General features: G+C 54.9%; 44 protein-coding genes and 1 tRNA gene (2 of these 45 only partly in view). 29 read left to right on the forward strand and 16 right to left on the reverse strand.

Annotated features, from left to right (window positions below; genetic code table 11):
* The 3 genes from K239x_RS09385 to K239x_RS09395 all read right to left on the reverse strand — a co-directional run.
* Positions 1-194, reverse strand: the 5' portion of a protein-coding gene (locus K239x_RS09385) for a LysR family transcriptional regulator (RefSeq protein WP_145417568.1). The gene continues 691 nt to the left of window position 1, outside the view; 194 of the gene's 885 nt are visible here — the first part of the coding sequence; it begins with the start codon at positions 192-194; its stop codon lies off the left edge, out of view.
* Positions 195-300: 106 nt separating this feature from the next.
* Positions 301-2,349 carry an ATP-dependent helicase gene (locus K239x_RS09390; RefSeq protein ID WP_145417569.1) on the reverse strand — a complete coding sequence of 683 codons (2,049 nt, stop codon included), beginning with the start codon at positions 2,347-2,349 and terminating at the stop codon, positions 301-303.
* A 184-nt stretch (positions 2,350-2,533) separates the two neighbouring features.
* Positions 2,534-3,253, reverse strand: coding sequence for a hypothetical protein (locus tag K239x_RS09395; RefSeq protein ID WP_419189866.1), 720 nt, complete (start codon positions 3,251-3,253; stop codon positions 2,534-2,536).
* Positions 3,254-3,589: 336 nt separating this feature from the next.
* Here K239x_RS09395 and K239x_RS09400 point away from each other — a divergent pair, with 336 nt between their 5' ends.
* From K239x_RS09400 to tyrS, 3 genes are all read left to right on the forward strand, one after another.
* Positions 3,590-4,786 carry a Gfo/Idh/MocA family protein gene (locus K239x_RS09400; RefSeq protein WP_419189867.1) on the forward strand — a complete coding sequence of 399 codons (1,197 nt, stop codon included), beginning with the start codon at positions 3,590-3,592 and terminating at the stop codon, positions 4,784-4,786.
* 142 nt (positions 4,787-4,928) lie between these two features.
* Entirely contained in the window at positions 4,929-5,654 is a 726-nt protein-coding gene (gene ispD / locus K239x_RS09405; RefSeq protein WP_145417570.1) for a 2-C-methyl-D-erythritol 4-phosphate cytidylyltransferase, read from the forward strand.
* The gene (tyrS, locus tag K239x_RS09410) at positions 5,647-6,933 is read left to right on the forward strand and encodes a tyrosine--tRNA ligase (protein WP_145417571.1); all 1,287 of its coding nucleotides are present in this window, start codon (positions 5,647-5,649) and stop codon (positions 6,931-6,933) included. Before ispD ends, tyrS begins: the two co-directional genes overlap by 8 nt.
* Positions 6,934-6,936: 3 nt before the next feature.
* Here the strand turns inward: tyrS and K239x_RS09415 are convergent, their stop codons facing one another.
* The 3 genes from K239x_RS09415 to dgt all read right to left on the reverse strand — a co-directional run bounded on the left by K239x_RS09415 (position 6,937) and on the right by dgt (position 10,694).
* Complete coding sequence (locus K239x_RS09415) at positions 6,937-8,127, reverse strand: hypothetical protein (protein ID WP_145417572.1); 1,191 nt, start codon at positions 8,125-8,127, stop codon at positions 6,937-6,939.
* A gap of 90 nt (positions 8,128-8,217) precedes the next feature.
* A complete protein-coding gene (locus tag K239x_RS09420; RefSeq protein WP_145417573.1) occupies positions 8,218-9,228 on the reverse strand; it encodes a PIN/TRAM domain-containing protein in 1,011 nt (336 codons plus the stop codon).
* Between the two features lie 302 nt (positions 9,229-9,530).
* Positions 9,531-10,694, reverse strand: a complete 1,164-nt coding sequence (gene dgt / locus K239x_RS09425) for a dGTP triphosphohydrolase (protein WP_419189868.1) — start codon at positions 10,692-10,694, stop codon at positions 9,531-9,533.
* A 251-nt stretch (positions 10,695-10,945) separates the two neighbouring features.
* Here dgt and uvrA point away from each other — a divergent pair, with 251 nt between their 5' ends.
* From uvrA to K239x_RS09475, 10 genes are all read left to right on the forward strand, one after another.
* Positions 10,946-13,417, forward strand: a complete 2,472-nt coding sequence (gene uvrA, locus K239x_RS09430; protein ID WP_419189869.1) for an excinuclease ABC subunit UvrA — start codon at positions 10,946-10,948, stop codon at positions 13,415-13,417.
* A gap of 136 nt (positions 13,418-13,553) precedes the next feature.
* Positions 13,554-14,618, forward strand: a complete 1,065-nt coding sequence (locus K239x_RS09435; RefSeq protein WP_419189870.1) for a KpsF/GutQ family sugar-phosphate isomerase — start codon at positions 13,554-13,556, stop codon at positions 14,616-14,618.
* 46 nt (positions 14,619-14,664) lie between these two features.
* Positions 14,665-15,192 (forward strand): KdsC family phosphatase, encoded by a 528-nt coding sequence (locus K239x_RS09440; RefSeq protein ID WP_145417575.1) that lies wholly within the window; start codon positions 14,665-14,667, stop codon positions 15,190-15,192.
* Positions 15,193-15,222: 30 nt separating this feature from the next.
* The gene (locus K239x_RS09445) at positions 15,223-18,336 is read left to right on the forward strand and encodes a hypothetical protein (RefSeq protein ID WP_145417576.1); all 3,114 of its coding nucleotides are present in this window, start codon (positions 15,223-15,225) and stop codon (positions 18,334-18,336) included.
* 138 nt (positions 18,337-18,474) lie between these two features.
* On the forward strand, positions 18,475-18,813 hold the full coding sequence (locus K239x_RS09450) for a molybdopterin dinucleotide binding domain-containing protein (RefSeq protein WP_145417577.1): 339 nt from the start codon (positions 18,475-18,477) through the stop codon (positions 18,811-18,813).
* Positions 18,814-18,822: 9 nt separating this feature from the next.
* Positions 18,823-19,005, forward strand: a complete 183-nt coding sequence (locus K239x_RS09455) for a hypothetical protein (RefSeq protein ID WP_145417578.1) — start codon at positions 18,823-18,825, stop codon at positions 19,003-19,005.
* Positions 19,006-19,173: 168 nt separating this feature from the next.
* Positions 19,174-19,524, forward strand: coding sequence for a hypothetical protein (locus tag K239x_RS09460; protein ID WP_145417579.1), 351 nt, complete (start codon positions 19,174-19,176; stop codon positions 19,522-19,524).
* A gap of 27 nt (positions 19,525-19,551) precedes the next feature.
* On the forward strand, positions 19,552-20,517 hold the full coding sequence (locus K239x_RS09465; protein WP_419189871.1) for a formylmethanofuran dehydrogenase subunit B: 966 nt from the start codon (positions 19,552-19,554) through the stop codon (positions 20,515-20,517).
* Between the two features lie 164 nt (positions 20,518-20,681).
* On the forward strand, positions 20,682-22,316 hold the full coding sequence (locus K239x_RS09470) for a formylmethanofuran dehydrogenase subunit A (protein ID WP_145417581.1): 1,635 nt from the start codon (positions 20,682-20,684) through the stop codon (positions 22,314-22,316).
* Positions 22,313-23,128, forward strand: a complete 816-nt coding sequence (locus tag K239x_RS09475) for a formylmethanofuran dehydrogenase subunit C (RefSeq protein ID WP_145417582.1) — start codon at positions 22,313-22,315, stop codon at positions 23,126-23,128. The genes K239x_RS09470 and K239x_RS09475 overlap by 4 nt, the downstream gene beginning before the upstream one ends.
* A 40-nt stretch (positions 23,129-23,168) precedes the next feature.
* On the opposite strand, the gene K239x_RS09480 is transcribed toward K239x_RS09475, so the two are convergent.
* On the reverse strand, positions 23,169-24,899 hold the full coding sequence (locus K239x_RS09480; protein ID WP_419189872.1) for a Na/Pi cotransporter family protein: 1,731 nt from the start codon (positions 24,897-24,899) through the stop codon (positions 23,169-23,171).
* Between the two features lie 736 nt (positions 24,900-25,635).
* Between K239x_RS09480 and pckA the strand changes: the two genes are divergently transcribed.
* On the forward strand, positions 25,636-27,243 hold the full coding sequence (pckA, locus tag K239x_RS09485; protein WP_145417584.1) for a phosphoenolpyruvate carboxykinase (ATP): 1,608 nt from the start codon (positions 25,636-25,638) through the stop codon (positions 27,241-27,243).
* Between the two features lie 45 nt (positions 27,244-27,288).
* Here the strand turns inward: pckA and K239x_RS09490 are convergent, their stop codons facing one another.
* A complete protein-coding gene (locus K239x_RS09490) occupies positions 27,289-27,816 on the reverse strand; it encodes a hypothetical protein (protein ID WP_145417585.1) in 528 nt (175 codons plus the stop codon).
* A gap of 397 nt (positions 27,817-28,213) precedes the next feature.
* On the opposite strand from K239x_RS09490, the gene K239x_RS09495 reads away from it, so the two are divergent.
* The 3 genes from K239x_RS09495 (at position 28,214) to K239x_RS09505 (ending at position 30,432) form a co-directional block, all read left to right on the forward strand.
* On the forward strand, positions 28,214-29,170 hold the full coding sequence (locus K239x_RS09495) for a DnaJ C-terminal domain-containing protein (RefSeq protein WP_145417586.1): 957 nt from the start codon (positions 28,214-28,216) through the stop codon (positions 29,168-29,170).
* Positions 29,171-29,232: 62 nt separating this feature from the next.
* Positions 29,233-29,589, forward strand: a complete 357-nt coding sequence (gene rnpA, locus K239x_RS09500; protein ID WP_145417587.1) for a ribonuclease P protein component — start codon at positions 29,233-29,235, stop codon at positions 29,587-29,589.
* 48 nt (positions 29,590-29,637) lie between these two features.
* Positions 29,638-30,432 carry a creatininase family protein gene (locus tag K239x_RS09505; RefSeq protein WP_145417588.1) on the forward strand — a complete coding sequence of 265 codons (795 nt, stop codon included), beginning with the start codon at positions 29,638-29,640 and terminating at the stop codon, positions 30,430-30,432.
* A gap of 1,305 nt (positions 30,433-31,737) precedes the next feature.
* On the opposite strand, the gene K239x_RS09510 is transcribed toward K239x_RS09505, so the two are convergent.
* Positions 31,738-33,363 (reverse strand): L-fucose/L-arabinose isomerase family protein, encoded by a 1,626-nt coding sequence (locus K239x_RS09510; protein ID WP_145417589.1) that lies wholly within the window; start codon positions 33,361-33,363, stop codon positions 31,738-31,740.
* A 199-nt stretch (positions 33,364-33,562) separates the two neighbouring features.
* Here K239x_RS09510 and selB point away from each other — a divergent pair, with 199 nt between their 5' ends.
* From selB to selD, 4 genes are read left to right on the forward strand one after another with little or no spacing between them, the layout of a single operon-like run.
* Positions 33,563-35,446, forward strand: coding sequence for a selenocysteine-specific translation elongation factor (gene selB / locus K239x_RS09515; protein ID WP_419189873.1), 1,884 nt, complete (start codon positions 33,563-33,565; stop codon positions 35,444-35,446).
* Positions 35,447-35,497: 51 nt separating this feature from the next.
* Entirely contained in the window at positions 35,498-36,532 is a 1,035-nt protein-coding gene (locus K239x_RS09520; RefSeq protein WP_419189874.1) for a transglutaminase-like domain-containing protein, read from the forward strand.
* On the forward strand, positions 36,525-37,922 hold the full coding sequence (gene selA, locus K239x_RS09525) for an L-seryl-tRNA(Sec) selenium transferase (protein ID WP_419189875.1): 1,398 nt from the start codon (positions 36,525-36,527) through the stop codon (positions 37,920-37,922). The genes K239x_RS09520 and selA overlap by 8 nt, the downstream gene beginning before the upstream one ends.
* Entirely contained in the window at positions 37,919-40,099 is a 2,181-nt protein-coding gene (selD, locus tag K239x_RS09530; protein ID WP_145417593.1) for a selenide, water dikinase SelD, read from the forward strand. Before selA ends, selD begins: the two co-directional genes overlap by 4 nt.
* Before the next feature lie 52 nt (positions 40,100-40,151).
* On the opposite strand, the gene K239x_RS09535 is transcribed toward selD, so the two are convergent.
* The 3 genes from K239x_RS09535 to K239x_RS09545 form a co-directional block, all read right to left on the reverse strand.
* Positions 40,152-40,985, reverse strand: coding sequence for a fumarylacetoacetate hydrolase family protein (locus tag K239x_RS09535; RefSeq protein WP_145417594.1), 834 nt, complete (start codon positions 40,983-40,985; stop codon positions 40,152-40,154).
* 387 nt (positions 40,986-41,372) lie between these two features.
* Positions 41,373-42,404 carry a DUF1570 domain-containing protein gene (locus K239x_RS09540; RefSeq protein ID WP_419189876.1) on the reverse strand — a complete coding sequence of 344 codons (1,032 nt, stop codon included), beginning with the start codon at positions 42,402-42,404 and terminating at the stop codon, positions 41,373-41,375.
* A gap of 151 nt (positions 42,405-42,555) precedes the next feature.
* Positions 42,556-44,100 (reverse strand): ABC transporter permease family protein, encoded by a 1,545-nt coding sequence (locus K239x_RS09545; RefSeq protein WP_145417596.1) that lies wholly within the window; start codon positions 44,098-44,100, stop codon positions 42,556-42,558.
* 138 nt (positions 44,101-44,238) lie between these two features.
* Between K239x_RS09545 and K239x_RS09550 the strand changes: the two genes are divergently transcribed.
* Positions 44,239-46,053 (forward strand): ABC1 kinase family protein, encoded by a 1,815-nt coding sequence (locus K239x_RS09550; protein ID WP_145417597.1) that lies wholly within the window; start codon positions 44,239-44,241, stop codon positions 46,051-46,053.
* A gap of 83 nt (positions 46,054-46,136) precedes the next feature.
* Here the strand turns inward: K239x_RS09550 and K239x_RS09555 are convergent, their stop codons facing one another.
* Positions 46,137-46,355 (reverse strand): hypothetical protein, encoded by a 219-nt coding sequence (locus K239x_RS09555; protein WP_145417598.1) that lies wholly within the window; start codon positions 46,353-46,355, stop codon positions 46,137-46,139.
* A gap of 426 nt (positions 46,356-46,781) precedes the next feature.
* On the opposite strand from K239x_RS09555, the gene K239x_RS09560 reads away from it, so the two are divergent.
* Both K239x_RS09560 and K239x_RS09565 read left to right on the forward strand, forming a co-directional pair.
* Positions 46,782-46,855 (forward strand) — tRNA-Val (locus K239x_RS09560).
* 102 nt (positions 46,856-46,957) lie between these two features.
* Positions 46,958-47,461: a hypothetical protein gene (locus K239x_RS09565; protein WP_145417599.1), complete on the forward strand. Its 504-nt coding sequence runs from the start codon at positions 46,958-46,960 to the stop codon at positions 47,459-47,461.
* Between the two features lie 461 nt (positions 47,462-47,922).
* Here the strand turns inward: K239x_RS09565 and K239x_RS09570 are convergent, their stop codons facing one another.
* Positions 47,923-48,198: a GIY-YIG nuclease family protein gene (locus K239x_RS09570; protein WP_145417600.1), complete on the reverse strand. Its 276-nt coding sequence runs from the start codon at positions 48,196-48,198 to the stop codon at positions 47,923-47,925.
* Positions 48,199-48,259: 61 nt separating this feature from the next.
* Between K239x_RS09570 and K239x_RS09575 the strand changes: the two genes are divergently transcribed.
* Entirely contained in the window at positions 48,260-48,475 is a 216-nt protein-coding gene (locus tag K239x_RS09575) for a hypothetical protein (protein WP_145417601.1), read from the forward strand.
* 100 nt (positions 48,476-48,575) lie between these two features.
* Entirely contained in the window at positions 48,576-48,995 is a 420-nt protein-coding gene (locus tag K239x_RS09580) for a thioredoxin family protein (RefSeq protein WP_419189877.1), read from the forward strand.
* Positions 48,996-49,044: 49 nt separating this feature from the next.
* On the opposite strand, the gene K239x_RS09585 is transcribed toward K239x_RS09580, so the two are convergent.
* Together K239x_RS09585 and K239x_RS09590 are read right to left on the reverse strand one after the other, a co-directional pair.
* Positions 49,045-49,923 carry a tyrosine-type recombinase/integrase gene (locus tag K239x_RS09585; RefSeq protein ID WP_145417603.1) on the reverse strand — a complete coding sequence of 293 codons (879 nt, stop codon included), beginning with the start codon at positions 49,921-49,923 and terminating at the stop codon, positions 49,045-49,047.
* 354 nt (positions 49,924-50,277) lie between these two features.
* Positions 50,278-52,860: a hypothetical protein gene (locus tag K239x_RS09590; RefSeq protein WP_145417604.1), complete on the reverse strand. Its 2,583-nt coding sequence runs from the start codon at positions 52,858-52,860 to the stop codon at positions 50,278-50,280.
* A 724-nt stretch (positions 52,861-53,584) separates the two neighbouring features.
* On the opposite strand from K239x_RS09590, the gene topA reads away from it, so the two are divergent.
* From topA to K239x_RS09605, 3 genes are all read left to right on the forward strand, one after another.
* Positions 53,585-56,338 carry a type I DNA topoisomerase gene (gene topA, locus K239x_RS09595; RefSeq protein ID WP_145417605.1) on the forward strand — a complete coding sequence of 918 codons (2,754 nt, stop codon included), beginning with the start codon at positions 53,585-53,587 and terminating at the stop codon, positions 56,336-56,338.
* Positions 56,339-56,365: 27 nt separating this feature from the next.
* Positions 56,366-56,590 (forward strand): DUF6800 family protein, encoded by a 225-nt coding sequence (locus K239x_RS09600; protein ID WP_419189878.1) that lies wholly within the window; start codon positions 56,366-56,368, stop codon positions 56,588-56,590.
* A gap of 562 nt (positions 56,591-57,152) precedes the next feature.
* On the forward strand, positions 57,153-57,671 hold the 5' portion of the coding sequence (locus K239x_RS09605) for an ABC transporter ATP-binding protein (RefSeq protein ID WP_145417606.1). The gene runs 261 nt beyond the window's last position; the window shows 519 of its 780 coding nt (coding positions 1-519); its start codon is at positions 57,153-57,155; its stop codon lies off the right edge, out of view.

Genomic DNA, 57,671 nt, shown 5'->3' on the forward strand with positions numbered 1-57,671 from the left:
TGGAACAGCAATCCGGCGTCGGTTAGTTCAACCGATCGAGGCTTGCGATCAAACAGCGGTTGGCCGAGCTCTTCTTCCAGTCGTTGAATCGACCTGCTCAATGCGGGCTGCGAAATGCACAATCGTTCCGCGGCGTGGGTAAAGTTTTTTAGTTCTGCCACACATTGAAAATTTACGAGCTGGTCCATGTTCATCGCGATCAAAACCTGTCAAAGAAGTATGTCATCACTTGGCAGCTCTGTCATTTAGCTTGGTCGCGAGTGTCGCTATCACGCACTTGCAGGTTAGTCTTGAGTCTGGCTATTTACCGATTGGTCGACGCTTTTTCTTTGGCCGGTACTGGTTGGGGTTCGCAGCCTTGCCGGTGACTTCGTACAAGAACTGGCTCGGGATTGTGGGCCGGGGCTTGCCCCATTTTCGCCGCGTCAGTGCCATCGAAAGGGTCAGGTTTTCTTGGGCGCGGGTCACGCCGACATAACACAACCGGCGTTCCTCGGCGATGTCCTCTTCGTTTCCACTTTTGACGCTGCGGCTGTGCGGCAAAAGTCCTTGTTCCATTCCGACCATGTAAACGATCGGAAACTCAAGTCCCTTTGCGGCGTGCATCGTCAGCAACCACACTGCATTTTGCGCAGCGAGCTTATCCTTCTCGTTACCCATCTCGCGTCCGGCGAGAGCAATTTCCGAAAGAAATCCCGTCAAGTCGGGCTTCTTTTTCGTGTCCTCGTACGCAGCGATCGCATTGCTGACTTCGCCTAAAGACGCCATGCGCGATTCTCGCTCTTCGGGCTGGTCGTACATTCGCACGATTTCATCCGAGTACGCGGATCGATCGTACAGGGTTTGAAGTGCAGCGGCCAGAGAATCGTTGGCCGCTCGCAGACGCACATCGTCGGCCAAACTTGCCAGTTGTTGGATGCCTTCTTTTGCTCGTGGTTTAAGATCCTCTATTGCGCTGGCGTCCGTCATGACATTCCAGACTGAAACGCCCCGCTCGACAGCGCGACCCATCAATAACTTGACGGCGGTCGGACCGAGGCCTCGCGCAGGCGTGTTGATCACACGTAGCAAAGCAACTTCGTCGTCGGGCTGCTCGATCCATTTCAAATATGCCACGATGTCTTTTACTTCGCGGCGGTCAAAGAACGACTGGCTGCCCAGCATCACGTAAGGAACTTCGGCCGCGCGAAGTTCGGTTTCGAATAGTCGCGGTTGTTCGTTGGTGCGAAACAAAATGGCGATGTCGCGCGGTGGGACCTTCTCGAAGTTGATGTAGTGAGCGATCTCTGCCACGACCGACTTTGCTTCGGTTATTTCGTCTTTGTGCTGTTGGATTCGCGGACGAGGGCCTTCAGGGCGACTAGGCAGTAACGATTTGTCGTGGCGTTCGGTGTTGTACTGAATCAACCGATTGGCCATGTCAAGAATCGATCCGGTGCTGCGATAGTTGTCTTCTAGACAAACTACTTTTGCCTCAGGCCAGTCTTTGGTGAAATTCAAGATGTGCGTCACGTCGGCACCGCGCCAAGCGTAGATGGACTGATCGTCGTCACCGACAACGCACAGGTTGCGATGGCGAAGCGTCAGGTGTTTCGTGATGCGGTATTGGCTGCCGTTCGTGTCTTGATATTCATCGACCAAAACATGATCGTATTTTGATGCTTCTTCGTCGCGGATGGTCGGGTGTTCGTCAAACAGAACTTCGGTGTTTAGCAACAGATCGTCAAAATCCATCGCACCCCGAGTGAAAAGTCCGACTTGGTAGCGACGGTACGCTGCGGCGGCAAAGTGCTCTTTGTCGGTCGCCGCTTCCAGCGCCGCTTCTTCGGGCTTGACAGATTGATTCTTCCATCCGCCGATGATCGCAAGCATTTCGCTGGCTTTCAGAGCTGTTCCCGGCAACCTCAGTTCTCTCAAGATTCCGCGGGCCAGTGATTCTTGATCACCTCGATCGTAGATCGAAAATTTGGCCGGATATCCCAATGCTTGGGCATGTCGACGAAGAATCTGTACGCATTGTGAGTGGAATGTGCTGATAGTGGGAGCGGGCGGAGTTTTTTCGTTCTTGCCGCGGCGTTTTCCACCGCGGCCTTTGGGAATCCCCAGCAACTCACCGACGCGTTCCTTCATCTCGCCGGCGGCTTTGTTGGTAAACGTGACCGCAAGAATTCGTTCCGGCGAAGTGCCGTGACGAATCAAGTTAACGATGCGGAAAGTCACAACGCGGGTCTTGCCAGTGCCTGCCCCTGCCAGAACCAACATGGGCCCCGAGAGGGTTTTGACAGCGGCAGCCTGCGCTTCGTTCAATCCATGATTGTCCCCATGACTTGGGTTCGCTCCATCGGACATGAATAAGTGGTTCGTTCTGCTTTGTTCGTGGAAAAAAATTGAGTGTCGCGATCGAAGACGCGACCTAGGTTTCTTGGCTCAGACGCTGACCCCACTCCCGACCGGAGTCAGGAGTTCGCAAAAACGCCAAGACGTGAGCCTACCGCGAAGGAGGCAGGCGATTGAAAATCAGAAGCCTGAAAATTTACCGACCCGAATCACGATCTGCGATGGGGTTCGCGGTGCCGGTTCCAAGCAAGATCATCATGCCCTGTTGCGGTTTGCCGGAATTGACGGCAGCCCGGTTAAACGGAACTCCGTAACAGGCATAGTTGCCGGTCGATGTGTCCAAGACATAGACGACCAAAGGTGCTGCCGGTCGCGCACTTGTGGTGGGAAAATCCAAGGCTCCGGTCGCCATGATGTACTTGCCGCCTTTGCCGCCGGTCGCCAGTGCTTCGCTGACGTTGACGGTATACAACGCCATGAACTGTGCCAGGCGTGGGTACATGACGGCACACTGCAGCAAGCCGGAGTTGTGATCGAGCACGAACAAACCTTCGCCGGATTCACCGACGCTGCCGGTCGCCATCGAAAATTTATCACTGCTAAGCGCCGCGCTGGCGTCGATCGATGGCAGTTGGAAACCTTCCAATTGCATGGCGGCGGCAGCTAGTTTGGATTCGCTAGCGGTGGATGTTTTGGCCACCGACGCTTGGCCAGCAAAATACGTTGCGGCTCCCAATGCGATCAACGTCGTTACAGCCAAGGCGCTGGCAACGAAATGCAGCTTGGTGAACCCGCCACAGCACGGGCTGGCCGCCGATGATTCGGCTAGTGGCAGCGACAGATCTGACGACGATGCGTTGGGGGTAGAAAAAACATCGAGTCCATTCTGGTTTGAACGTTGAGGGTCTGCGTTCATCGATTCTTGCTCCTTGTCAGCGCTCACTCGCGCGGCCTGCGAAGATAAAAGGTTGTCGGGCGAAGTGCGATGAAATCGAAGTCTTGCGAACGTGGATGCGATCGCAAGGGAATCGGGGAAAATGGTGCGTTTCTGACCATTCTCTACCGCAAACTTCAGTGCCCGTAATTGTACGCGCTGGCCCGTCACTTTACGATTGCTTTTTCAAATCCTGACCCCGTCAGACGTTCATTGCCGCCGGTGTTATCGATTCTCCCCGGGAGGGTCAGGCAAACTGCGGTGGTGGCAACGAGAATTTAGTCCAATCATCCCTTTTTTATAGGTGAACCGACCGTCATGGCAATCAATGAACCCCTTAATCGTAAACTCCGCATGGGTCTGGTCGGTGGCGGCCAGGGTTCGTTCATTGGTCGTGTCCACAGCATCGCGGCTTGCTTGGACAATCGCGCAGTGGTTACCGCCGGAGCCCTGTCCAGCAACCCCGAGCGGTCCAAGGCATCGGCACCTGACTACGACATCCACGAATCCCGGGCTTACGGCAGCTACGAAGCGATGTTTGATGCCGAATCCAAGTTGCCCGATGGCGAACGGATCGACTTTGTCAGCGTGACCACGCCCAACCACACGCACTACGAAATCGCTCGCGCAGCTGTCGAAGCAGGTTTCAATGTGATCTGTGACAAACCCATGACGTTTGATCTGGCGCAAGCCGAAGCGTTGTTGGAAACGGTCAGCAATTCAGATGTCGTGTTTGCTGTCTCGCACAACTACACCGGGTATCCACTTGTCCGCCAAGCACGCGAGATGATTCTCAATGGCGAGCTTGGCGAGATCAACGCCATTCGCACGCAGTACATCCAAGGATGGCTGCGAACCCAATTGGAAGCAGAAGATCAGAAGCAAGCAGCTTGGCGGACCGACCCATCCAAAAGTGGTGCTGCTGGTGCGTTTGGTGACATCGCCACCCACGCTTACAACTTGGGCCGATACATGACCGGGCTGTTACCCGAGACCGTCAGCTGTCACTTGAAAACATTTGTCGAAGGTCGACGTTTGGATGACTACGGCACTGCCGTGGTTCGCTACGAAAACGGCGGGCTGGGGACAGTCACTGCTTCGCAAATTAGCCATGGCCGCGAAAACGATTTGGAGATCGAAATTGACGGCACAAAAGGCTCGCTGCGTTGGCGTCAAGAAAATCCCAACGAACTGATCTTTCGTCAGAATGGCAAGGCGCACCAGATCTATACTCGTGACCCGAACGCGTCCTATATGAGCGGCTCCGGTGCAGCGGCATGTCGACTTCCAAGCGGTCATCCGGAAGCGTTCTTTGAAGCGTTTGCAAATGTTTATGCGTCCGCGTTTGACGCGATGGCACTGCGAGGCGATGGTCAGACGGTCGAGCGACGTGACACGGTCTATCCCAATATCTACGACGGTGTCGAAGGGATGTATTTTATCCAGCAGTGCGTTGCCAGTAGCGAGCAAGATGCTGCTTGGTTGCCACTGAAGCACGATGCTGCTCGGCGTTAGTCTCAGAGCGACTATCTCGAACGACCCGTTAGAACGGCCTGTATTGGACGACCAGTTCGAGTGACCATTTCAGAGCGGCCAATATTGGTCGCTGCGGCTGCTGTTGCGGTCGCAATCGTCGACGCCACGTTGAATCGAAGTGATGCCAGATCCTAATTCACGACCGCCCGTCCCTGGATACATCGCTGCAATCCTGCCTGCCGGTGGAAGTGGTCAACGGTTCGGAGCAAGTGAAAATAAGCTCTTTGCGTTGTTGGACGGCAAACCGATTTGGTATCACGCCGCTCAGCGTCTTCGCCAGCAAAGTGCGGTCGGACGGATTGTGATGGCAGTCGCGGCATCGGACCAAGATGCGTTCGCAAATAAGTTCCAGGGTTTGGTGAGTGAATTGCAGATTGAATTGGTTTCGGGAGGCAAGGAGCGAACCGACAGCGTTCAAAACGGTCTTGGTTTGGTGAAAGATGACCCGTCCGTTCAATACGTTGCCGTCCATGATGCTGCTCGACCGCTGGTATCCGCCGCCGATTTGAACCGGGTGTTTGATTCGGCCATCCAGACCGGAGCCGCGATCTTGGCGACGCCGATTCCTGGGAGCGTTAAACGGTCGGACGAAAATCAGTTTGCGACAACCGTAGATCGACGTGACTTGTGGATCGCTTTGACTCCTCAGGTGTTTCGTATCCAATGGTTATTGCAAGCGTACGAAAAATATCGCGGACGCCCCGCAACGGACGATGCCGAATTGGTCCAGAGAATTGGGCACGCGGTGACGCTGGTGCGCGGTTCGGCCGAAAATATCAAGATTACTCATTCAGAAGACCTCGCGATTGCACACGCAATCCTGCAACGACAGAATCATCATGCCTGAAGCAAATTTGATCGACGAACTTTCTTGGCGCGGCCTGATCCATCAACAAACTGATGAAGCCGGGCTAGCCAAATTACTGGCTTCGGGACCGCAGACGGTTTACATCGGATTTGATCCGACCGCCGATAGTTTGCACGTCGGCGGTTTGATGCAACTGATGATGCTGCGACGTTTTCAAAAAGCCGGGCACCGCCCGATTGCATTGGTCGGCGGCGCGACCGGAATGATCGGCGATCCGAGCGGCAAGAGCGAGGAACGCAATTTGCTTTCGGCGGAACAGTTGCAAGCCAATGTCGACGGTGTCGCCCAGCAGATGCGCCGGTTTTTGGATTTCGAGGGCGATCAAGCCGCACTCCTGTTGAATAATTTTCAGTGGATGCAGGGATACTCGTACTTGGAATTCTTGCGTGACGTCGGCAAGAGTTTTCCTGTCGGTGCGATGATGGGCAAAGAGTCCGTGCGTTCGCGGTTGGACAGCGAAGCGGGCCTGAGCTACACGGAATTCAGTTACATGCTCCTGCAAGCGTACGACTTTGTGCATCTGTGCAAAGAACATGGCTGCAAGATTCAAGCCGGTGGGAGTGACCAATGGGGAAATATCACAGCAGGCATCGATCTAGGTCGGCGCATGTTGGGCGAACAACTCTTCGGCCTGACAGCTCCGTTGCTAACCACCAGCGACGGACGCAAAATGGGCAAAACCGAGCGGGGTGCGGTCTGGCTGGATCCGGCACGCACCAGTCCGTACGCCTTTTACCAGTACTGGGTGAATGTCGCGGACGCCGACGTGATGCGCTGCATTGCGTACCTGACCGAAATCGAAAAGGCCGAATACGACGAACTGGCCAGCCAAACTGAATCAGACCCGGGCCGACGAGCGGCTCAGAAACGATTGGCGCAGTGGATGACCGAGTTCTGTCACGGAGACGATGGTCTTGAGTCGGCGATGAAAGCGACTCAGATATTCTTTGGAGGCGAGATTGGCGACGCGACGGATCAGCAGCTGAGCGAGATTTTTGCCGACGTTCCTAGCAGCGAATTGGAACGATCTGCGCTCGGTGGCGAAGGACTGTGGATCGTCGAAGCGTTACAAAACGCGGGGCTCGCTGGCAGCAGTAGCGAAGCGAGAAGGGCCATCAAAGACGGCGGCGTTTATGTCAACAATGAACGCATCAGCGACATGAACTTGAAGTTGACGGAGCCGGATTTGGCAAGTGAAACCGTGATTGTGTTACGTAAAGGCAAACGTAAATACGGTCTTTTGCGTTTTCCCAAATAGCTCTTAGCGTATTTGCTGACGCCGATTGAAAATGTCGGGATCGAAGGGGTTCGCCACTTGTGGCAGTCGTTCGATCTGGGGCTTAGTGTTTTCGTGCACTTCGTTTTGCCAATCCGGCGCAGTGGGTTTTCCGCCCGCGTCGGATGCCGATTCAGGTTTGTACGACGTTTCAGCTAAATTGCGTTTGGCGTTTTCGAGTGCCGCTCCCGCCGGGCGTGCCGATTGGAGCCATTGATCCAAGGCACGCGACGCGGGAGTGTCTCGCACGCCAAGTGAGCGTTTTGCTCCGGCGTGTCCGTCAATCGCGCGAAGCCTGAGTTCGCTTTCCAAACCGGATTGAAAGTTAATGAACGGCGTGATCGAAAGCAGGTTCTGTCTGGCAATTCTGGCCGAGGCCCGCGAACCACTCGCTGGCAGCAGCAGTTTCCATTGAAGGTCGGAGGTATGCCCGTGGCAGCTTCCGCAGCGATTGAGCAGCATCGGTTGCACGTTTCTGGCGAATCCGGCCAGGGTTGCCGCGTCGACTTCTTCGGCGGCCTCTAGCTGTTTTTGCTGGTGATCGACCAACTTGATTTGTTCTGCCACGGCGTTCCGCTCAGCATCGGAGATAGTTGTCTTTTGCTGTGATGCGGATCGTGCTCCTTTCCATGCGCGGGCCAGTCGGTTGGCCAGGCGGACAAACACAGGATCGCGGGGCGAAACCTGGAGTGCGTGTTCCAAGTCTCGCTGGGCAAGCTCCAGGAGTTTTCGATCGAGAAGCTGGTGTTGCAAACACCACTGAATATCGTCCGCATGGGCGGCCAGATCATCGGCGTGCCGACTGTCGGTTCGATACTGGTATAGGTCGTGCATCGTTTGGCCCCAGCAGAGCACGCGCTGGCGATCCAGCCGCAGTTCGCTTCCGTCGGAGCGTCGGACGACGATTTCGTTGCCAAGTTGAATCGCTTTGCCACGCAATACGTTTTGATTGGCAAGCAATACAACGCCGTCGCTGGTCTCGGCAGTCGCGGTGGCGATCGTGTTCATGCTGGTCGACGCAGGCTCATTCAACGCGTCGCTCTGATTGAGGACTTCGCTGTTGAGCGCACGATTAATCGTCGCGTTTTGCTGTTGAGCGTTCGCGTCTTTAAAGCAGATCGATAGCAGCGCCAAGCTGCAGCAAATCGCTGCTTGGCGGGGGGATTGAGTCCACATAAAGATGGAACTAGCAAAACCCCTTGGACAGCGTCAATGCGAACGCCAGAAGAACGCCCCAGTAACGTTGGCGTCGATGCGTTTTAGCGACTACGCGACAGCTTTGGCGAAGATCATCTTGCCAGCATTGGTTTGAAGCGTGCTAGTGACCAGTACTTCCAGTTCCTCGCCGATTCGCTCCCGTGCACCCTCGACCACGACCATCGTGCCATCATCCAGGTAGCCCACACCTTGCTCGGGGCCTTCGCCAGCCTTGATGATTTTGACGCGAAAACCTTCGTCCGGCAGATACGCGGGACGCAGTGCGTTGCTGATTTCATTTAGGTTGATGACAGGCACGCCTTGGACTTTGGCAACCTTGTTCAAGTTGAAATCGCCCGTGACAACTTTGCCTTCCAGGTGCTTGGCCAGTAGAACCAATTTTAGGTCCACCGTCTGGCCGGCAAGCTCAGGCAATTCGCGATCGAAAATAATCAAATCGACATTGTCATCGGCACGCATGCGATTGAGCACATCGAGCCCGCGACGTCCGCGGGTTCGGCGCAGTTTGTCGCTGCTGTCAGCGATCGCCTGCAATTCTGTCAAAGCAAAACGCGGCATGATCAACTGGTTGTCAAATACGCCTGTGCCTACCAGGTCGGCGATCCGTCCGTCGATGACGACACTGGTGTCCAAGATCAACGGCTTAAAACCTTTTACTTCGCGGACAAATTCGACATACGGAATCAAAAAGCGGAAATCGTCTTTGGTCTGCAGTAGCACACTGACGCAGATATAGCACAGTACTAGCGCAATGATCAGCTGCACGGCGCTGGGGTTGTTGATGCTGTTGACCAGCATCGGCGCGACGGCAATCCACAAGATGTACGTCAGCAGCATCCCGATCAGCACGCCAAAATAGACGGCCGAGATCGTGTCAATTCGCTTGCGAGGCACGTAGATGTCAGCAGCGACGACGGCCAGGGCAAGTCCCATGATTCCGGCAAACACCAGCCAAGGCGTGGCGGAGCTGGATTCTTGTGGTAGCAACTGTGAGTTGATCACAGCGGAAACGCCACCAGCGCAGATCAAGAAAATGCAGCGAAGAATAATGAGAGCCATGGAAGCAACATCCCAACTCGGAAAGCAACGAAACAGTCGTGACAGATAATCATGGCAGTCTAGATCAGCCAGCGATGCCCCCCCAGGGGCCGTCACGGTCGATTCGACAGCGGCCCAGGATTCGACTCGGAATAACTCGCACAATCGACCGAAGCCGACCAGCAGGCGAAGTAATCGACATCTGAACATTAGCCGCAAATGACGTCAGTTTGCCAATGCACCCGAGGCCAGTAGCCAGTACCTGCACTGGACCGAGCTCCGCCCGCAATCCGACAACGGAGTCTTCTCAGTTCACGGCGTCCCTACCAGTCGGCTAGGGGGCCGGTTTCGTTCCTGACGGCGAAGCGATGCTGAGTGTCGCAGAACTGATCCGTCATGCCCGCGATGTATTCGCCGACCACTTGTTCGACGGGGCGATCCTGCGTGCGACCACGGAACCGAAGCGGTAATCGATTGGGGGAACGCGTTAAAATTTGGAACAGTTCCTGAAGCCGACGCGACGCATCGTTGCGAACAGGAATCAAACGCGGATGGCGATAGACCGTCTTAAACAGAAATGATTCTAACTCGCCGCGTTCGGATCGCAGTTCATCGCTGTGCTGGAGCCTCAATCCCGATTCGCAAACTTCGTCAGCGTCGTAGCCGTCGACGCCCACCAACAAGTCGAACGCGCCGCTAAGCAAATCACTGACTTGGAGATCGATCAATTCGTGCACCAACGCTTGACGCGTTTCCTGCTTGGGCAAACGTCCATGGCGATCGCTAATCGCATCTAAAGCTCGCCGGACAATGTCCAATTTGGAAAGTTCATCCAAGGACAACAGCCCCATCTGCAATGCATCGTCGACGTCATGCGCGTCATAAGCAATTGAATCGGCCAAATCAACCAGCTGAACTTCCAGAAGAGGCGAACGCCCGACGGCGGCTTCTTGCTTGTGAGCCCTCACGTCCTGTCCACCCAGAGTTTCCGCGGTCAAATTCAGGCCGCTAAATTCCGAATACCGCTGTTCCAATTCTTGCACGATGACCAGGGCAAACTGATTGTGCGAAAAACCACCGACGTCCCGCATGCATTCGCTCAGTGCGTCTTCGCCGCAGTGACCATACGGCGGATGGCCGACATCGTGCATCAACGCGAGTGCTTCGGTCAGATCCTCGTTTAGTCGAAGGGCTCGTGCCATCGTTCGCGCAACAGAAGCGACTTCAAACGAATGAGTCAGGCGTGTTCGGTGATAGACACCCATCTCGCCGGTGAAGACTTGCATTTTGCCGGCCAAGCGACGAAATGAACTGCTGTGCAGAATCCGGTCGCGGTCGCGGGCATAGGGGCCGCGGTAGGCGTGTGGCTGTTCGGGGTGCACGCGGCCTTTGGAATTGCAGCTGTGCATCGCGTAAGAAGCCAGAAACGTTTCTTCGCTTTCCTGGTACTGTCGCAAGTCAATCATGGGAGTGTTTGGGGCAGACATCGAAGTACCAGCGGAAATTTCCGCAGGGCAGGTGCGAATCGCGGCGGGGCTATTTGGCAAACAGGGACAAGGGGTATGCTGTTCGATTCTACCGATCCCGGCATCGCACGCCCACACCAACCACCACGCAATCGCGAAAGACTCCGTTGCCGCCAGTAAAATCGACTTCCACCTCGCGGCGCAAACGAGCCTCTGTTAAGAGCCGCTCAGGCGCTCACGCGATCCGCATTCGGGGTGCTCGCGTCAACAACTTGCAAAATATCGACGTTGATATTCCTCGCGATGCTTTGACCGTCATCACCGGGGTGTCCGGTAGCGGCAAGAGTTCGCTGGCGTTTGACACGTTGTACGCCGAAGGTCAGCGGCAATACATCGACAGCCTTTCGGCCTATGCGCGACAGTTTTTAGATCAGATTCCTCGTCCCGATGTCGACTCGATTGACGGCCTGGCTCCGACGCTTGCCATCGATCAAAAACCTGGTTCTACCAACGCTCGCAGTACCGTTGCCACGGTCACCGAAATTTACGACTACTTGCGACTACTGTACGCACGTGTCGGGACTCCGCACTGTGTTGAGTGCGGTTCGGCTATCTCGCAACAATCCTCCGAAGTCATTCGCGATCGGCTGGCAGAATTGCCCGACGGTACCAAACTGGTCTTGATGGCTCCGATGATCCGTGGGCGTCGCGGCGAGCACCGTGACATCTTGGATTCGATTCGTGTGGCGGGCCTGATTCGTGCCCGTGTCGATGGCGAAATCCACGCGTTGGAAGACATCCCCCCGTTGGCTGCCAAAAAGAACCACACCATCGACGCTGTGGTTGATCGATTGGTGATTCGCGAAGACATCGAATCGCGTTTGACCGAATCGATCAGCTTGGCACTGCGACTGAGCGGCGGCATGATCGCGACACTGATTCAAAACGACGCGGGTGATTGGGACGAAGCCATCTACAACACAGCGATGGCCTGTGCTGATTGCGGCAATAGCTTCGAGGAAATCGAACCGCGGACCTTCAGCTTTAACAGCCCCTACGGTGCGTGTCCCAGCTGTGATGGGATCGGCAAAGTCGGCGAAAAAGATCGCGAAACCGTTTGCCCGGTCTGCCAAGGTGGACGACTTCGCGCCGAAGCTTTGGCGGTAACGATCGATTCCAAATCCATCGTTGATCTAACGGCACTCCCACTTTCACGGGCGGCCGAGTGGTTGGGAGAGATTGAAACGAGCCTGTCAGAGCTTCATCAACGTGTTGCACGTCCAATCTGTATCGAAGTCGTGCGGAGGTTGACGTTTCTGCAGCGCGTCGGCGTTTCATATCTGACTCTTGATCGTGCTGCGCATACACTGAGCGGCGGCGAATTGCAGCGTGTGCGATTAGCGACCAGTATCGGGAGCGGCTTGGTTGGCGTGTGCTATGTGCTGGACGAACCGTCGATTGGCCTGCACCCGGCGGATCATGATCGGTTGATTCAGTGCATTCGCGATCTGCAACAGCAAGGCAACACGTTGGTTGTGGTGGAGCACGACGAAGCGACCATGTGGGCAGCCGATGTTTTGATCGACATTGGGCCTGGCGCCGGCAGCGGGGGAGGGCAACTGATCGGGATCGGTACGCCGCAGGAGATAGCCGCAGATAAAAAAAGTCTGACGGGTCAGTACTTGTCGGGTACGCGCCGCATTCCGATTCCGTCAACGCGTCGGCCTCAGTCAAAGAAGTGGCTGACGATCAAAAATGTCAGAACGAACAATCTGAAAGACGTGACGCTGAAACTGCCTCTGGAGCAGCTCATTGGTGTCAGCGGTGTGTCCGGAAGCGGCAAAAGTTCACTGATCAACGACACGCTGTATCCGGCGTTGGCCAAGAAACTGGACCTTGTCGCGCCCGCACCAGGGCCGCACAAAAGTTTGCTTGGGAGTCAGCACATCGACAAACTGATCGTGATCGACCAAGCCCCGATCGGCCGCAGTCCTCGTAGTTGCCCAGCGACTTATGCAGGTGTGCTGGACGAAATTCGCAAAGTGTTTGCGGCCACCCGGGAAGCGAAAACGCGTGGCTTTAAAGCCGGGCGATTTAGTTTCAACTCCGCCGATGGTCGCTGCGAACTTTGCAAAGGCCATGGAGCGGAGCGGATCGAGATGAATTTCTTGAGCGATCTGTTTGTCACTTGTACACGCTGTGGCGGTCGCCGATTCAATCGTCAAACGCTCCAGGTTCGTTTCAAAGACGCCAGCATCGCGGATGTTTTGGACATGACCGTCGACGAATCGGTGGAATTCTTTCAGGACGTCCCCAAAGTGCTCCGGCTCGTTCAATCGCTTCAGGCTGTCGGGCTGGGATACATCCACTTGGGGCAATCCAGCACAACGCTTAGCGGCGGCGAGGCGCAGCGAATCAAACTGGGGACTGAATTGGCCAAGTCGTCGACCGGAAGCACGTTGTATTTGTTGGATGAACCGACCACCGGCTTGCACTTTGCAGATGTCGAACGCTTGTTAGGTGTGCTGCAGCAATTGGTCGATGCGGGCAACACGGTCATCGTCATCGAACACAACTTTGACTTGCTGGCGGCTTGCGATTGGATCGTCGATTTGGGGCCGACGGGCGGCGAAGATGGCGGCTATCTGCTGGCCGAGGGGCCTCCCGAAACGATCGCGGACGTGCGGGACAACGCGACCGGAAAATTCCTTAAGCAGATTCTGGCTGCCGGAAAACAGGGCTAATTCGCGAACCTGCCTTTCTCTATGGGCCCTATTGCTCCCAGATTCGCATTGTGGCCGCTTTTGATTTATGGCTACTATCCCCAGCAGTCATTCTGATGCTACCGATCCATTGCGACGCACCAAGGAAGGTCTCGCTGTGTCTGCCCAAGTCAAACATGAACCTACCGATGATCGCGATCGGTTTCCGACGACGATGGTCGATCGATTGCGATCGATTCGAAATTCGGTACTGGCCGAAGGGCAAGCGATCGAGCGCGCTGCAAAATCGTTGACCACCGAAGCGGTACGCGCCGCCGAAATGACCGCGCAATGTGATGGCTGCGTGATTGTCACGGGAGTCGGCAAGGCGGGTTTGGTCGGGCAAAAACTGGTCGCGACTCTCGCCAGCACAGGCACGCCCGCACACTTTTTGCATCCGTCCGAAGCGGTTCACGGTGATTTGGGCCGAGTACGCGAAAGCGATTTGGTCTGGGCGATTTCCAATTCAGGCCGTAGCGAAGAAGTGGTTCGCATCGCAGATCATTTACGAGAACATGCCACCGCGCTGGTCGCGATTACCGCTGGCGAAGACAACCCATTGGCGATCGCGGCGGACTGTGTCGTCGCAATCGGCAAACACCAAGAAGCCTGTCACAACGGATTAGCACCAACCAGCAGCACGGCGGTGATGATGGCGGTCGGTGATTCGATTGCATTGTTGGCCAGTCGGCTTCGCCGATTCACGCCACAGGATTTCGCAAAATTTCATCCCGGTGGTTCGCTGGGACGCAAGCTGGCTCGCGTCGAACAATTGATGCGGCCGATCGACGCTTGCCGAATCGCATCGGACAGCGTTTCGATTCGCACGGCCATCGTGACCAGCTCCCAAACAGGGCGTCGCTCCGGTGCGGTCATGTTGGTCGATAACGACGGTTCGCTGGCAGGAATTTTTACGGACAGCGATTTGGCCAGACTGCTAGAAACGCGACGTGAAAACGCGTTGGACGAATCAATTGCATCGCAAATGACCCGCCAGCCATCGACGACCAATACCGGTGCAACCCTCAGCGAAGCGATGGCGTTGATGTCGCATCGCAAAATCAGCGAGTTGCCGGTGGTTGATCACGCCAATCGCCCGATCGGAATGCTGGACATCACTGACCTTGTGTCATTAAACGACTCTGGCGACGCCGCGACGATTCCGATCAATCCGACGCGTTAGGGCGTCATCGTCAGCATCCAAACATCACTTCTAAGATCTTGCATTCATGCCGTCACTGCTTCGTTCCGATTCCGATATCGCTAATTCCATCACCTGCATCATTTCCGATGTCGATGGCGTGTTGACCGATGGCCGTATCATTTACGACGGCAAGGGAGTCGAGAGCAAGCAATTTCACGTTCGTGACGGACTGGGGATCAAGCTGTGGATGCAGAGCGGGTATGAGTTTTGCATTTTGACGTCACGGCAAAGCACGATAGTCGAAAAACGCTCGGCAGAGCTTGGCATCAAACACGTCGCCCAAGGGCATGCCGAAAAAGGCGCCACCGCTCAGTCGATGATGGATTCGCTGGGCTGCAGCGCAGAACAAGTCTGCTACATCGGCGATGATTTGCCTGACATTCCGGTCATGAACAACGTAGGGCTAGCCGTCGCCCCGGCCGACGCAGCCAATGACGCTCGTGACGCTGCTCATTGGATTTTGAAATCTGGTGGCGGCGAAGGCGCCGTTCGCGAATTAGTCGAACGATTGTTGCGTGCCAAGAAGCAATGGGAGGCCTGCGTGCCCAGCTAGTTGCACTAGCTACGGCGCGAAAGTGCATCCATGTTCCGAAACATTGCTCATTACTTCTTAGCTCTGGTCGTGCTGTCATCGTGCGCGCTGATGTACGATTCGTTTTCCAAACGATGGTTACTGCCGCCGGTGGTTGAAACGGTTGAAATTGTCGATCACAAACCACAAAACAACGACGACTTGGGTGACATTTTCCCGGACGGCGCGTGGCAACGCGGACTCTGCAAGAAACTTAAGACGGCCGATGGCGAACTGCTGTTCCAGCATTGGGAACAAATCGCTGACGACCAGTGGAAACTCTGGCCCATCACGTTAGTGGTCGGCCGTGGCACAACGGATCAGCCCAACCCTGAACCAATCATTCTGGAAGCCGCCGAAGGAGCCGAGATTCGATTTACCGAATCATTGGACATGATGAGCGGCGGTGCGCCGCCAATCGAACGCGGACGCATGATGGGAATCGTCGAAATTCGCCGTCCCACGGTGGATCCCAATAAGAGTCCGCTGTTGATTCGCACGTCCAATGTTGGAATCGACAATCGCAAAGTATGGACCACCGAACCGATCCGATTAGAAATGGGCGAGACCCGGATGGTCGGTCGCGACTTGACGTTGCATCTGGCCGCTTCGGCCGGATCCGATCAAGGTGGCAGTGGTGCGGCGGCGATTTTGGATCGCATGGAACTGATTTACTTAGACGAGTTCATCATTCCGTTGGAAAAGAACTCGCTCGCGAAAAGCCAGCAGAAACAATTTGATTTACCTGCGCCTTTGCCGGCCATCGAAGGCGAAAAAGAACTGACTCGGCTCGCTGATTTCGGATCGGTTCCCGAGACTGCGGTCGTCACCAAGGAAGCCGCCGCCTTTGTCAAGCTAAACTGCGATGGACGCGTTGAGTATGACTTTGCGTTGGACCTGCTTTCACTGCGGGAGCACGTCTCGCTTCAGCATCACGTACCCGGTGTAGCAGACGACCAATTTGAATGCGAATCGTTGGAGCTGAGTTTTCGCGAACCCGAAAACCGAAATCTGCCGCGCGTCAGCGCCCTGGACTGGCTTAGCAAAATTGACGCGCAGGGCACGCCCGCCGTCATTGACTTGCCCAGTCTGGACTGTCGTATTACGGCCGATCGCATTGAACTTGATGCTCTCGGCGGATTGTTACGTGCCAGCGGTGGTAAAGGCGTCGAGATTCGACGTGGTACGTTGTCTGCTCAATTGAGTCAGCTTTCCTACCAGTACAATCCCGAAACCCCCGGAGCGATTGGAACGATCGACACGTTTGGCTGGGGCATCGTCAACGTACTGGATCCAGAACTTCCGGTTCGCCAGTTCCGATGGTCAGACAGCTTCAAACTACAGCCGATTGGCACACCGCTGCCCGGCAAGTTAGACAATGATCTCTCGATCCAAGTCAGCGGTGACGTGCAGGCCCGATTCACCGATGGCGGTGATTTTCGTTCCGATGCAATCGATGGTGTACTGCGAGCGGTCACGGTGCCTAGCGATGCAAGCAGTTTGGGCGTCGCGGGAGCAACCAGCGAATCCAAGCAAACCATTCGTCCCGACCGTTTTCAAGCGATCGGCAACGTGCATCTAAACAATGCCGCCGTGAATGCAAAGACTCAGCGGTTGGTGCTCTTTTTCGTCGACGAACCCAATCCAGAAGTGATCACGGAGCCGAACGGTCAAACGGATCCTGCTCCCAACAGTCCACTGCGACAATGGGTTGCTCAGCCAACCGATCAAGATCAACCGAAACAGCCTGTCGCTAGGAAGATACCGAAAGTCACCGGCGACGAAATCGCCGCCAAGCTTCGGATGAATGAAAGCGGTGTCAGCGTCAAGGATCTAAGCGTCGCGGGCAATGTCGAACTGATTCATTCCATCGAAGCCGGTGGGCAAACCTTGCCAGCCGAACTGACGGGGAGTGAATTGCTTTTGACCAGCGAAGCCGGCAAAGACGTGCTGCAATTGGGAAGTCGTCCCGGTGTTCCATCGGAGTTCAAGCTCGGCGACGGTTACTTCATCGGTCCCCAAATCAACATCTGGCCCAGCGACAATATCGTGCGCATCGAAGGCGCCGGGCAGTTTCAGATGCCAAGTGCCATTCTTCCGCAGTCACTCTCGGGTGACCGCCCGGATAAAGTTCGTTGGACCAAACCGCCGAACTGTAAATGGAACGGCGAGATGATTTTCGACGGCAAGACAGCGGTGTTGACCGATGGAGTGGACATTACGGCGGAATTGGTCAACCAGGGAAAACCTTGGTCGATTCACATGATCGGTGATCGATTGGAACTAGTGCTGCTGGAAAACATTGAATTCGGCGAAGCCCAGTCGCTTCGCGGAGCATCGATCCAACAAGTGACGTTGCTGCAAAGCGAAGATCAGCCGGTGCTGGTTCAAGCCGAACAATTCGCAGCCGACGGAGTGCGTGAAGCTCGGCATGTGATGCAAGCGCCCCGGTTAATGCTACTTCCCGGCGGAGGCGGCAAGCTAATCGGTGCTGGTCCGGGGTGGTATCGATCTTGGATGTATGCCGATGCAAAAGGCCCGCTGTCGCCATCCGATGCGAAGACCCAAGCCAATGCAGGGTCGACCAAAAGCCGCAGTTTGATGGGCGTTCACTTGGTCTACCACCAAGCGATGCAAGGCGATCTAGCGAATCGATCGCTGTCGTTCTTGCGTGGAGTGCGTGTGGGTGTCAAGCAAGTTGTCGATTGGCAAGATACATTTGATGCGCATCAGATGGATTCCATTTCCGATGGCGAGTCTACAGTCGATTGCGACACGCTTCAGTTGACGGTCGCGCCGGGGATGGAAAACCGTCCCAACATTCCGGGAATCAGCACTCCTTGGGAAATGAAAGCGCAGGACGGAGTCGTTTTTCGATCTCGCAGCGAACAAGGCTTGCTCGAAGGAACCGCCGCGAGAGCCGTTTATTCGTCTTTGAAAGACTTGTTCACGCTGGAAGGTGCTCCCAGTCGCGGGGCGGTGATTCGTAAAACCGAAGCCAACGGCAAAACGGGACCGAATATGACTGTCCGAAAGATGACAATTCGGCCCAAAACTCTCGAAATCGTCGACATGGTTTTGGAAAGATTCAGCGCGGGCAATTTACCGCAACGAGAAAATCGTTAACGGCAACCCGGTGCTTTAGTCAGCTTGCCTCGATTTGATCAGCTACGTTTCGGGCTTTGCGTTGACCCTCTGCACGCAGTCACGGTAAGATATCGAAACGATTCGTGACCGTTTTTCTCGCTTGGTTTTACGCCCGCCATGTCGTCCATTCGATTGTTGCTCAATCCCACTCGGACGGCTAAGCAAGGCGTGCAAGTCAATATCGGGAAATTCAGTGACGAATACATCCAAATGACTACCACGCTGACTTGTCATGCCGATGACATGGCCGCGATTGGTGTTTCGGATGGCGATTCCGTTCGCGTTCGCACTGAACATGGTGAAGCCCAGTTTACGTGCGTCCAAGGCAAGGTGCCCGAAGGGATGGTTTTTGTTCCGTATGGTCCACCGACGTGCAAGTTGATGGGCGGCGATACCGATGGTACCGGTATGCCGACCAGCAAAGGCTGGGAAGTCGACGTGGAACCAGTTCAATAGGAAAACACCATGCTCAATGATGCCGAAGCAGAACCAGAAAAGGATCTGTCGGGTCCCGATTCGCCCCACTTTCAGTTGCCTGCCGGCGTGGACGACGCGGTCGAAAAAGTGGACGGATGGGAAGAAGTTGCCGAAGGCCGTTTCATGCCGCGACGAGTCCGCGGAAGTTGCCATGGCCGTGCGCTTGGTTGAACGTTCACCGTTCCCGCATCCGGTTCGGATGCCGACAACACGTGTGACGATCAGTAACCGTTTCGAGTTTGGTCCCCGAATTTGGCTTTTCCACTGAGCCTGAATTGGATTTGGCCGGTATCTCAAACGCGCGAATCCTAGTAGCCGCAACTCTTTTTTGGGCCAGCCATGAGCGAACTTAAAATCATCAACAACGCGACGTGCACTTTTTGCGGATGCGTGTGTGACGATATCCAGCTGCACAGCGATGGCAACCGAATTCACAAAGCAGTCAAAGCTTGCGTGCTCGGCAAAGCCTGGTTCTTAAATCACACGGGCGACAAGAAGTATCCCGACGCGATCGTCGATGGCAAAGAAACTTCGGTCGAAGAAGCGATCCAGGTCTCGGCGGATTTGCTTTATGACGCGGACATGCCGTTGGTTTACGGCATGAGCAATACGACTTGCGAAGCACAAAAGGAGTGTGTGGCGTTGGCGGACCAGCTTTGTGGTCTGCTCGATAGCCACACATCGTTGTGACACGGTCCGACCGAAATCGCAGCCCAGTTGGGCGGCAAAGTCACTTGTACTCTCGGCGAAGTCAAAAACCGTGCTGACTTCATCACTTACTGGGGCGGTAACCCGGCAGAATGTCATCCGCGTCACTTCACTAAATATTCGCTCATGCAAAAGAGCAAGCACCTACCGGCGGGCCGCAAAGACCGCACGATGGTGTTGGTCGATATTCGCGAAACCAAAAGCGTCAAAGCGTCCGATGTCTTTTTGCAAGTTCGGCCTGGAAAGGACTTTGAATTGATCACGTTGCTCCGAGCGATGCTGCGTGAACAAAAAGTCACGGACGACCAAATTGCCGAAACTGGACTCACACGAGAACAATGCGTCGACTTTCTGGACCGCGCCAAAGCGGCCAAGTTCGGTGTGTTTTTCTTTGGCATGGGATTGTCCATGACGCGTGGAAAACACATGAATTCGGCAGCTCTACTGACGCTGGCCGCCGAGCTCAATGCGTTTACCAAATTTGTTGCGATGCCGATGCGAGGCCACGGCAACGTAACGGGCGCTGATGTGATCATGCGATGGCAAACGGGCTATCCGTTCGGTATCACGTTCAACCGCGGATACCCCCGGTACAATCCGGGCGAATTTTCGACCGTGGACGTGCTGGTGCGTGGTGATACCGATTGTGCATTTATCATTGGTGCCGATCCGGGCGCGACAATGCCGCAGCCAGCGATCGATCACATGGCCAAGGTGCCCACGATCGTGTTGGACCCGCACGTGACGCACACCAGCAAGCTTGCCAAAGTCCACATCACGACCGCTCCTGCGGGCATCGCCGCACCCGGCACTGCTTACCGCATGGACGAAATTCCACTGCCACTTAAACCAGCGATCGATTCGCCGTACCCATCGGACGAAGAGGTTGTGCGTCGGATCAATGAAGCGGTCGCACAGAAAGCCGATTGGCTGGGAACACGTCCGCAGTCGATCCAACATCAACCGATTAGTTAACTACCCAACCTCGCGTTCCGATCCGAAGTGCCAAGCCTCGATCCAACGAGGCTGAATCGATTCACTAAACAAAATTGTTCGACTCGGCGTCCGACCAGACGCTGCGTGTCGCTTGGCAGCCAGCTAAGACCGCCTTTTACCTAACCATTTTTCTGAGTTTCAACATGCTGCGTGTCACCGGCGGAAAAGTTTTTGATCCGGCCAACGGAATCAACGGGGAAGTGCGCGATCTATGCGTCGACCAAGGTCGCTTTGTTGGCTCGGTCGATGGAGGCAAGACCATCGATGCCACGGGCATGGTGATATTCCCGGGCGGCGTTGATGTTCATACTCACGTCGCGGGGGGATCAATCAACTTTGCCCGCGCGATGACGCCCGAAGACCATCGCCGCACTCAAGCATTCATTCGTACAAAGACGCGGCGTAGCGGAATCGGTGGCATGGCGCCCACGACGTTTGCCACAGGGTATCTGTATGCAGGAATGGGGTTCACGACGGTCAACGAAGCTGCCGTGCCAGTGCTGTCGGCACGACACACGCACGAAGAGCTGAGCGATATTCCAATCGTCGACAAAAGTTCGTTGGTGTTGATGGCCAACAACGAAATTCTGTTGGATTTGATCGAAAAAGGCGAACTCGAACGTGCTAAGCAAGTGCTGGCGTGGTACGTCAGTTCTGCCAAAGCCTACGGGGTCAAAGCGGTCAATCCGGGCGGAGTCGCAGCTTGGAAATACGGTAACGATGCCAAGACGCTGACCGAGACAATCTCAGGCTACAAAACCCTGACGCCTGGCAATGTGGTGACGAATTTGGCCAAGCTGGTCGATGAACTCGGCTTTCCGCATCCGATCCACTTGCACTGCAACAATCTGGGAGCGCCTGGCAACATTTCGACGACCATCGAAACGATGAAGCACTTGGAAGGTCATCGCGCTCACTTGGCTCACCTTCAGTACCACGCGTACGGCGGTGACGATTGGACGACCATGCGATCCGAGGCGGCTCAGTTGGCTGAGTATTTCAACGCACACCCCAATATGACCACCGACGCAGGGGCGGTTTTGTTTGGCGACACGGTTACCATCACAGCCGATGGACCTTGGCAGCATTTGTTGTACAAGTTGACCGGTCGCAAGTGGGGCAACTTGGATGTGGAAAACGAAACCGGTTGCGGCATCGTTCCCTACACCTACAAGCCCAGCAACTTGGTCAACGCTGTCCAGTGGGCTGTCGGACTGGAGTTGTTGCTGTTGATTGACGATCCGTGGCGAGTCTTTCTGTCGACGGACCATCCCAACGGAGCGTGTTTTTGGCGATACCCCGAAATCGTGAAGCTGTTGATGTGTGCTGATTTTCGCAACGAATGCATGCGGAAACTTCCGGTATCGATCATGAACAAGATCACGCTTCCAGAGATTACGCGTGAGTACACGCTGTACGAAATCGCCACGATTATGTCAGCGGGGCCAGCACGAGCGTTGGGATTGAAACAAAAAGGCAACCTTGGCATCGGTGCCGATGCCGACATCGTGATCTACAACCAAGAAGACGATGTTGAACACATGTTTGGTCACCCGCGTTATGTGATCAAAGGCGGCGAGGTGGTGATCGAAGAAGGCGAGATTCGCGAAACACCGGACGGGCGTGAATTTATCGTTCAGCCGAAATACGAATCGGATACCGAAGCGTTTCTGCAGCCGCTCTTTGAAGAACTGTACACCATGCAGTTCGAGAATTATCCCGTCGAAATGGAACGAATCGAGCATCCTGACATTCAAGAGTGCGTACCGGTCGAATGAGCACAATTACATTAACGCTAAAAGAATCGCCTTCGGTACCATTGGAAACGGAGGTCATCACGCCGGACACGGTTGCCGATTTGTCGCGATCGGAAATCGCTGCGCTAACGGTCTACCACGGAAAGCGTGTTTGCCGGTTAGACGACTTCTTTGATATCGATGGCGAAAAATCAGAGCACATCGAAATCCACGGCGACCTTCACCGTGTCCGCATGATCGGCAAAGGAATGAGCCGTGGCAGTTTGTCGATTACCGGCAACGTGGGCATGCATTTGGGAGCCCAGATGTCTGGTGGAACGATCACGGTCAACGGCAACGCTAGCGACTGGATCGGTGCGGAAATGACCGGCGGCCTGATTCGCATTCACGGCAACGGCGGCGGACAGATCGGAGCCGCGTACCGAGGGAGTTTGGCAGGGATGCGAAACGGCACGATCCTGGTCGACGGAACAGCGGGGCTGGAAGTCGGCATGCGAATGAAACGCGGCACAATCGTGATCGGCAAAACCGTGCGAGATTTTGCGGGACTTCAAATGAAAGGCGGCACGATTGTGATGCTGAGTGGTGCGGAGATTCGCACGGGAGCTTGGATGAATCGGGGCACGATCATTTCGTGTCAGCCGACGCAGGTGATGCCCACGTTCGCGTACAGCGGGGCGTACAATCCGACGTTCGTCAACGTTTACGCCAAGCACTTGACTCAGTATGGAATTGACTTGCCATACAAAGTGTCGGCCGGGACTTACAGTCGCTACGCCGGTGACATGGGCGTCAGCGGAAAAGGCGAACTGCTGGTTTGGAATCCGGTTTGAACCAATGCTTGCGGGGCACGCCCTGCATCGGCTGCCAGCTTTATTTCTCGCCCGAGATGGATTCTGCGATGTTCTGGGCGTGATCGCGAACACGATCGTACGCGTTCAACGCCGCCAAGAAAGCGACGCTGACTTGGGGGGCAATCTCGCCATTTGAAAGATCGTCCAAGTGAGTTCGTCGAAGCGTTTTGATTTCGACTTTGATGCGTTTGGAGGCAGGATCACTTTTGACGGCGATATTCTTGTTGCCCGACATTAGTGCGGCGTTGATCGCCGACAGGTATTCCGCCAAGTGCTGATTCAGTTGGTTCAGCTCATCGCGTTGTTGCTGGGAATACCGAAGTCCGTCTCGCCGCAGTTTGCGATCGAAACGATTCAGATTGACGATGTAATCGCTGATCGATTCGTACTCGTCGGCCATCCGAAGCTGCAATCGGGCTTCGTCCGCTACCGAGTGCGGCACGCTTCCGGAGATCAAATTGGTGATAAAGACCGCCATTTCGTCGTGGATCGAGTCGAGAACTTGCTCGCGTTGTTTCAATCGATCGCCCAGGGCGGCATCTTGTTCGTCCTGTTGTGTCAGGTCGCTCAGCCAGACAAGCATCTTGTCGCAGCCGTCGCCCATGCGTTGGATTTCTTTGCGAGATTGTTCGATTGCCAAAAGTGGCGTTTCCAGCATTCGGATATCCAGATCCGTCAGACGAGCTTTCTCCTTGAACTCTTTGCCCGGCACCAGCCAATTTAGCATTCGGACAAGGATGCCCGCGAACGGCAAGAACATCAGTGTATTGACGACGTTAAAAATAGAGTGGGTCGCTGCGATTGCCGCTGTTGTATTGGGGTAGGTCGTTGATTGTTTGCCCGTGTCCGGATTCGTCTCGACGACCGCTTGTCCCACGTCAGCTTGCAGAAACCAGTTCTCCAACCAAGATCCTTCCAAGAAGGATCCCTTGATAAAGGATCCTTCGACCAGCCAGGGAATGAAGCTCACGTACCACTGGAAAATCGCTGTGATCCAAAGCACGCCGATGATGTTAAAGATCACATGAAAGTAGGCTGCCCTGCGTGCATTGGTCGTCGCACCTAGCGAAGCCAAGAACGCTGTGATGGTCGTTCCGATGTTTTCGCCCAGCACCAATGCCGCGGCGGTTTCGTAGCCGATAATGCCTTCGGTCGCCAGCGAAATCGTGATTCCTAGCGTGGCCGATGATGACTGAACCATTGTCGTCAGCAGGCATCCGACCAATGCGCATTTCAATACGCCCCAGTACGTGTCCGCAGTAAACGCTTGAAACCAAGCTTCAAACTGCGGCATTTCTTTGATGATCTTGCAGGCATCTTTCATGATCTCCAGGCCAAAGAAAACCATTCCGACGCCCATCAGGGCCAGAGCCCAGTAACGCCAAAGTTCGCGCTTCGAGAAAAGGTAAATGAACGCGGTCGCCCCTAGAAGCGGCAGACCGTATTTGCCCACTTTCAACACCAAGATCCAGCCGGTGATCGTGGTCCCAATATTGGCGCCCATAATCACGCCGACCGCTTGAGACAAACCCATCACGCCGGAGTTGACGAATCCAACAACCATGACCGTGGTCACGCTACTGGACTGAACCACGCAGGTCACAATCACACCCACAATGACGGCGAAGAAGCGGTTGCCAGTCACCATCGCGATCATCCGTCGCAAACTAGCTCCAGCGACCGCTTGCATGCCTTCGGACATGTTTTTCATGCCCAACAGGAAAATGCCCAGCCCGCCGATAAGCTCCATCGTTAGTGTTAAAAGATCGGAAAAGTCCAAGGTGCAGAATCCTGTGCCAGAATGGTATCGAGAGGGCGGGGCACGAATGTTAAGTCATACTCTTGGCAGGGTTAAGATGGGGGTGGGGCAATTGCTACATGTCGAGACGTAATTCCTTAAAACACGATAGAAACGAAGGTTTTCGCGTTTGCGAAAGTCTGGGAAATCCGGCCAGAACGCCCCTGTACGGACTCGGTTTTGGCGGGGCCTATCCCGGGCGCGGGCCGTGGATCGGGCACTGGGATTTTGGTCGCTGGGACATTGGACACTGGAACAGACTTGCACACTGGGATGTTGCACACTGGGATGTGGGGGCCGGAACTGGGGGCCGGAATCGGGAGATGCAGCTCCGAGATGTGAACGGGTGTCCTTACGCGACAACTACCGCCGCCGTGTTCAGCTTCGACACGGCTTAATCGCCCAGGACTAAATCGCACACCAGCCACCGGTCTGATCGGGCTGCGTGGCGGTACCAAATCGATTCAAGTTGATCGGGTTTGTGAGTTTGGAAGCGGCAATTCCGATCGCGATCGGGTGCATCTGCACAGGCAACTGGATGTGCGTTGGGGACACACTGCGAGCGAGTCATTTGGACTTGCTGATTCGATTGAAAGTGTCGGTGGACTGAACGGTGAGTTTCCGTTCTGATAACGTCTCGATAGAAATTTAGTTTCGGGGATCACGGGAACAGTCGAAGGCAAACAAGATGGATTTGAATGAGCAAGATTTGGTTGATTTGGGCATCGCTGAACTAGGAATTACCGTCAAGACAGTCCTGCGTAACACGTCCCCTTCGCAGCTCTACGAAGAAGCGATCCGCGACGAACCTGGCACTGCGATTTCAAATGCCGGTGCCTTGATCGCGTACTCCGGATCCAAGACAGGTCGTTCGCCCAGCGACAAACGAGTTGTTCGAACGGCCGAAACCGAAGGCGATGTCTGGTGGGGACCGGTCAACATCCCGTTGGACAAACACGGGTTCGACATCAACCGCGAACGCGGCATCGACTATCTGAACACTCGCAAAAAACTTTACATCGTCGATGGCTACGCGGGTTGGGATCCCAAGTACCAAATCAAAGTTCGGGTTGTTTGTGCGCGTCCCTACCATGCGTTGTTCATGCACAACATGTTGATTCGTCCAACGATGGAACAGCTGAAAAGTTTTGGCAAACCAGATTGCACGATCCTGAATGCTGGCGCGTTTCCTGCAAATCAGCACACGACCGGGATGACGTCCAAAACAAGTGTTGACCTGGATCTGGACGCCAGAGAAGTCGTGATCCTAGGAACAGAGTATGCCGGGGAGATGAAGAAAGCCGTTTTCACGTTGATGAACTATCTGATGCCCAAGCAGGAAGTTTTGTCGATGCACTGCAGTGCGACTGTCGACAACAGCAACGAAAATGCCACGGTGCTATTTGGTCTTTCCGGAACCGGAAAGACAACCTTGTCGGCCGATCCCCACCGACAATTGATTGGCGATGACGAGCACTGTTGGAGCGACGATGGAGTTTTTAATATCGAAGGCGGCTGTTATGCGAAAGCCGTGTACCTGACACGCGAAGCAGAGCCGCAGATTTTCGACGCACTGAAATTCGGGGCTGTTTTGGAAAATGTGGTTTACGATCAGGCCGATCACCACGTGGATTTTCGGAACACGTCGGTCACCGAAAACACGCGTGGATCCTATCCGATTGAGTACATCGACAATTCGGCAATCCCGTGCCTGGCCGGGCACCCCAACAACGTGATCTTTTTGACATGTGACGCGTTTGGCGTTTTGCCGCCGGTTTCGCGGCTCAATCCAGCCGAAGCCGAGTATCACTTTATCAGCGGATACACGGCCAAAGTCGCCGGTACGGAAATGGGCGTGACGGAGCCGCAGGCAGCATTTTCGCCTTGTTTCGGCGGCCCGTTTTTGGTTTGGCATCCGGCGAAGTATGCCGAATTGCTTTCGGAAAAAATTGGGCGACACAACGCAAACGTTTGGCTGGTCAATACAGGATGGACTGGCGGAGCGTACGGCACCGGTGAACGCTTTAGTCTGAAATACACTCGGGCCATCATCGATGCGATTCACTCGGGGCAACTCAAAGATGCGCCGTCTACACCGGATCCAAACTTTGGTTTCGATGTCGTGACGCAGTGCGAAGGCGTGCCCAGCGAGTTGTTGGTACCGCGACAGACGTGGAAAAGTCAGGCCGATTACGACGCAACGGCGGCGAAACTGGTTGTCTTATTTCAAGAAAACTTTAAGACGTACGCCGAAGGTGTTCGGGCTGAAGTCTTGGCGGCCGGCCCGCAGGCGTAGTCGCACCCGTAAGCAAATCAGCCAGCGAAGGGCTGGCCGATCAACCTATCGGCCGGATTGTTTTTTCAGCTGGCGATACCGCAAGATCGACTGCCGTTTGGATTCGGCATACTGGCGATCGAGCGGATGCAGTTCCTTGAGCGGTTTGCGGAGCAGCTTTCCCGCTTGGGTCGTGATCAATATGTAGCTGCTGCTGACGCCGAGCGGTTTGCCAACTGCGATGGTCGCGCCGGTGTGATCTCGCCAAGATCGGATCTCGAATCGCGGCCGCACCGGACCCGGGTTTTGAGCGTCGCTTTTGTCTGGGACTTGTCGAGTGTGCGACGTGTTCGGGACCGAAATCTCTGGGGCTGATTCGGCTTCGCTTCGCGGCATTTCGCGGACCATTTTCTTGGCTTGATGGCCATCATTCTGTGTTAAGACCAATGACCGGACCGCGATTGGTTGTGCGGACCGTTTGCCTGCTTCCCTGTTCAGATGCCGACCGATTTGCGACAAGGCCAGCTGCCCGCTTGCGATCTGAGTCGTAAGAGCCACGCAGGCGATCGAAAGCAAAGCGACACGTCGTTTCATGGCAGCGGCTGATTGGTGGCAGGAGCTGGGAGGCGAAGAGGTTACGTTTCCAGCGTACCACTGGGCACGACGATCTCAGGCCAAATGCCGACAAAGTCACGCATCCGGGCGTTGGGCTCGCCTGATCTTCCACACAGCAATCCTCAGGAGTGCAGTTGATGGAATCGATTCAATCCGCAGAATCATGACTTTGTCCTCGTTTGGATGCCATTTGGCTGTTCGAGGCTGGGTTGTCGCGGAAATACAGTGATTTTTGGGGCCTCGATCTAGGCCGTCGATCCGAGTTGGTTCGGATTTTGCTATGACTATCCCTTTCCGCGCCGATGTGCCAAGTTGGCAGCATTAGTCCCGTTCCTCCCCATCAACCAAGCCGCGATATGCGGTGGCGAGTGTATCTGTGTCCGAAGATCTCTACGAAGTGTTAGGCCTCAAACGTGATGCCTCCAAAGACGACATCAAGAAGGCTCACCGGAAGCTGGCGCTGAAGTTCCATCCTGACAAAAACCCCGACGACAAAGTCGCTGCCGATCGTTTCAAACGCGTCCAAGAAGCTTATGACGTACTAAACGACGAAGACAAACGGGCCGCCTACGATCGCTATGGAGCCGATTTCGAGAAAATCAGAGGGACGCAGTGGAATCCGGAGGCGGGCGGCGCTGGATTCGAGGGACTCGACATCGAGCAAATTTTCGGCGGTCGCGGTCGCGGCGGCCGAGGTGGCGGAGTTGAGTTCGAGGGAGGCTTTTCGGATTTTTTTGAACAGATGATGGGCGGTGGGCAAGGCCGCGGAGGTAGACCACAGAGTCGTCAAGCACCGCCGCAGAAAGGTGCCAATCTGCGTCACGAGCTTGAGTTGCCGTTGGAGCTTTCGATCACCGGTGGTGAGACGGAGTTTTATGTCAACGGAGAAAAACTCTCGGTCACTATCCCGCCAGGAGTCGCGTCGGGCGCAAAGATGCGCCTGCGGGAACAGGGCACCCCATCACCTAACGGCGGGCCACGTGGCGATCTCATTCTGTTGATCAAGATTTCTGACCACCCTCATTTTCGCCGAATGGGTCAGAACTTAGAACTGAAATTGCCCGTCACGATCGGCGAAGCAATGTTGGGTGCGAAGATCGAAGTGCCGACCCCAGCGGGAACGGTGGCGCTCACGATCCCACCAGGGACGAGCAGCGGCAAGCGTTTGCGACTGAAAGGTCAGGGCGTCAAAAACAAAGCGGGCAAAGCTGGTGACTTAATTGTCGAAGTCCAGATTCAATTGCCAGCCGTGATTGACGAAGCGTCACAAGATTTGATTCGTAAGTTTAGCGAAGCAAATCCACAGTCTTTGCGCGACGACTTGGCGTTGTAACGCGGGCGCCCAGCTGATCTCGCTATCGAGTGTGCGTCCTGGGATTCGTTAGACTGAAAGTCATGAAGCAAACCTTTTCAAAATCGCAGCGTGTCGTCCGTGGCGACGATTTTACGCTGATCATTCGACGCGGAGTCTGCGTTGCGGACGGCGTGCTGGTGATGTTTGCTGTCGCGTCCGATCCAGACGCCGGACCACGATTGGGGATTACCATTCCCAAAAAAGTCGGCAACGCAGTCTGTCGTAATCAATGGAAACGATGGATCCGCGAATCTTATCGCACGCAACAGCAGTCCGTGCCGCCGGGAATCGATATCATCATTCGACCTAAGAAAGATGCGAAACCGACCTGGGCGAGCATCAAAAAATCGGTTCCCAAACTGGCTGCCAAGGCGGCCAAGAAATTGGCTCGCATCTGAGTCGGCTTGGCGAAACTCCCCTGCCCCATCGTTTGAACCATCGAGACAATGATGACACAGTCTAAGCGACGACCCTGGTTGCTGGCGGAAAACAATTACGCCGACCTGCGCGATGCGGATATCGAAGTGGCTGTGATTCCCTTGGGCGCGACCGAACCGCATAACCTTCATCTGCCGTATGGCACCGACGTCTACGAAGCGACGGAACTTGCGACCCGCATCGGCGAACAGTCCTACACAGCGGGCGCGAAAGTTCGCGTATTGCCGACGATTCCGTTCGGTGTCCAGACCAACATGCGAAAGCTGCCTTTGGCGATTAACGTCAATCCTGCGACATTGGATCTGTTTTTGACCGATGTCGTTCACTCATTGATCGGATCAAACGTCAAGAAGATTTTGCTTTTCAACAGTCATGGTGGAAACGATTTTAAGCCACTGCTTCGCACCCTGGCCGGTCAAGACATCCAGTTGTTTTTGTGCGATTGGTTTCGCTTAGTCAACGATGTTTACGACTCCATTTTTGATCACCCAGAAGATCACGCCGGTGAAATGGAAACCTCGTTCATGCTTGCGCATTTTCCTCACTTGGTAGCTCAAAATGCGGACGGAACACTGACGGCCGATGATGGAGATGTTCGGGCAAACCGGTTCGAGGCGATAAACAAAGGCTGGATCCAGATCACTCGGCAATGGGATCTGCTGACGACCAACTGCGGATCCGGCAATCCTCATCAGTCCACTGTCGAAAAAGGCCACCAAGTGACAAAAGTGGTCGTCGACCGAGTCGCCGACTTTATCGTGGATCTTTCAGATTCAGAGCTGGATGCCGAGTTTCCGTTTTAAAGACGCGGGAGACCCGTCAAAAAAATCAGCCACCTCGGATGAGATGGCTGATCGGTTAACAACAGTCAAGTGCTGGTATTGCACTACGCCTTGCAAGCGGGGCAAACACAGTCGCCGCAAGTGCACACTTCGCCGTTGCAGCAATCGCAGCCTACTTCGCACTGTCCGCACTCGCAGCCGGCGTCCAGCGTGGAAGTCTGCTGGCTGTCGCCGGCAAGTACTCCGCAAGCACTTTCACTGCAGGCACCGTTACTGCAGCCGCTGTCACTGCAGGCACTGTCAGCACAGGCACTTTCGCAACAGGCGCCTTCACCGCAAGCGGCAGATCCCGTCGACGTGAAAGTTGTCGCTGCGGAATCGCACACTTCGCAATCCCCGGGCTCACAGCTTTCACAGCTGCAAACTTCGCCCACGCAGCACAGGCAATTGTCCTCGCAAACTCCGCATAGACAGCCATCGGCTGCCTGATCCACTGACGAGCTTTGAATCGCCGACGCTGTCGCAAGCAGTGGCAGGCACAAGTAAGCACATAGTAATAGTCGAGACATATTGGTTTCCTCGTATCAAAAAAAATAGATGGGCCGCGGACATTGTTGTCGTCGGCAAAAGTGTCGTCGAAACGCCTAGCGGCTATTTCACCCAACGACAAATCTGCGCGCAATGATCCTGCGCTATTCGATACGAGAGCCGCTCAAACGGGATCGCGTCGATCGACGCAATCCGGAACGGCGAATCAAATGCCAAATCGACTTGGCCTAGCGTGCCCGATGAAAGACTCTTTTCGGCGGGCGCTAAAAGACGAACAGAAAGTGTTTTGCAACAGGACAAGCCGCATTGGCATGTTTGCGACTGAATGTTGTCGCCCGAGGCGGGTAATTCGCAAGTCGATTTGACGCTGCAGCAAGACGACACGGATTGGCATTCGCAATCATTCGCCGTGGCAAGAGCCAACGAAGCCAATTCGGCCCGTTTGCAGCAACAGTTCGCAGTCGCAAGGGCTGGCCAAAACAATATCGCCAGCGCAGCCAACATAGCTGGCATTGTACGACCGGCTCGATAAAGTGCTTTGCGTGGGAACATTGGTCCTATTATAGGCAATTGCAAAAGCCGTCCGCCAGTTCATTTTGACAATGACGCTTAGACCGGGGGGATTGCCTGCGAAAATCGCACAATCCGAGCAAGACACTACGACAATCTGCATGCCAAGCGTCGTGTGGCCAGCACCTTGGCCGGAAGTGAAGCTGGTTTTTCCTGCTGGCTGAAATTTGCCAAATTCAATTCCTACACCAAATGACGCTGCGCTTCTTACCAAGCGGAGCCGCACTTCTGAGCGCCACACAGATGCACTTCGATTCCCAAGTTTTGTGCCATCGCGGCCCGCGTGAACATGGCCGCATCCGCGCTAGCGACATCGGTGCCATAGGCGACTTGAATGTGGTTTGCATGATGCCGAGCCATCATTTGATCGCGACTGACGCCGTAGCAAACGCCGTGCATGATCGGCCACTGCGGCGTGGTCGCATCCCAGCGTCGTTGTGTTTCTTCGGCTGGCAAGTCGATTGCTTTGCCCCGGCCGATGTCCATTTGCAAACGGTCGTTTTTGACAAAGATTCTTGACCACACGATCTCGCCTGCTTTCGCGATGCCGCGCAAAGTCGAACCGCCCAACGGAAAATACATCGGCGGCTGACGAAAACCTTCGCTGCCTGCCCATCCGCCGACGTGATGTTCGGCGGGCGCCGAACCCGAAATCTCGAAAACCCAAACATACTCATTCGTCGTTCCCGACTGATCCCAATCTGCCCACCTTAGGTCATGCAACGTGGTCTCGATCGGTTGCCCCAAAGCGGCGTGCACACGCTGTATCAATAACGCATCCAATCCAGCGCATTCATCCACTTCGTTGAAATGCGGCAACGGTTTGTCGCGGTACAGTTCGCGTTTTCCACAACGTGAGTGAACGGGCGGGCGTTGGGAACTATTGAGTGTGCCTTCGACCAAATCTGAAGCTGGCAGCAAATCCTTCAGGCCTTGCTGATACTGGATCCCAATGGTGTCGCATCCAAAGTCGTCTGCGATTCGCACCGCGGCAATGTACATTTTGCACTGCAACAAGATTTGCGCCTCCGTCAAATCCGTTGCTTCATCGCTGCCGATGTGGAATTTGAAACCCTGCTCCAGATACCACTGGTAGACCTTCTGTGCCTCTTCGTCGCTGACCTGAGTCGTCTCGAAATACAGAGCCGATTGACTGAGCCGCTCTTTGAAAACACCGACCGAGTGGAGCAAGTGATCAGGAATGATGGCGTTGAACATCCCCATGCAGCCTTCGTCAAAAACGCCCATGATCGCTTTGTTTGCCATCAGGTCGAATGCCAGTTCTTTGCCGGTTTCGGCCAACTGTGGATCGACGCGGTCGGGCTGGATTTCCGCGACGTGATTGATCGGATGAACGATCGCGCCCGACTGCAGCCAAGTCTTCAGCGAGTCAACGAATTTGGCGTCCGAAAAATCTTCGCCCCAAAGCGTCGAATAACTCACACCTGCTTTGGTAAGCGATCCATTTAGATTCAGCATTCCCACCAATCCGGGCCACTGTCCCGACCAATTTGCCACCGTCAGGATCGGCCCGCGATGAGTCGTCAGGCCGGCGAGAATGTGGTGCGAGTATTGCCAGACGGCTTCGGCGACAATCAGCGGAGCTTCAGGATCGATCGACTTGAATACATCCAACCCTTCACGCTGGCTGGCAATGAAACCATGCTTGGTTTCGGCACTGTATTGATGCGCTCGTTGGACGGAAAAACCCAGGCCCTGGACGGTTTCGATCAACTGTTTTTCCATCGCTTCCTGGGCGGGCCAGCAAGTCTGGTTGGCCGACAGCCGAAGATCACCGCTTGCGATTAGATAAACAGGACTGTTGGCAGTCATCAGCGTTTCCTTGGGTACGCGCGGAACAAACGCAACGGCTCAGCGGCAATTGCATGTGCCCAGTTAAAAATACCAGTGTAAGACGATGGCCCAGTGTAAAACTTTCTTGGTTTGGTGTGATCCCACCGACTTTGCGAATTGCGTCTGTCGTGGTCGCTGTGCGATTGCGTCACGTTGGTTCATCGGCAAAACTGGTCTTATGGCATACACGATCGTGGGCGTAATCGGACACATTGATCACGGCAAGACTTCTTTGGTCGCGGCGTTGACGGGGGTCGATACGGACACGCATCCAGAAGAAAAACGGCGTGGAATCACCATCGACCTTGGCTTCGCGTCCTACAAACTGGGCGACAACGAATTTGCGTTGATCGATGCGCCCGGTCACCAAAAATACATTGGCAATCTGCTGGCGGGTGTTTCCAGCATTGACTTGGGCCTGTTGGTCGTCGCGTGTGACCAAGGGATTCAAGAGCAAACACTGGAGCACGCAGCAATCCTGCAAAATCTAGGTGTCAAAAAACTGATCGTGGCTGTTTCTCGCATCGATCTCTCCGACGCCGACACGCTGGCGGAACTGACCGAGGAGTTGCAAGTCTTTTTGGCTGACTACGGGTTTGACGACATTCCTGTTTTGCCAATTTCGTCCGTGACCGGTTCGGGGCTGGACGAACTGAAAAACGCGTTGGCATCTGCCGCTCGGACCGATGTTCGCAGCGAATCCGGTTTTTTTCGCATGCCGATCGATCGAGTGTTCAGTGTTCCAGGTCGCGGTTGTGTCGTTGCAGGGACGGTCTGGTCGGGCAAAATCAACGTCGGTGATTTGTTGCAAGTCGCGGGCGATGCGACGGACGTGCGAGTTCGCGAGTTAGAGGTCCACGGCGAGTCGGTGCAAACGTCCAAAATCGGCCGGCGCACGGCGATGAACATCACGGGCGTTTCTGCCAATGACCTTCGTCGCGGTAATGAATTGGTGGCCGCTGGCAGTTTTCAAGCCGCGACGCAGCACGTGGTCGCGATCAATATGTTTCGTGACACGGCGGAGTTGAAGATTCCCGCGACCGTGCAGGTTCACACCGCTACGAATGCTTGCGAGGCACGCTTGACCGGAGTTCGCAAGCTGTCCCCTGCAGAACAAGCCGTGGTGGTCATCGAAACGGACGTGCCAATCGTGACGACGCACAGTCAGCAGTTTCTGTTGCGGCGTCCCTACCCAATTGGGTCGTTCGCCAGCGGCCGATTTCTTGCTTCGCTGACACAGCCTCGGTCGCAGAAGCGTGAACTTGTTGAGCTCGGGCAATCGCTGGTCGGACCAGATCACTTGAAACGTCTGATTGCATGGTGCGACTATTGGGGCGAGATCGACATCGATCCCGTCCAAATCGAACTGAACCTTGGCATCGATCGGTCAGCGATTGATCAGTTGGTTGCGCGAGGAGTTGCGTCGGGAGATCTTTTAGCGACAGGCCAGACACACATCGTCAGCAGTCGAACGGTCAGTCGATCGATTGCGTACGCGATGAAATTGCTGAAGACACAAGCCGATTTGTCTGAAGATGCGTGGATGATCGAAGAGTCGCTCGTCAAAAAACTTGAATCCACTGGTTCGCCCTCCGTCGCTCGGTTGGTGATCAACCAACTGGTCGACGAGAAGCAAATTGTGCGGTTGAACCATCATGTTGCGATCGCGACAGACGAAACGAAATTGTCTAAGAAGCAACGGGCAAGGATGGCTCAGGTAATCGATCTGTTCAAAGACACTCGCAAGCCGCCGACTCTAAAGGAAATTGCGGTCAAGTTGGATTGTTCGGCCGATGCGATCTCGTCGCCGGTGCGATTTGCGACTCAACAGCGAATCTTGACCGATCTGGGCAAAGGCTTCCTCTTTTCAACCGACGTTTTTCACGAACTGCTGGACGACCTGCGGGCACTTTTCGACGAACAAGCCGAGCGATCCGTGACCGAAATCAAAGATCGCTGGCAGGTCACGCGGAAACACGCCATTCCTTTATTAGAATACTGTGACAAAATGTCCTTGACGGTTCGCGATGGCAATCAGCGAACCGCGGGGCCCAGCCTTTGATGATCCAACTTTTTACGATCCATGCCTCTGATCCATTGGACGGAACGCCCCGTGACGAAGACCTCTTTCCTGGCAGTTTTTTTAGCGGCAGTGTTCCTAGTCGCTGGGAATGTTGCTCCGTTTCAGACCGTTGCTCGCGCGGATGAATCAAGCGGAGACACAACCGCTGGCAAAGCGGGCAGTCGCACCTTTCAGTTGGACTATGGATTTGAAGTCGACGGGTTGCACGAGGGCGACGAAGTCAAAATGTGGCTTCCGATTCCGCAAAGCGATCGTCATCAGCAAATCGAAATTCTTTCGCGTGACTTGCCGGGCGTTGGAAGCGAATCGCGCGAGCCCAAGTATGGCAACAAGATGATTTACCGGGCATTAAAAGTTGGCGACAAGAGTTCGCTCAGTGCCAAGATTCGCTACCAAGTCCAGCGCCGCGAAGTCACCGCGGAATCGCCTACAGAGGAACAGGATTTGCTGAGCGAAATCGAAGAGCGATTGTTCCTGTCGCCCAACGCCATGGTTCCGATTGCAGACCTGCCAATCAAGTGGTTGATCGCGTCGGATAAGTTCTCGGTCGCACGTCAGATCTATGACCGTGTCGATGAACATGTGCGGTACGACAAGTCTGAACCGGGGTACGGCAATGGCGATGTGCTGTGGGTTTGCGACAGCCGATTTGGCAACTGCACCGATTTTCATAGTCTCTTTATCGCAATGGCTCGAGCTTCCAAGATCCCGGCTCGATTCGAGATTGGTTTCCCGCTGCCAACGGACAAGTCTTCTGGAAAAATCGGCGGGTATCATTGCTGGGCCAGCTTCTATGATTCAAGCCGTGGCTGGTTTCCGGTCGACATCTCCGAAGCGGACAAGCATCCAGAGCTGAAAGAGTACTTCTTTGGTAACCTCTCTCCTGACCGGATCCGTTTTACGAAAGGACGCGACATCGATCTTGTGCCCAAACAAAGTTCTCCGCCGCTGAATTACTTTGTTTATCCGCATGTCGAAATCAACGGCAAGTTAGCTGATCAAAAACAGGTTTCGCTTCAGTTTGCTTTTCAAAATGTTGCCCCCAACGCGGATTCAAATGAATAAAACGCAGCAGCTCCGCGAATTGCCCTCCGTCGACGAAGTCCTGCATTTCGACGCGATCCAGGACCTTGCGTTGTCGTGCCCACGGCAGAGTTTAGTAGGTTGGGTTCGGCAGGCCATCGATTCGCAACGACAATTGATTCTGTCGGAAGAATCAGGCACACGCCCGTCGCATGAAGCGATTGTGGAAATGATCCTCGCGCAAGCCGATTTGAACCAGCGCGAATCGCTACAGCATGTCATCAACGCCACCGGCATCATGCTGCACACCAATCTTGGTCGCGCTCCGTTGGCGGCTCGCGCGATCCAGCGAGTTCGGCAGGCGTCGGCGTTCTCGAACGTCGAACTGGACCTTGATTCGGGCAAACGGAGCAAACGTGGCTTTCGCGTGACGAAATTGTTGCAAGAGTTGACGGGGGCCGAAGCAGCTTTGGTGGTCAATAATTGTGCTGCCGCGACGATGCTTGTTTTGCAGACGATGGCGAGCGGAAAAGAGGTCGTGATTTCGCGCGGCCAACTGGTGGAGATTGGTGGTGGGTTTCGATTGCCAAATGTTTTTTCAGCGGCTGGTGTGAAGCTCTGCGAAATTGGCACGACCAATCGCACTCATGTCCACGACTACGAGGCTGCGATCGGCGAAGAAACGGCGGCCATCATGCGGGTTCATCACAGTAATTTTGCACAAATTGGTTTTGTAACCGAGCCGACGATCGCGGAGCTGATTTCGTCAAAACGGCCTGAATCGGTTCCCGTGATTGACGACGTTGGCAGCGGCTGCGTGGGGGATCTTTCCCAATACGGCATCGAAGAACCCGATGTGATTGCAAGTGTCGCCGCAGGTGCTGACGTAACGCTCTTTAGCGGCGACAAACTGTTTGGCGGACCCCAAGCGGGGATCATCGTCGGTCGTGAGCATTGGATCCGACGCATGAGCAAGAATCCTCTGATGCGAGCGATTCGCGTGGACAAGATGACTCTGGCGGCTCTGGAAGCGACGACTGAAATTCACTTGGCTGGCAATGCGACACAGGAGCTTCCGCTGATGCAAATGCTGTCCAAACCGCTCGCAGAGATTCAGTCCAGCTGCCAACAGGTTGTGCAATCGCTTCGCAAGACATCGTCCGCGACGGTTTCTGTTGTATCGTCCGAAAGTCAAGTTGGTGGCGGTTCTGTGCCCGGTGTGGGCGTTTCAAGTCACGCGATCAAAATTCAAACGGACCACGCCGATCAACTTTGTCAGTTTCTGCGATCGGGACGTCCTGCTGTGCAAGGCCGGATCACCGATGGAGCGGTGTTGCTTGATTTGCGAACGGTTGCTGACGAGGAAATCAATTTGCTGACCGGTCGAATAAATGACTCGCTCGCAGAGTTGGAATCGGGGCACGCGCAGTGAATCAGAGTAGCGACCGAGATCGGTCTTGTAGCAAACACATTGTTTTGGTCGGTGTCGGGCATACCAATGCGCACATCGTCCGAATGTGGGGAATGGATCCGATCCCCGACACGGATTTGACGTGCATCAGTGATTTTCCCATCGCGACGTATTCGGGAATGATGCCCGCCGTTTTGGCTCGGCAGGTTCCACCGGATCAGATGCAAATTGATTTGGTTCGTTTGTGCGAATCGGTCGGCGCTCGCTTGATCCTGGGTAATGTTCGGGGAGTCGACCATCACAAACGCGAAGTTCTGATGGATGACCATCCGCCGATCGCGTTTGATGCGTTGTCGATCGGGATCGGATCGGTTCCCACCACCAACCACGTTGACATCGCAAGCGATTCACTGATCAAGATCAAGCCGATGCAGACATTCATGCAGCGGCTGGCTGACCAGGTGCGGCGTGTGGAAAAGGACGCAACGCAGGACAATTTGAAAATTGCGATCGTGGGCAGTGGTGTAGCGGGCGTGGAGATTTCGCTTTGCCTACCAAATTTCTTGAAAGAACACTCGGAGCGTCGCTTTGATTTGCGGATCGTCACGCGTAGCAAACAGGTCCTGCCGAGCGTCAGCGATTCGATGCGGAAAAAGGCGTTGGCAAAGATTCAGCAACGCGGTATCGAAGTAACAACCGGGCAGACGGTTGTTGGCGTCACGCCGCAAGGAATCCAGTTAGATAACGGCTCACTCCTGCACGCGGACATTGTGATTTGGGCGACGGGCGCAAGTGCACCTGACGCGTTGGAACGATTTGCTTTGCCGACCGATGATCGCGGTTTTCTGCTAACGGACGCGACGCTGCGTAGTACATCGGGGAAACCTTGTTTCGCAGTCGGCGACACGGGAACGATTGTTTCGCAGAATTTGCCCAAAGCCGGCGTCTATGCTGTTCGCCAAGGTCCGGTCCTGTGGCAAAATCTGCGTCGACTGCTGCGTGGCCAGGATTTGACGACGTACCGTCCACAGCGATCATTTTTAAAACTGCTTAACTGTGGCGATTCCACCGCAATCGGGCAGTGGAAATTTCTGTCGTTTTCAGGTCGCTGGGTGATGGGGCTGAAGCATCGGATTGATTCCAATTTCATGGAAATGTATCGACCGATGGAGATGGGCAGCAGCGACGATCCGGATAGCGAAATGCAATGCCGTGGTTGTGGGTGCAAGCTGGGCGCCGATCCTCTGGCCAAAGCGATCGCAATGATCGGCGGAGACAAGATTCCTTTGGAAGACGCCGCGGTTGTTCATCAAGACAGTGAATCGACGCTGTTGGCTTCGACGGATTTCTTTACCACGCCGTTTGATGATGCGTATTTGTCTGGACGCGTCGCAGCACTTCATTCAGCCAGTGACATCATTGCCAGCGGTGGGGTGCCGACGCATGCCTTGGCTAATGTGGTGTTGTCCGAAGGTGACGAAACAACGCAGCAGCGAACTTTGGCCGATTTCCTGGCCGGTGCCCGACGTCAGTTTGATGAAGTGGGCGCAAACATTGTTGGCGGACACACGATTGTTGGCCCGCGAATGGAGGCTGGGTTTACGGTCATCGGTCGCACAGATGGCAACATGCTGCGGAAATCAAATTTGCAATCCGGCGACGTCCTTTGCTTGACCAAGCCGCTAGGGATTGGTGTGCTACTGGCTGCTCACATGCGGTCGCTTTGCTCGGCCTCGGAATACTTGGGCGTCATCGAATCGATGCTGGCTCCACAGCATGGTTACATTCCGTTTGCGAAGTCACACGAAACGACTGCCATGACCGATGTGACTGGCTTTGGACTGGCGGGACATCTGATCGAGATGCTTCGTGAAAGCGGCGCCGCAGCTGAATTGTCGCTCCAGCAGGTCCCGCTGCTTGATGGGACCGAGCGTTTGCTGAACGCTGGTGTCCAAAGCACACTGGCGCCCGACAACCGTCGGTTTGAGCGTTGGGTCGATGCGCACGAAGAGTTGCGAGAGCTCGCTTCGTATCGAGCACTTTTCGATCCGCAAACGTGCGGGGGGCTGTTGTTTGGGATCGATCCGAATCGGCTTGATCAAATGAATTCCGAATTGATCGCCGCTGGTCTGCCACCCGCTGTGCGCGTCGCGACGGTCATTTCATCGGACAAACCGATGTTGAAAATCGTTGCTTAAGGAATCCCGATCACGCCGCTTGGAAATCGTCGCTCAAAATACGCAGGTCGATTTACTCAGCGACACAGGGGTTGGTCAGTGTTCCAATTCCGTCAATTTTTACTTCGCAGATGTCGCCCGGTTTCAAGAACACAGGCGGCTTGCGCGCCGCGCCAACTCCGGGCGGTGTTCCGGTGAAAATCAGATCGCCTGGTTGAAGCTTACAGATCTTTGACACATGTTCGATCAGCTCGGGGATGTCAAAGATCAATTGCGCCGTCGTGCTGTCCTGCATCGTCTCGCCATTGAGAATCAGTTGAACACGCACATCACTTGGGTCGGGCATCTCATCTTTCGTCACGACCCACGGCCCGATCGGTGCGAAAGTGTCAAACGTCTTGCCCAGTAGCCACTGTCCGCCAGGTCGGCCTTTTTGCCAGTCGCGAGCGGAAACGTCATGACCGCACGTGTATCCAAAAACGTGATCCATCGCCGACGCTTTGCTGATGTGTTTGCCACCCTTGCCAATCACGACGACGAGTTCTGCCTCGTAGTCGACTTGATCAGAAACTTTGGGCAATACGATCGCGTCTTGGTCGCCGATGATCGTGCTGACAAACTTGTTGAACACAACTGGTTCGGAGGGGATTTCTGACCCCGTTTCGATCGCGTGATCACGGTAGTTCAAGCCGATGCAGATGACTTTTTCGGGCGTTGGAACTGGCGGCAAGAATTTGCCAGGCGCAGGTTGCCAATTCGCATCTTGGGGCACACTGGAGAATTGGCGGTTGGCCAAGTCAAACAGGCTGCAGTCGTTCGGAGCGCCTTCTAGCAGGCAAACGCGACCGTTGTCGTAAAGTGCTGCCTGAGGTTGATTATCGTCGTTCAAAATCCGACACAGCGCCATCGTTCTTACTCGCAGTTCAGGGATCGATTGGTAGATCCGGCAAACTTTATCGCCTTTGATCGCAGTCGGCTAGCGACCTCGCGCATCGCTCGGTGAAAGTCAGTCCGATTAGGAGCTGCGTGGGGCTAATTGCCGCAAGGAAACTGGCATCGTTTGCTTGGACATCCGATTGCCGCAGGGCGAGTCACTTTTCGAAACTGGGGCAACTCCTAGCGGAACGGCGCGAGCCGTCCGGTGCGTCTAAAAACGATTCGCCCGGCCGATTGTCGCAATGCACTTACAGACGCAATCCGCTGGAGCATGGATTAGTCCGCGTCTCCGGCGAAGGTAGGTCACTGCAATCAGAGACCTTCTTGAGCAAAGGATCGGATTAGCGAGGTTTTTGATTTAGCGTATGCGGCGCATGTACGTCACAAAAGCTTTATCCAGTTCGACCAATGTCATGTCGAATGCTTTCTCGAAATCATCGATTCGTTCTTTTGCTGACAGTTCGGCCAATGGCTTCCCTTCGCTGATTTGCTTCAAGTACTGGGTGTATTGTTTGCGTTTCGTTTTGATCAGAAAATACGTCAGCGCCCAGGCTTCTCCATAGCTGGCTTCCATCGACGCGGCGTTGCGAAAACGCACATCGTTGGCAAGCAGCGTTGCCAAGGACTCTTCAGGTCTAGTGCGTTGGTAGCGATTCCAGCGATTCAGATTGACGCGATTGACTCGGCCGATGCCTCGCCAGCCACGTGGGTTGCTCGTGTCGGGAGACTCAAAAAACATCGCCAGGCCTTCGCTCAACCACATGGGATTGTCAGCGAACCGCCGCTGCATGGTGCAGTTGTAAGCGAGTTGGTGTGTCGCTTCGTGGATGATCGTGGCAATGTTGCGTTCAAAATTTGGCATGTTGAACGTCATCATGCGATTGCTGGCCAAGTGATAGTAGCCGATCACCGATTTGGCCGTCTCACCAACGTCGGCAGTTCCATATCGCAAAAAATCATCGTGGTCATTCAGTACCAACGCCACCAGCGGAAATCGTGGTTTGGGAAGCTTCCAGCGTTGGTTCTTCCAAAACGAAAAAAAGCTGCGATAGAGCTGTTCGAAGAGTCCGCCGACTCGCCGAGCATAGTCAACATTGGTGTTGTGGACGATGACGTAATTAGTCGTTCGATAGACTTTGAAACCGGCAGGCATTTCGGCCAACATGCGGCGCTGGATTTCGTCGTCGTCGATCGGGACAAGCGTCGTGTCGTCGGACTTGCGATGCTGGATCTGTTCCGGTTGGATCGTCCAGATGCGACCGTCGTCGGCCAACAGCATCAGTCCGCCATCTTTGGCTTCGACCAATAATTCGCCCACGACGGTGCGTAGTTTTTGATCGTCGGTGTCGGCTTCGTCAGGTTCGGCCGTTTTCGTTTCGCGAAATGTCACCGTTTCCACGGCTGGCAACTGCGCCGAGGACTGCGCAAGAACCGCCAAAGTCAATACAAAAGCGTGTCGACACACCAACCGTGGCATAACCATCCATCACATTGAAAAGAACTGTCAGAAATGCCAGGGAAACCACCGCGGCAAGAGATCACTACGGCATTCTAGCACGGCGATCCAAACTTAGACGACACGAAACCACCGCCAGCAGGGTAATTCCCAGCACGTACCAAAACGCCAGAGCCGCTTCCTGGTATCGGGCGCCACTGTGAAGCTGTTCAAATAATCGGGTTCCGACGGTTGTGACTCCCGGCGGGATCACGGGCAACATGACCGGCACGTCGCCCGAAGCGACCATCGCCGCCGCCAAGAAAGCAGCCGTTAACGAACGCATCAATAACGGTCGCTCGATCCACCACAGTCGCTGCCATCGAGTCGCGTCCAGGCTTGCGGCGTTCAAAACTTCGTCGCCGATATTGTGGTAGCCCGCGCGGATGATCCAGTAGGCCACCGGCAATGCACGCATGAGCAATCCGATCACGGTAGGAACGAGCGTTTGGTGGTAAAGGGTTCGGAATCCAGGCAATTCAAACTGAAACAAACGCACCACCGCCAGTCCTACGATCGGTCCAGGAACCAACACCATCACGATGGTCAACAAATCGATCGTGGTTCGGAAGCGAAGTTTGGTTCGCCAGCACGCTGCCAGGACCCAACCGCCGCAGACCGCAACCAAGCCAGTGATGCCAGCCAACGCCAGTGTCCAGCGATATTCCGCATGAAAGGTCGTTGGCGCTGACAATACGTTTTGCACAAACCGGCTTGCTGACCAATTGACCGAGCGATCGGCTCCCGACACCACGACTTCGTGTCCCGCTTTGACAATGATGCCTAGGATCGGAATAGCGACCAGCAAAGCCGAGATCAAAACAGCCACGCAAACTGCGATCCAGACGACGGCGGAAAACGACGGTTCGCTATTAGCCGAAACTCTTTCCGACTGCGATTCAACCGACGATTGAACTGATTGCGAAGAGCTGAGCCGCGAGAACAAAGACGTCATTCCCATACCAGCGATCAGCAAGGGAAACGCGGTCGTCTGCAAAATCGCGTTGGCGGTTGGATCGACGACGTATTGCAGATAGAAACGATCTGCCAACGTTCGGTAGCCATACAGATCCACCACCGTCATTTCGGTTGCGGCCAAAGTGGCTGTCGCCAGCATCGCAGTACCGAGCCAAGGAAACGCCAGCGGCAATCGGACTCGCCACCATGATCCCAGGGGGCCCAGTTCCAATCGACTTTGCAGAATAATGGCACCCGGCACTTTTCGCGTGCCATGCCAAGTCGCCAGAGCGACCAGGCTGCCGCCAAAAAGACCGTGAATCCAGCCGCAGGCAACCAGTCCGCGAAACACGCCGCCCAGCCCGCCGTAGGGCGATCCCGTTTGGCTTGCGCCCACTTGGGTCAGCGGAAGCCAGCCAAATTTACCGGCCGTGGCTTCCCAAGCGGCCGCATGCAAAATCATGGGACAGGCTGCACAAATCACCATCGAAAGAAAAAAGACGCCGCCGACGAAGCGTCCCAGGCGGCTTCCTGATTCGCTCGCCGTCGTGGCAGCCCAGGCCCCCACAACCCCGACCACCGTTGCAATCGCCACGGCGACGACCATCAACTGGATAGTCAATAAGAGCGACACGAAACAAACAAACTCGACAATTAGGCTATAAGTGCATTACTGCGATCATACATCATCCACCATCCACCGCCGCTCAACCAGCACCTTGCAGCCAACACGGGATCGACCTAATCCCTGGCTAGGAATTGTTCCGTCCCTATGAAGATTACCGCAATCCCACAACTGTATCGCAATCTGAAGCGATGGCGGGAAATCTTAAAAGTGCTGCGCCGATACGGGCTGGCAGATTGGCTCAGCCAGCATCGCCGCTTGCCGTTTCGCAACGCGTTTAAAGACCGTGGCGGAGTGCCGTTGGCAAAGTATTCGCGCGAACAACGCGTCCGGATGGCTCTGACCGAACTCGGGCCCACCTTCATTAAACTCGGTCAGATTCTGGCCGGTCGCCCGGATTTGGTCGGTGCTGAACTGGGCGACGAACTGAAAAAACTTCGCGGCGACGTTCACGCGGATTCCATCGAAACCGTACGGCAAACACTGCGAGACGAACTGGGCGAAAGCTACCAGCAGCACTTTCAATCGATCGATCCCAATCCGCTGGCAACCGCGTCGATCGGGCAAGTTCATCGGGCAACGTTGAACGATGGTCGCAAAGTGGTTTTGAAAGTCCAACGGCATGGTATCGAACACACGATCCGGCAAGACATCGAAGTGCTGGGAGGTCTCGCTCAACTGGCTGAACGCGTCGATACTTTCGCGGCCTGGGCGCCGGCCGAAATTGTCGGTCAGCTTGCCCCGATGATCACACGCGAGCTGGACTTTGGGCGTGAACGTCAAAACTTGGATCATTTTGCAGACATGCTTTCGGAAAGCAAACACGCTGTCACTGTACCGCGACCTATCAAGCATCTGTGCGCACGACGTGTGTTGGTGATGGACGAATTGGATGGTCAACCGCTGGCGCAATATGTGAACCTGTCCAGCGCCAATGCAAAGATCGCGGCGAGCACCGGTTCGCAGACGGGGCGCGAAACGGGCATCTCGCCGGATACCGCTTCGGCAACGACGGATTCGTCCAAGTCAGACTGGGCGCAAACGGAACGGGCGAAAACCAAAAAGCAACTCAGCGAAACGATCGCCAATGTGTATCTGACCATGCTGTTTGATCATGGGCTTTTTCACGCCGATCCCCACAGTGGCAATCTCTATGTGCTCAAGGACGGCAGCCTTGGCATTCTTGATTTTGGGATGACCGGTCGGATCGGCGAAACGCTGCGCGAAACGATCGAAGAAATGCTGGTCGCAATCTCCGGAGGCGATCAGAACCGTCTGACGCGATTGATCCGCCGCATCGGAAACCCACCGCCCACGTTGGACGATTCAGCGCTGTCGATCGACGTCGCCGAGTTTGTCGGTACCTTTGGGCGTCAGAACTTGGGCGAATTTGATCTCACCGGTGCACTCAATGAACTCAGCGAAATTCTGCACGCGCACGCCATCAAACTACCCAATCAGTCGGCGCTGCTGTTGAAGATGCTGATCTCGCTGGAAGGAACGCTACGCGAGTTGGATGCGAGTTTTGATTCGCTGGATGTCGTCAAAACATTTATGCGAAAAACGATGGTTCGTCGTATGAGTCCGCAGCGAAGGCTACGGCAAGCGAGACGAATCTATCTGGAAGCCGAGAACTTTATGGAGACGGCTCCCGATGAATTGCTCTCGCTGGTCCAGCAAGCACGGCGAGGCGAAGTGCGTGTGAACTTAGAACATCAACGTCTGGGACCCAGCGTCAACCGCTTGGTGCTTGGCCTGATGGCCAGCGCCGTTTTCCTAGGGTCGTCGGTCATGCTGGCCATGAAAGTCCCGCCCCTGTTTTTCGCTGACACCATGGTGCTGGGCATGCAGGATTTGAGCGTCATGGGCATCGCCGGAATCACCGGCAGCGTCACCGTGATGATGTGGCTGTTGATCGCTATTAACCGTAGCGGTCACCTGACGCGAGACAACGACAACTAAGGACGCTTGTAGCCCGCCTGGCCGCGGTCTGATTCCGCGGCGAAATCAATTGCTCGTATCAGCCACTCGCTCCGCCGTTGACGCTAAGCCGCCATCGGTAGCTCTTCTGCGTCACTGTCTTTTTCTTCCCCGTCCATCGTCGCACCGAGTCCCTTGAGCACTTCGGTCAGCTTGGCATCGAGTTCGTCAAGCTGTGCCAGCACGTCGTTTTGGCGTTGCTCCAGTTCATCGAGCAATTGGCCGGGGGCAATTTCGCTGGGAGCGCTCGATGACAGCGAAGAAGACGGGGAGAGCGACGACATGGAATATCCGAAGAATTGAAACCAAGCAGGATCAATCCCAGCATCGGAACAATCCGGCCACATCCGCCGCTCCGTCGTCAATCAATCCCGTCGTCTCGATCAGGTCGACCTTGCAGGTTGGGCGGCGTCTGCTGGCAGCGTCAGCCATAGCGGGGGATTTGCGGTGTGAATCGCGATTCCGCTCGGGGCGGCTTTTGGGAGCGGCAAAATAACTCGCCGAACCGCGTGGGTCGCCCATTGCCACCTGACCAGATCAATCGTTAGAATTTGCCACGTTGCAGACGAAAGTCCGCGAAAAGCATCCAATCAACATTCAGCAATCACGATTGCTCAGACGATGATGGGTGAACCAAAGCAATCGGTGGTCGAACTTCACGACCACCCAGCGTGTCACAGCCAAGCGTCAGCTATTGTGTCACCGCGAAAGGGCGTTTAGCTCAGTTGGCTAGAGCGCTTCGTTTACACCGAAGATGTCGGGGGTTCGAGTCCCTCAACGCCCATTCTTAAGTCCTTTATCCACATGGGCTTATGGCGATTCAAAATCGCCGAACCTGCCACCCTCAGGCTTTGCCACCGGAAACCATCTGGGAACGCGGTGGCAATTGCATAAGACCTTCTCTTTCGGTCTGGCAGGTAACGCCATCCACGAACCCGCCGAAGCTCGAACCGAGCAGCAGGTCCAGGAGGAGATCCGCCAATCCCTCCAAGCCGAGGGTGCGTGTAAGTGGGAGCAAGGCCGGTTGTTCCAGGAGTTGCATGCGGAGCATGGCCGGACTGATCAGGAAATTGCAGACGAGTTTGGTTTGGCGAAGGCAACTGCAGTGTCCCGTCGCATGACCTATGTTGATTTTGGTCACCTGGGTGACCGATTTTCCTCTCTGTCTTGGAAGCACTTCCGCGAAGCCCGGTCCTGGATCATCCGAGTCGGAGACGTAGAAGTCACGGACAAGTCCATCGCTGAAAGCTGGTTGGAATACGCAGCCAGTGAGAAGCTGTCAGTGGCGAAGAAAGGAAGCATCGCCGGTGTCTCCCACCGGCACCTGTCGCGAACGGGTTGCTTCCAGGTGAAGTATACCTTCCGGAGGGTGTCCGATTATGCGGGTTGAGACAGGGCATGAAAAAACGCCGCCGAACCTTGGTAGAGATTCGGCGGCGTCAGCATGCGCAGCGACGGACAATCACCACGATGTAAGGGTACTTCACGTTGTGGTTGGGGAATTGAAACGGCATGTAGTACACTTAAATGGGCTGGAGATGCAAAGCATGTACTTCAGGCGCAGACGGACACAATTGATCATCACGCTCTGACACGGTCTCCATTCTGCTGGAGGCTCCCGAAGCTATCGTACGCTCTGGATAAAGCCCACGAGTAAATATCGGGTTCGCAATTGCTCCCCTGCTAGAAGGAATGGGAGATCGCCGATCACACGGCTAGAGTGACCGCTGGATGCCAGCGGAATCAGTGAACAGCTCCAGGTTGAAGCGTTGTATCAACTGTTGGTAAATGCCATCGACGTTGAGGAGTGTTCGCTTATCCGGTGTACTGGCACTGGCTGTGTCTCCTCTTTTACGATCGGACCGTATTGCTCATCGAGGTACTGAAGGAGACGAAGCTCAGCCACACATCCTTGATCGTGAAGTTAGACTGCGCTTCGGAGATGTGAGTGCGCAAACGCATTTCGATGTCGTTGGTACGACCGACGTAGCGAACGGCTTCCGGCTGCAACGGGTCGATGAGCCCGTATATGTACTGTTTGTAGGTTTGCACAGACTCACCTTTGACATTGCGATGTACCTCCAGATCGATCTGACCGGCGAACATTGTACCGGCACTTGCGGCCATCGCCAGCAACCACCAGCCCCTGCTACACTACCGCCTTTCCGACTACCCAAGGAAGCAAGTAATGGCCAAGAAGAAAGCAGCAAAGAAGTCACTTACACTTAACGAGATGTACAACAACGTCGCACGGAAAGCGGACACGGACGGCGTCAGCATCAATGCTGCTGAGACCAAGCGTGTGCTTGCCACGTTCTTCGATCTCTTGGAAGACCTGTCTGCTGCCGATGCTGCTGACATCGTCGCCAAGGGGCTCAAGCAGGCCAAGGGTCGAAGTCGTTAGGTGTCGATCCCGTACTGACCAGCCGATGATTTTAGCGAATCCATGAACCATCACTGCCGAGCCGCGTAACAGCAGAAACCAATTACACGGAATGGAAAACATGACCAATCTGCTGTATTGCCTGCTCTTCTTAACATTCGCCTCGATGTTCGTCGGTTGCTCCGGCAGCAACGTCGAAACAGTCGCCGAAGCACCGTCGCTTACGACAGTCAGAGGGTCGGAGTTGCAGAGCTTCGTTGCAGAAAGCGAACTACCCGTCCTCGTTGAGTTCGGAGTCGACTACCAGTGCGAGCGATGCCGTCAAATGAAACAGCCAGTGGTCGATCTGGGCGGACAGTTCGAGGGACGAGCGAAGGTTGTACGAGTTGACTTTAATACAAACGCCAAGCTCGTCTCACAGTACGGTGGGACGATCTGCCCGACGTACGTGTTCTTCCAAGGTGGCGAGCCTGTTAGGACTGAGAGCTTTCCAATCTCGGCGGACTTGCTGGCGTCTCACCTAGAGTCGATGACGGAGTAATTGAAGTGAGTCATTCCCTGCTTCCCAGCGAGCCATTGCAGCGATTGATTCATTCGCTGGACTCGGCTTCCACTTCAGGGAAGAAGTGCTCCTCCGCCGACCGTAGAGCTTCCGCCAGCCGATCCATCGACGGGACAACGTAGTTCTTACCGGCAACCGATCTGGGAGCATGGCAGAGGAACAACTGAGACAACGGTTCGTCGTAGTTGTTCTCGATGAACGTAGCTGTTGACTTCCGTAGCGCCTTCAGCGGTTTGGCCCGCCCCGTCTTCTTGCAAACACGGAAGTAGGCGCTCTTGATCGCGTCGGTCTTCTTGAGCTTCCCGTCTGGCTTCGTCGCTTCCGTGTACAACGACCCGCCAGACACATTCTTGATAGCTGGTTCGCCTTCAGTGACGTACTTCTCCAGCAGCTCCGCTGTGCAATCCCAGAGAGCATAGGTGACGGACGGGACGTTGTCGTGCTTCTTTGTCTTCCCACGCTTCCGAGTGATCGTCCGAGCTTCCAGGTCGATTTCTGAGTGCTTCAAGTTCGCCACGTCTTTCTGTTGCATCCCGGTGTTGAGCATCAATAGCCAGAACAACTTCGATCGCTCGGACGATTCGTCCACCAACATCCGAATCTCGTAACCCTCGAACAGCACCAGCTGTTGCAAGCCAATCGCGATCGAGAACGAATCAATGTTCCGTGGTAAGTCAGAGAGAATCTCTTGCTCCCAAGCAAATCGAATCATCTGCTTGGCAGTTGCCCAACAGTCGCGCTTGTACGAGTCAGATATCCCCAGTTCGAGAAGGTGGTTGTAGTACTGGAGAAGAATCGGAGACTTAATCGATGTCACCGGCTCAAGCTCCCCAGCGAACTGCACGAACCTTTCAGTCTGCCGATGCAATGCGTCGAGACGGCTGGCGGTAATGTCTTCGTTCTTCATGAAGTCCAAGTCCTCTCCAAAATTTTCAACAATTCGGCACGACACCCATTTCAGCCCCGAAATCTCTACAGTCACAAATCGGTGCAAAGTGCGACATCAAAAAGGTCGGTAATTCCGAGCCACCGATAGGCGAAAAACCGGCGGCGTCCATGCACGCCGTGCGCTACGCTCTTCGGGTGCGCGGTCGGTGCGCGCGCGAGATTGGAAAGTCCAATCAGTTCCGACTGGGCGTGGTCATGCGTTTGATTCTTGAATGGACAGCGTTGGCATGGAATCGAAAGCGCACGAAAAAACCTACGCGGCCGATGGCCGCGTAGGTTGTGCGTTTTAGATATTTGTCGTCTTGGCCAAGGCCTATTCTTCGGGCACTTGGTACTCGAAACCGGTTCGCTTGTCGGCTGATTCAAAGAATCCTTGGTAGACCGTGCCGGCATCTTCGTTTCCGAGCGTCGATGCCATCATGCGATCGCGTGGTTGCTTGAAGCGTTCACGTAGATCTTCCAAGGTTGGCTGGAGCTCGATCGGTTGGACGATGTATATGACTCGTTCGGGCAAGTTGGCAGCGACGCCGACTTTGCCTTGCTCGGTCGTGAACACCTTCTCCATGAACTCTTCGCCCACCGAATCCAGTTTCGGAACGTTGCCTAAAAATGCACCACCGAAACCGAACGACTGCATCCAGCTGAATGGTCCCAGGTCGGTGTTGTACATGAACGCTTTGTCTTCGGGGACGAGGTCTTCTAGTTTCTCGCCCTTCTCGATTTTGTCCACCAATTCATCGGCAGCAGCGCGAGCCAAGTCACGAGCTTCGTCCATTCGGATCGACGCGATGACTTCGTCTTTGACTTCATCCAGTTCTGGAATGTAAGCGTCTTTTTCGTCGATTTTCCAAGTGATGTAAGATCGCTCGGCTTGCGTGTCCACAGTGCCCAGTGGCGAATACAGTTGCTGTTTGGGCATCTGTTGTCCCATGTAAGGCAGGCCGTACATCATTGCGGTGAATGGTGGTCCACGGTCGCGAAGTGACGTGCCCATTTCGACCGAGCTGGCGATCGGTTCGTCGGAAATACTGGACACATCGTGCGGACCAATTTTTCCGTAGACCAGACCGGTGTCGGCAGCCATCTTTTCCAAATCGGGTTTGGTAGGTGCTTCTCCGTCTTGTCCGATCGACTGGTTGGATTCGAAGATGGCGCGTTTGTTGAAATACAATCGCATTTCGGATCGTACCTTTGTCATCGCTTCGTCAAGTTTTTTGCCGGCGGTGAATCGAACCATTGATCGAGCCACTTCATCGCGGACTTCCTCGAACGGTTTGACTTTGGGAGCTTCCTCCTTCGCGTCGGCCTCGGCGTCTTTGGCATCGGCGTCGTCTGCTTTTTCGGCATCCGCTTTGGCGTCGCCGGAGTCTTTCGCGTCGTCGGATGCTTTGGCAGTCTCAGTCGCCTGGCTGTCTTCTTTCATCTCCGCAGCTTTGTCGTCCGCTTCGGCTTCAGCTTTTTCAGTGGCCTTGGCAGCTTCATCACTAGCTTTTTCGGCTTCCTTTTTGTCGTCTTGGAAAGCGACGAGTCGGACACCATTGTCAGTGCGAGTGTTGGAGGACTGATCGGCGTCTGCTTCTGCCGCGGCGTCTTCGCGGACCGTTTCAATTTCCTTTTGGAAATCGTCGACCTGCTTTTTCAGTTTTGCTTTTGTGTCCGCTGCCGCTTTCTTGGCGTCGGCCGTATCGGCTTTTGCGGGTGCGTCAGCTTCTGGCGATTCTTTGGCAGGTGATTCCTTTGCAGGTGAATCTTCTGCAGGCATCGCTTTCGCTGCCGCGGTGTCTGGCTCGGTCGCTTTGGCTGCGTCTGCTTTGGTTTCGCTAGCTTCGTCCATTTTTTCAGTGGACTTTTCAGCGGGCGATTCTTCGGTCGCGGCTGCTTCTTTTTCGGCAGCGGCTTTCGCTTCGATCGCAGCCTTCATTTCTTCGGCTTGCTTGAGGACTTCTTCGCGATCAAATTTGGGCATCTCAAACGCGCCGCCTTTGAGCTGCTTTTCGTACTCGGCGCGAATCTCATCGTCCGACAGTTTTTCGACTTCGCGGTCGATGAACGATTTCATGTCGGCGGCGACGAACTCGAAGGTCGCGGTATCACGTTTGCGAAACGCTGGTTCAGGTGACTGGCGATTCGGGAAACGTTCTTTGCCCTCTTCGTAAACCGCTTGGATGACGGATGCCGAAGGGTTTGCGTTGGTTTTTTCGTAGAAGTCCTGAACTGGCAAACCGTAGGCAGCGACAGTGGCTTGTCGGTTGAGTTTCAAAAAGTTGGACCACTGCTGAGTCGGTGTGGTCAGAGCTTGTTGCTGTTTGGTGACCAATCCTGCGGTGCCGCTTTGTTGGTAAACCGATGCGAGCAGTTGGCTGCGAAGTTGTTCGTACAGGTGGAACTGGCCCATGCTATTGCGCGACGTTTTGGCCAGCAGGCCAATAATTTCGGTGTCCGACATGGTGCCGTCGGTGAACTTGGAGAGCCAAGATTTGATGGCCGTATCGTCCAGTTCGAAGCCTGCTTTGTTGGCTTCGGAGGCCAGTTGCATGGTCCGGACGCTACCGAATTCGCTGGGGTTGTCGTTGATACCGACTTGTTGAACCCGTTTGGTTTGCGGGTCGATTGCAAAACCAGGTGTTCGAGGCGCTCCGCCGCGTTGGATGGTTTCTTCGGCCAACTCGCGTAGGAATCGGACGGTGGTTTGGTGGTTACGTGTGAAGTTGTCGACACGGCTGCGATTGATCGCGACGCCATCGATTTCGGCAAGTTTGGCGTCAGCGCCACCACTTGCCCCTGATCGCAGGTACTGCTCCATGGCGGGCAGTACGACGAAGGCGAACATCGACAATCCAACCAGCACAACCATTGCTGGCTTGAGATTGCGGCGAAATATCTCAAAGGGACTCATAACGGCGTACTTTCGGCGTAATGCGCGGGAAAGGTGATGATCTGATCACGGTTGGCAAGCTCAGGCCGGACCGCTTCGGATCGATAAACTTGGGATGTCGCCTTGACAGCGAGGCTGCCGCGACCAACTCTTTTGGCCAACCAGATCCCACTGGATGTTGCATCCAGAGGATCGGGACCTCATTTGCTGGTTGCAGATCAGAACAATTGAAGTCACTTATCAGAGCCAATCTGTGAGTGTGGCACCAATAGGGGATCTTCGCAAACCGGTAGACGAGGCAAACCGGCTCACTGTTTTGACTGCTAGCGAAACGGAAAGCGTATCGCCGCCCGTTTTTCAGGGTCAAGGCGAGATCGCTACTGGCAAGCAAGAATTGAGGCGGAAATCGGATTGGCGGGTCGCGAGACGACTTTCGAGCCCACCTGATCCGGTGAGACAACATTGAATCGGGGTGTCAAATCCGCAAGGATGTCACCCTGGGAGCTATGGGTTGTTCAGGGGGAATCGGTCTGCAGTGTGCGTCCAACAGCACTTGGGCTGCCCGATCAAGGACTGCCTGGTGACGAAGCTGCTCGTGGGAGTGGTGCCCGTTGCAATGCTGCTCCATCGCTGTTGATGAATAGTTAGAGTTGATATTTAAATAGAGACGAATTGGTCGAAGTTCGGTATCTTCGCGACCATTTGATTACTTCACATTTTCGCTCCCTCGATATTCGCGTTTTGAATGGCTAAAAGCACCGGCAAAAGCCTGGTTATTGTCGAATCCCCGGCCAAGGCAAGAACGATCTCCAAGTACTTGGGCAACAGCTACCAGGTCGAAGCGAGTATTGGGCACGTCCGTGATTTGCCCGAAGGCAAGAAGGACGTCCCCGAAAAATACAAGAAAGAGGAATGGGCGTACTTGGGCGTCAATGTGGACGACGATTTTGAGCCGCTCTACATCGTTCCGGCGGAAAAGAAGAAGCAGGTCAAGAAGCTCAAAGATGCCCTGAAGGGCTGCGAAAACTTGTACCTCGCGACGGACGAAGACCGCGAAGGAGAGGCGATCAGCTGGCACTTGCTGGAGATTCTGAAGCCCAAGGTGCCGGTGCATCGCATGGTGTTTCATGAGATCACCAAGGAAGCGATCACCCATGCTCTTCAGGACACCCGCGACATCGACGATGGCATGGTTCGCGCTCAGGAGACACGCCGGATCTTGGACCGTCTGTACGGATTTGACATGTCACAGTTGCTGTGGCGAAAAATCGGTAGCGGTACCAGTGCTGGCCGTGTGCAAAGTGTGGCCGTGCGATTGATTGTCGAACGCGAACGCGAGCGAATCGCATTTGTCAGTTCGACGTACTGGGATTTGGAAGCGGTTTTTCAGACCGGCAAAGGCGAAAATTTGGAAGCCACGCTGTCGACCGTCGACGGCCGTAAAATTCCATCGGGCAAGGATTTCGATTCGACGACAGGCAAGCTGAAAAAGCCGGCTCTGTTGCAAATGGACGAAGCCGAATCGAAGGCACTGGCCGAACGATTGAAGGCGGCGGATTTTAAAGTCACCAAGGTCGAAGTCAAACCGTTTACCGAACGCCCGCGAGCTGCGTTTACGACCAGTACGCTTCAGCAAGACGCTAACCGCAAGTTAGGGTTCACTGCGAAACGAACGATGGGTGCGGCTCAGAAGTTGTACGAAAATGGTTACATTACTTACATGCGTACCGACAGTACGACGCTTTCGAAGGAAGCGATCGGCGCGGCACGCGATTTGGTCCGTAGCGAGTACGGCGAAAAGTTCTTGCACCCTGAAGTGCGACTGTACAAGTCAAAGGAAAAGAACGCTCAAGAGGCTCACGAAGCGATTCGTCCAGCGGGTACCCCGTTTCGAGTACCTGGAACACTGAAAGGCGAATTGGATTCGGATCAGTTCCGATTGTTTGAACTGATTTGGAAGCGAACGATTGCTTGTCAGATGGCGGATGCAAAGAAGCAGCGGATCGCAGTGACCATCGAAGGCGGCGGAGCGGTCTTTACGGCAAGCGGAACGAGCATTTTGTTCGAGGGTTTTCTGCGGGCATACGTCGAAGGCAGCGACAATCCGGAAGCCGAACTCGCAAACAAGGAGCGTCTGCTACCGGCCGTTGAAGAAAGCGATCCGCTGGACGCAAAAGATCTGGATCCCAAGAGCCATACAACTCAGCCACCTGCTCGGTTTACCGAGGCATCGCTGACAAAAACGCTGGAGGAAAAAGGCATCGGTCGCCCGAGTACTTATGCGTCGATCATCGGCACGATCACCAACGAACGACGTGGGTACATCGGCAAAAAAGGGTCGGCGTTGGTTCCGTCTTGGCGTGCGTTTAGTGTGACGCGTTTGATGGAGGATCACTTTGGCCCGCTCGTGGATTACGAATTCACGGCCGAGATGGAAGACTTCCTCGATTCGATCAGTCGCAAAGAAGCGGGGCACCTGGAGTATCTGAAGAAGTTTTACTTTGGCGATAATTCCGATGACAAACACAATGTTGGTTTGCGGGATCGGCTGAAGGACAAGCTGGAAAAGATCGACGCCAAGCAAACGGCGATGTTTTTGCTGGGCACGCCAACCGAAGGCGAACACCGCGAAGAGGTGTTTGTTCGTGTTGGCAAATATGGTCCGTACATCGAACAGGGCGAACGCAAAGCGTCGATTCCCGACGGGTTGCCCCCGGACGAAATGAATCTTGGCAAAGCGATGGAGTTGCTGTCGCAGAGCGAAGTGGAAGAGGAGCCAATCGGGGTTCACCCCGAGACCGGCAAGCCGATTTTCATCAAGGTCGGCCGCTTTGGTCCTTACATCCAGTTGGGCGAACCTGATGACGAAGAGAAGCGGAATCAGTCACTGCTGAAGGGTATGGAGGTCGCCGACCTGACTTTGGAAATGGCTTGCAAGCTGTTGACATTGCCACGGACACTGGGCGATTTCCCCGACAATGGACAGCCGATCCAAGCGTTTGATGGTCGCTACGGGCCTTACGTCAAATGCGAAAAAGACACGCGGTCGCTTCCTGCTGGGGTATCGCCGCTGGAAGTAACCTTGGACGATGCGATTAAACTGCTGCGTGCACCCAAGACACGTGGCCGGGGAACACCCAAAGAACCTCTGAAACTGTACGAAAAGCCATCGCCGATCACGGAGAAAGAAGTCAAGATTTTGGATGGGCGATTCGGTCCGTACGTGACCGATGGCGAAACCAACGCGTCGCTTCGTAAGGGAATGGACGCCAAAGAAATGACGTTCGAGGCGGCTCTGGACCTGTTGGCCGAACGAGCCGCAAAGGGACCGACCAAAAAGAAGAAAAAGAAAAAGAAGGCGGCAAAGAAAAAGCCAGCCAAGAAGAAAGCCGCCAAGAAAAAGGCTCCGGCTAAGAAAAAAGCAGCTAAGAAGAAGCCGGCCAAGAAGAAGGCTCCGGCGAAAAAGAAGGCTGCTGCAAAGAAAAAAACGGCGGAATAGCGGCGCAAGTCGTTTAACCGTATAACCTTGAGCCACTCGCTCACTCAAAAACTGATCCTCTCGGAGAAAATGATGACTGCTGGAATTGAACGTGTCCGTGAAATTCGTCGACTTAGAACACGCCGTAAGAAGACGGCGATGATTGTTGCTCGTGTCAAAAAAGGCACGATGGACAAGGCCGAAGCGATCCGAAAGCTTCGCAAACTGACACCAGGTGCCAACGTGATCATCGAGCGTGAAGGCTGGGAGTAAGCCCTGTTTCGCATACGTCATGGCCGATTCATCGGCTGGTGATATCGCAGCAGTGGCACGATTTGCCTGAACCGTCTGGTTCAGTGTGCGCTGACGGCGGCTAAATTGAGACGGCAGCCAACCCAACCCAGCCAACACCGGCTCACGGATTCAGTTCACGAGCTTGAGCCGCTAGCGGTCACAACTGGGGAGCAGGGACAACCCGTTTCTGCGATCGCCCAACGTAGGTAGCGGGTCGAAGCGATGGTGCGCAGTTGTGCCGAACCGGTCGCGACGAGCTGGTTAGGTTGTTTTGGACGAGGGTTGAAAGTCGATCAGCGACGGTCTCTCGCACGTCGACGCTTTTGGGGATCGGACTGATGTCTGCGGCAAGATGGAGAATGTCTCCGGCAATGGGCTGGATCGGCCTGCAGTGGACGCCTGAACACTGTGGTCGACGCCTGAGCGAAATCCTCCAGAAAAAAATCTGGCAACGCGAACCCACCCCAAAAAAACGTCGTAACAGAATGCTGAAGTTTTTCACCGCCGATTTTTCCGGCGACTTCCTCCCACGGATTCACTGATGACGTCCCCTGCAGAGTCAAAAACCGACGAATCACGCGCCGGCGAGTCAAGACGCCCCATGATCGAAGCGGTCGGGCTGAGCAAGTTCTACGGACCATTTGCCGCCGCACGCGAAGTCGATTTTTCGGTCCGCGAAGGCGAATTGGTTGCCTTTCTCGGTCCCAATGGTGCCGGCAAAAGCACGACCATGAAAATGTTGACCGGCTACATCGCTCCCAGCGAAGGCGAAGCCCGCATCGCTGGTCACAACATGATGGAAGACCGAATCGAAGGCAGCAAACACTTGGGCTACTTGCCCGAAAGTGGCCCGCTGTACTACGAGATGACGCCGATGGGCATGCTGAATTTTTTCGCAGACGCTCGTGGGCTGTCCAAAACGGTCAAGAAAGATCGCATCGATGCGGTGATCGACATCTGTGACCTGTCGTCGGTGGTCTACAAACCCATCAGCAAATTGTCCAAAGGTTTCAAGCAGCGGGTCGGCATGAGCCAAGCGTTGCTGCACGAGCCCGATGTG

This window comes from Stieleria marina (assembly GCA_007741555.1).
In the GTDB taxonomy this organism is placed as follows: Bacteria; Planctomycetota; Planctomycetia; order Pirellulales; family Pirellulaceae; genus K23-9.

Bases quoted from the DNA above. Each gene is read 5' to 3' on its own strand.
- K239x_RS09390 (WP_145417569.1), bottom strand. From the start codon at position 2,349: ATGTCCGATGGAGCGAACCCAAGTCATGGGGACAATCATGGATTGAAC.
- K239x_RS09395 (WP_419189866.1), bottom strand. From the start codon at position 3,253: ATGAACGCAGACCCTCAACGTTCAAACCAGAATGGACTCGATGTTTTT.
- K239x_RS09400 (WP_419189867.1), top strand. From the start codon at position 3,590: ATGGCAATCAATGAACCCCTTAATCGTAAACTCCGCATGGGTCTGGTC.
- ispD (WP_145417570.1), top strand. From the start codon at position 4,929: ATGCCAGATCCTAATTCACGACCGCCCGTCCCTGGATACATCGCTGCA.
- tyrS (WP_145417571.1), top strand. From the start codon at position 5,647: ATGCCTGAAGCAAATTTGATCGACGAACTTTCTTGGCGCGGCCTGATC.
- K239x_RS09415 (WP_145417572.1), bottom strand. From the start codon at position 8,127: ATGTGGACTCAATCCCCCCGCCAAGCAGCGATTTGCTGCAGCTTGGCG.
- K239x_RS09420 (WP_145417573.1), bottom strand. From the start codon at position 9,228: ATGGCTCTCATTATTCTTCGCTGCATTTTCTTGATCTGCGCTGGTGGC.
- dgt (WP_419189868.1), bottom strand. From the start codon at position 10,694: ATGTCTGCCCCAAACACTCCCATGATTGACTTGCGACAGTACCAGGAA.
- K239x_RS09440 (WP_145417575.1), top strand. From the start codon at position 14,665: ATGCCGTCACTGCTTCGTTCCGATTCCGATATCGCTAATTCCATCACC.
- K239x_RS09445 (WP_145417576.1), top strand. From the start codon at position 15,223: ATGTTCCGAAACATTGCTCATTACTTCTTAGCTCTGGTCGTGCTGTCA.
- K239x_RS09450 (WP_145417577.1), top strand. From the start codon at position 18,475: ATGTCGTCCATTCGATTGTTGCTCAATCCCACTCGGACGGCTAAGCAA.
- K239x_RS09455 (WP_145417578.1), top strand. From the start codon at position 18,823: ATGCTCAATGATGCCGAAGCAGAACCAGAAAAGGATCTGTCGGGTCCC.
- K239x_RS09460 (WP_145417579.1), top strand. From the start codon at position 19,174: ATGAGCGAACTTAAAATCATCAACAACGCGACGTGCACTTTTTGCGGA.
- K239x_RS09470 (WP_145417581.1), top strand. From the start codon at position 20,682: ATGCTGCGTGTCACCGGCGGAAAAGTTTTTGATCCGGCCAACGGAATC.
- K239x_RS09475 (WP_145417582.1), top strand. From the start codon at position 22,313: ATGAGCACAATTACATTAACGCTAAAAGAATCGCCTTCGGTACCATTG.
- K239x_RS09480 (WP_419189872.1), bottom strand. From the start codon at position 24,899: ATGGAGCTTATCGGCGGGCTGGGCATTTTCCTGTTGGGCATGAAAAAC.
- pckA (WP_145417584.1), top strand. From the start codon at position 25,636: ATGGATTTGAATGAGCAAGATTTGGTTGATTTGGGCATCGCTGAACTA.
- K239x_RS09490 (WP_145417585.1), bottom strand. From the start codon at position 27,816: ATGAAACGACGTGTCGCTTTGCTTTCGATCGCCTGCGTGGCTCTTACG.
- rnpA (WP_145417587.1), top strand. From the start codon at position 29,233: ATGAAGCAAACCTTTTCAAAATCGCAGCGTGTCGTCCGTGGCGACGAT.
- K239x_RS09505 (WP_145417588.1), top strand. From the start codon at position 29,638: ATGATGACACAGTCTAAGCGACGACCCTGGTTGCTGGCGGAAAACAAT.
- K239x_RS09510 (WP_145417589.1), bottom strand. From the start codon at position 33,363: ATGACTGCCAACAGTCCTGTTTATCTAATCGCAAGCGGTGATCTTCGG.
- selB (WP_419189873.1), top strand. From the start codon at position 33,563: ATGGCATACACGATCGTGGGCGTAATCGGACACATTGATCACGGCAAG.
- selA (WP_419189875.1), top strand. From the start codon at position 36,525: ATGAATAAAACGCAGCAGCTCCGCGAATTGCCCTCCGTCGACGAAGTC.
- K239x_RS09535 (WP_145417594.1), bottom strand. From the start codon at position 40,985: ATGGCGCTGTGTCGGATTTTGAACGACGATAATCAACCTCAGGCAGCA.
- K239x_RS09550 (WP_145417597.1), top strand. From the start codon at position 44,239: ATGAAGATTACCGCAATCCCACAACTGTATCGCAATCTGAAGCGATGG.
- K239x_RS09555 (WP_145417598.1), bottom strand. From the start codon at position 46,355: ATGTCGTCGCTCTCCCCGTCTTCTTCGCTGTCATCGAGCGCTCCCAGC.
- K239x_RS09570 (WP_145417600.1), bottom strand. From the start codon at position 48,198: ATGGCCGCAAGTGCCGGTACAATGTTCGCCGGTCAGATCGATCTGGAG.
- K239x_RS09575 (WP_145417601.1), top strand. From the start codon at position 48,260: ATGGCCAAGAAGAAAGCAGCAAAGAAGTCACTTACACTTAACGAGATG.
- K239x_RS09580 (WP_419189877.1), top strand. From the start codon at position 48,576: ATGACCAATCTGCTGTATTGCCTGCTCTTCTTAACATTCGCCTCGATG.
- K239x_RS09585 (WP_145417603.1), bottom strand. From the start codon at position 49,923: ATGAAGAACGAAGACATTACCGCCAGCCGTCTCGACGCATTGCATCGG.
- K239x_RS09590 (WP_145417604.1), bottom strand. From the start codon at position 52,860: ATGAGTCCCTTTGAGATATTTCGCCGCAATCTCAAGCCAGCAATGGTT.
- topA (WP_145417605.1), top strand. From the start codon at position 53,585: ATGGCTAAAAGCACCGGCAAAAGCCTGGTTATTGTCGAATCCCCGGCC.